Source organism: Aquimarina sp. ERC-38 (assembly GCF_026222555.1).
Lineage (GTDB): Bacteria > Bacteroidota > Bacteroidia > Flavobacteriales > Flavobacteriaceae > Aquimarina.
On the sequence record NZ_CP098511.1, the window covers coordinates 1,551,616 to 1,609,286 of the forward strand.

A 57,671-nucleotide genomic window follows, 5' to 3' on the forward strand; every position below is an offset into this window, starting at 1 on the left:
CCGATTTCTTGGGAATTCTTATATTGTAAAAAGTAGTATCATTAGTATTTTCATAAAAATCCTTAATAGCTCCCGGTAAAAGTTCCAGTTGATAACTGTTTTCTTCGATTCGATCAAAAGAAAAAGTTACTTCATTCTCCAGTTCGTCTAGTTTTGTTTTAAAATCAACATTGACTGAATCTTTATCTATTACTTTGATAAACTCGTCATTTACGGACGATAAAGGAATTTCGGCGGTTACTTTAAAACTTTTATCAAAAGGAAGCGTACCTTGGTTTACAGGTGTTAAATTAAGTGAATCTTTATATTGCTCCCTAAAAGGAGAGACTAAAGTATCTCTGTAGATACCATTTGTTATTTCAAATATTAATGAGTCTGTCTCAAAGTAAGGTTTGTAAAAATAATAAACAGAATCTTTCTCTTTATCCGGAATAATCCGGGATTGGAAATCCTCTGGTTTCTCAGAAAGCAATCGTATGTATAAGCTATCTCTTTTTCCTTCGTACGGAAAGATAAAAGAAGTACGAGAACGTTGTTTAGGCCTAAGGGGTCGATAGTCTAAAACTTCTTTAAATAAGGCTACTTCAAATACCTTAGCCGTGTCTTTTGGTAGCGAAATAATCTCACTATAGAATCCAATTTTATCTTGTTGTGGTTCGTAGGTGTAGTTGACGGATTTATCTTTTAAGATTACCAACTGATATTGCCCTTCTCTTAGGTTTTCCAAACTAAAATCAGTAATACTATCCAAAGTGCTGGTTATATACCTAGGGACTTCTTTATAAATTAAAGAATCTTTATAGTTCTCATCTACTTCATATAAGGCAATTGTTACGTAGGGTTCAATTTCTTTTTCCAAAGCATCAAAAATCCGTCCTTCAATTTTTAAAGAATCAAGTTCGTTTCCGGTAGAAAATACATACCGTAAAAATGGGTAAGGATTACTCTCATTATTATCCACCACACTCTGCCCGAAGTTAATACTATAGGTGGTGTTTTGTAATAAAGTGTCTAAAAATTCAATCTTAACATACTTACTTGCACCTCCTAGGGGAGAGATAGTTGGTTTAGGACTCATAGGGGGCGAAACAATGATTTGTTTTTGCGCATCTTTTAACTGTATGTATTCATCAAAATAAATCCGTACCTCATCTTCCTTAAAATTAGTAGAAAAGTTAGGGGGTACGGCCCTTACAAAAACAGGAGGAATGGTGTCTTTAAGCCCTCCGGTAATGGCACCTCGTTTTGCACAACTTATAAAGGCTCCGCTTATAAACAATAAAATAATAATGGTTGTTCTCAGATATAAAAATAACTTCCTTTTTTTCATATAGTCAGCGTGATGCTACAAATAAACAACTATTTATATTAACCTAAAAGCTTACTCCGTTAATGCCATAGCAGCAAGGCTAATTTTGATTCCGGGTACATCTTTAATGGTTTCAATACATGCTTCTAATGTAGCTCCGGTAGTAATAATATCATCTACAATTAAAACGTGTTTATTCTTTAATAAGGACGACTGATTGCTTTCAAATGTTTCATTAGTGTTGATCCAGCGATCTAATCTGTTGTTTTTGGACTGTTTTTTATTGTAGGATTTTTTTCTCAAAATAAAATCAAGGTATTCAGCCCTTAGATGACTGGCAATTTGCATACCGAACTTATGTACTTGATTGTAGCCTCTTTCTCTCAAACGTTTGGGGTGTAAGGGTACCGGAAGCACAATGTCAATGTTTTGATAATCAGCAGATTTTTTTAGTTCCTGTCCTAGCCAATTACCCAGGTATTCGCCTATGTTTTCCTGATTTCGATATTTTAAATTATGGAGTAAATTCTGTACTAAACCGTCTTTATAAAAGCGTAATAAGGCAGTAGCATTTTCAATATTAGCACGCCCGTAAAATACTTTTTTAATCTTTTCACCGTTTACCTTATGAAAATTACCGAGGGGTAGCTGATGCAAGCAAGAAGTGCAAAGTAATTTTTCATTTTTATGTAAAGGTCCTTCACAAGCTGAACAATAAATTGGAAAGAATAAATAGAATAGGTCTTTAACCATACTATAGGAATAAGCTATTATTAGTATATTTAACCGAAATAACCATCAAAAATTAAATAATTATTATGACAACGCAAAATAACAATCTGACACTAAAAATTTTAATTGGTGTCTTAGGTGCTCTTTTGTTAATCCTAGGGATTTTTACATATAAGTTTTATAATGAAGAAAAGCGGGAAAAAGCAATTCTTCAACAAGAGAAGGACCTTATTGAAAGTGAATTGGGTGAATTAATAACTAAATATGACAATGCGATTGCTCTAAATGAGGTGATGGATGATCATTTATTAAAAGAAAAAGAAAGAGTGGTTAGCCTTCTAGATAGTTTAAAAGACTTTGAAGCTAACGTGGCATTAATTGCAAAATACCGAAGAGAAGTTAGTAAGTTAAAGAGGGAAAGAGAGCGTTTGTTTAAACTGGCAGACAGTTTAACCACGGCAAATGAGCAATTAGAGACTGACTTGGATAGTACGTCTACAGCATTGACGCAACGTATTGTTTATTCGGATTCTTTACAAACTCAAAACGATAAGTTAGCTGAAATCGTAGAACGTGGCTCTGCCTTGACTGCGGCTAACATTACAGCAGAAGGTGTAAGAGTAAAGAGTAGTGGTAAAATTATACCTACCAGTCGTTCCAGCAAAGCAGATAAAGTACGAGTATGTTTTACCATAGCTCCTAACAAACTGACGGAGAAAGGAGATAAGGATTTATACGTTCAGGTTATCAACCCTACAAATAATCTAATTGGTGATAAAACCTCAGTAAATTTTGAAGATGCCATACTTACCTATAGCGGAAGCAACAGAGTGTTTTATGAAAATGATGCCTTAGATGTTTGTGTTCTTGTTGATGCACAGGCAGGTGAAATAATGAAAGGAAATTATGTAGTCAACTTATTTTCCGGGCCAAAAATGATATCTAACACGCAATTTGAATTGAAGTAAAAGAGTAAAAAGAATATTTTACCAATTAAAAAACCACTTTATCATTTGATAAGGTGGTTTTTTAATTTGGTTATCACTGGAAATAAAAATTTTTCAGCTAAATATTTATTTAAGTTTATTATAGACTTATTTTTGCGGCATGGCAAAACAAGAAGATATCTTTAAAAAAGTAATTTCCCATGCGAAGGAGTATGGATATATTTTTAGTTCCAGTGAAATTTATGATGGGTTAAGTGCCGTATACGATTATGGGCATAATGGTGTAGAGCTTAAGAAAAACCTTAGAGATTACTGGTGGCAGAGCATGGTACAAATGCACCAAAATATTGTCGGACTGGACGCTGCTATTTTAATGCATCCCACTACCTGGAAAGCTTCCGGTCATGTAGATGCTTTTAATGATCCGCTGATCGATAATAAAACTTCAAAAAAAAGGTATCGTGCAGATGTACTAATTGAAGATTATGCCGAAAAACTACAGCAAAAGGCAAATAAAGAGATAACTAAAGCTAAAAAACGTTTTGGAGATTCTTTTGATGAAGCACAATTTATAGCTACAAACCCCAGGGTAGTTAAATATCTGGAAGAAAAAAAGGCTATTTTAAAAAGGATGGGGCAATCCTTAGAAAAAGAAGACCTGGCAGATGTAAAGGCATTGATTGAGGAACTTGGGATTGCAGATCCTGAAACAGGCTCTAAAGAATGGACGGATGTGCGGCAGTTTAACCTGATGTTTGGCACTAAGTTAGGCGCTTCTGCAGAAAATGCTACAGATTTATATTTGCGTCCTGAAACTGCACAGGGAATTTTTGTTAACTTTTTAAATGTTCAGAAAACCGGTCGTATGAAAATTCCGTTTGGGATTGCACAAACCGGAAAAGCATTCCGTAATGAAATTGTTGCACGCCAGTTTATCTTTAGGATGCGAGAGTTTGAACAAATGGAAATGCAATACTTTGTCCAACCGGGAGAAGAAATGAAATGGTATGAGTATTGGAAACAAACCCGTCTTAACTGGCATTTATCCTTAGGTCTAGGTAAAGAAAACTACCGTTATCACGATCATGATAAATTAGCGCACTATGCAAATGCAGCGGCAGATATCGAATTTAATTTTCCTTTTGGTTTTAAAGAATTAGAAGGAATACACTCCAGAACGGATTTTGATTTAAAAGCACATGAAGAACACTCAGGTAAGAAACTGCAGTTTTTTGATCCTGAAAAAAAGGAGAATTATGTACCTTATGTTGTAGAAACTTCAGTAGGGCTGGATCGTTTGTTCCTGGCGGTATTTTCAAAATCCCTGATGGATGAACAATTGGAAGACGGATCTATCCGTACGGTTTTAAAATTACCGGCGGTAGTTGCCCCGGTAAAAGCAGCGATTCTTCCTCTAGTCAAAAAAGACGGGTTACCGGAGGTGGCCAATACCATTTTTGATGACTTAAAATGGGATTTTAATATCACTTATGATGAAAAAGATGCTATTGGCAGAAGGTATCGCAGACAGGATGCTAATGGGACTCCCCTTTGTTTTACTATTGATCATGATACCTTAACTGATAATCAGGTGACCGTTAGAGATCGGGATACGATGCAACAGGAACGAATACCTATTAATGAAATCAAACTAAAAGTACAGGAAAAGGTAGCTGTTAAACATTGGTTAAAAAGATAAGCGTTATTCTTAAAATATTGAGAGTTACATACTATTTTTTTAAATAATATGTTATAAAATCAAATATAATTTAAAGTATTCTAAAAACGGCTTATAAAATTCCGTGAATAATTGTATTTTAGTAAGCCTCTTTTACCAAAACTTTGAGTAAATGCTATCGAGAAAAATTTTACTTGTTGCTCTTTTAATATGCACGTTTGCCGGATTTTCTCAGGACAAGAAGCAGCGCCTGCCCAGTACTTTTACAGGCGTCTCAAAACCGATGAAACCGGTAAATGCTCTACGAAGTAAAAAAAACTTGATTCCAGCTTCTGAAAAACCTCAGGGAGGGGCACCTAGATTAAGGATTAAAAATAAAACCATACCTGGTAAAGGATTGCCGAAAGGTATGGATCCACTACTGTTAAAACAAAAAAGTTTTAAAGGAACTAAAGCACTTGCAGCTCCTATTCTTACTTTTGAAGCAGATGCAAGAGAGGCATCTCCATCAGACCCTACGGGTGCAGTAGGACCTAACCATTATGTAAGTGCAAGAAATTCGGCTTTCAGTATTCACGATAAGTCCGGCAATGTATTACAACAATCAATTTCGTTAGAAAATATTTTTGAAGGTGAAAACGATGGTGACCCAATTGTGTTCTACGATAATTTTGCAGACAGGTTTGTAATTACCCAGTTCTTTGGTGCTTTTTCGCAGGGCGCAGGACCTTTTGGGTTTTTAATTGCAGTATGTCAGGGGTCAAACCCGGTAACTGATGGTTGGTATACGTATCGGTATGAAGTGGATTCTTTTCCTGATTATCCTAAATTTTCAGTTTGGTCTGATGGTTATTATATTACCGCTAATAAGAATCAAAACAGTCCGTCAGTTAATGAAGTTGTATTTGTTCTGGAAAGAGATAAAATGTTAGTAGGCGAAGATACCGCTGGTATACAGGGATTTGCTTTACCCGGAGCCTTAACTAACGGATTTTACTCACCTTTAGCGTTTAATGCTATTGGCACCGTATTGCCCCCAAGAGGATTAGGTCATATTGTATATTATCAAGACGATTCGTGGGATGGGGTAAGTGAAGATAAGATAAAACTTTGGTCGTTAGGTGTGGATTGGGACACCCCTTCTAATTCTTTTATTGCAGAGGATCAGGAATTAAGTGTGAGCGGTGGAGATATTTCTGCTTTTGATGCTACTTTTAGTTCCGGAAGTACTCTCAATCTACCACAACCAGGAGGTGGTGGAGAAGATAAAGATGCGTTACAAGGTGCTATTATGCAGGTATTAAACTATAGAAGGTTCTGTGGTTACAACTCCGTAGTATTTAATTTTGCAGTAGATATAGACAATAGAGTTAACAGTTCAGGTAATGAACTGGATCATGTATCCGGAATACGTTGGTATGAGTTACGTCAAGATGGCGATAACGCCCCCTGGTACGTGAATCAAGAAGGGACATACGCTGCTCCGGGTGGAAAGAGTGCCTGGTGTGCGAGTATGGCCATGGATATTTACGGAAACATCGGGATGGGGTATTCTAGTGTGGGTACGGTTCAGGATGGTGCGGATAGAGATAGCTTTATTTCTCTTCATTATACCGGACGGTTAGTAGATGACCCTCCGGGAATGATGACCTTTGCTGAACAAACGATAAAGAATGGTACCGGAGTCAGTCAGGGAAAAGAGCGTTATGGTGATTATTCACATCTTACCGTAGATCCGATTGACCAAAACACTTTCTGGTTCATATCAGAATACCCGGAAGCAACCGGGACTAATATGAGAGATTACGTTGGGGTATTTAAAGTGGCTACGGCAATAGGTAATGATATAGGAGTTATTGCTATTGATGGTCCGGTAACCAGTACTTTTGAAAGTACTGAAAGTGTAAAGGTTCGAATTAAAAACTTCGGCGAAGTAGCCGCAAGTAATTTTCCGGTACAGTACAGTATCAATGGAGGTCCCGTAGTTACTGAAATTTTCAGCGGTACGATTTCTCCGGGAAACGAAGCAAATTTTACTTTTGCTAAACAAGAAGATTTTAGCGCAGAAAGGGAGTTTATGATTGAAGTGCAAACGGATTTGGCAAGTGATGCTACTCCAATTAATGATTGTACCAGTGCGGTTATCTTTAATTTACCAGCTGATGATGTAGGAGTTGCAGCGATAATCAATCCTAAAACCGGTACAGGACTAGCAATCGACGAACCGGTTATGGTTAATATTAAAAACTACGGGGGTAAAGCACAATCCGGTTTTGAAGTGTACTATGTAGTAGATAATGGTACTCGAATTACAGAACGATATAATGATGTTCTGGAAGGACAAAGCTCACAATTTTTTACGTTCAGTCAAACTTTTGATTTTTCGGATTTTAGAACTTATATAGTGGAGTCCGGAACTATACTGTCAAACGATCAGAATTTAAATAACGACCTGGTTATAGAAGAGGTACTTCATGAGCAATGTAATCCTACCTCTAATTGTTCGCAAAGTCAGGATGGAATTATTTCTTTTGAATTGTCTAATGTGGTAAATAGGGATATACCTTGTAATGACGGATATGAAAGGTTTCCTAACCTAATCATAGATATTGCAAAAACTGAAGAGTATGTGTTAACCATACAAACAGGTTTTGTATCAGAAGAATCTCAACGTTTTTCCATATGGATTGATTATGATGATAATACGGTTTATGAGGAAGATGAACTTGTCTTAAGTAATCAGGTAATCAAATCAAATTTTGAAGATCAAAAATATAAATTTGAAGTTAGTGCAGATGCCCCCGTAGGGCAACATCGTATGCGTATCAGAGGGGCTGATACTCAAAACTCCGGGGGAGTTACTAAGTTAAATGATCCTTGCGCTGAAATTACCTTTGGAACCACTCATGATTATTTTGTAAAAATTAGTGAACGGGTAGAAGACTCAGATATTGTAGTGGTAAGTGGAGATAATGATCAATTTACCTTTACTATGAGTGATTTTAATGCAGATGAAAGCCTTCCTATTAATATTTATGACTTGTCCGGTCAAATAATTCATTCTAATGTAATTACTAAAAATTCAGGTATTTTTGAATATGACCTGGATATGTCATATGTTCAATCTGCAATTTATTTTGTTCAGATTGGTAGTAATACTACCGGTAGAACAGCAAAATTTATTGTACCGTAATTTTTTATAATAATTTAGAAAAAGGCTCGTAATTGAACGGTACCGGTATGAATAGTACGTGAATTTTCACTATTACGACCCAGATATGATATATTTAAATCCAAATATTTGGTTAGTTTTTGTTGGATTAATAAAGACCAGGTAAAATTAACTCCGGGTTGCAGACCGTCCAGCAATTGATAACCTACCGGTGAAAAAGCATTACCTTCAAAGTTATTATCTATATAATTAAATTCTCCGGTTATTGAAGATTTTTGCTTCTTAGCAAAAGTGAATGAGGCTCCTAATGTTTGTTGTTTTAATTGTTCCTGTCCGTCCGTATTATCCTGATCATCTAGCTGATAAAATAAACTAAAACGATTCTGATCAGATAGGAGGTATGATATTTTGGGTGCTAGCACTATACCGGATAAAGTATAATTTCTATTGTCAAAATTTTCTGCTGCGCTTATGGTTTCAATTTGTTGAACCCTATTTTCCAGCACCCAAGACTCCTGGATTTTATGTTGAAATACGAGTTCGTGGCTTTTAGTACTATTCTCCTGGGAGCCGGTAATTAATTCGTTTTTATTTTCGGAAGCCAGATACGTATAATTCGTGGTAAAATGTTGTTTTCCACGGTTAAAGAAGAGTGTATTTCTAAAACTGGAGAGTAGGGATAACTCATCATCATTTGAAAATAGGTTGATTTTAAAGCTATTAGTGTTCCTTAAGTTTCTTCTGTCAATCAGATAGGTGGTTTGATTGTAAAAATGCGATAGAAACTTCCTGAATTTATTTTTACTACCGGACCAGGAAATAGGGGAGAGCGTTACAATCTGACTGAACTTATTTTGATTGGTTTTAATAAAAATCTGGTTGGGTAACAGTACACGTAAATAAGTTGCCTGATCGGTAAATTGCGCTATTTCAAATTCATTCAACTCCTGGAGATTATTATTGTTGTAATCAATCCAGGTAAAGGTTCCCTGGCCCGGTTCTACCTCTACATAGGTAAACTCTTGCTGGGGTAAAGTACCGCTACTGGTCTCAAACAGGGTATTCAGGTTGACTTTGTTTTGAAATAGCTGTTGGTTGTATAATACTCTTGAAGTAAGTGTTTTTTCATCTGACGTATTTTCATCTTTGCTGTTGAGTTCGCGGTAGTTGGCATACAGTGATAATTGCGTGTTTTTTGAAGCAATGGGCCTGGATTGCAGGTAATAGTTTGAAGAAGTATTCACCCTTTGCAAAGAATTATTTCGTAAACTGTCATTCACCCGATGTCTGTATCCTACTTTAGCATATACTTTTAAACTATCTCCGATACCCATAAAATATTCCTGAGATACAAATTTTTGTGAAAGTGGAGTAAAAATATCGGTTTGTTTTTCTATTTCCTGGTTGTCTTCGGCTGCTATTCGGGTACCTATCCATTTATTTTTAAAATTATAAGTAAGTCCGCTATACCATCTAAAAAAGGTAGAATTTAAAACGCTACTATTGCTATTAAGAACACTAGTGTTTAGTTCAAAAGTAAAATTCTTCCATTGTAAATCAGAAGTAACCAAATGTCGATTACCGCTGTAACTATCTTTAAAGTCCAGGTATTGAAATGCATATTGCGTAGCACCAATTTTCGGATGAAATAAGTTGAAGCCGGAAGTTATAAACTGCTGATCCCCTGTAGTAAGCTCGGGTAAGTTCCAATCCCGATTAAATTCAACGGCGTAGATACGTTCAATACTTTGAAACCGGTTATCTATGTAATCCAGGTTTGTATTAGTATCGAGTGTCCAGCTACTATCTTTTTGAATCAATCGGTGTTGTAGTTGTAATTTGCCTGCAAATCCATTGTTATCCCCGTCATCAGTATCCGAAAATAAGTTTCGGTCATTCCTGCTGCCGGCAGTTTCAAAGGCAATACTGGTGTTTTCTGTGGGTTGATAACTGCCTTTTACCACTGCGGTTTGTAAACGTTCGGGAGCGACCAAGCGCACCACCGGAGCATAAGATCCCTGAGGAACCCCGTTTATCGGTGACACATATCTATAAATCCTACGGATAGCGGTAAGATTTTCAAGGATATAATTCCCCTGATTTTCTCCTACCAGGGTAAAACGAACATTAAACAAATCTTCTTGTGGAGTTTCTGCAAATACAAAGATTTCGGTATTATCCCTAATTTCTTTCCGGTATAAAATTTTATTTTCACTAAACGTATCTGCAACGGATGAAGGAGCAATCATTTGAGACATATCATCTCCTGCTTCAGCCAGAATGCCAATCTGTTCATCCGATAGGTTTTGTTGTAAAGGCTGGTTCTTCGCATCATTTTCGGAATATACAAAAGCTTCCAGATTTAATTTTTCAGTGGTATGGCTTCCTCCGCCGTAAGCAATAATACGAGAATAGTTTCTATCAGTAGTTTGATATTCTATAGAGATTCGCATTTCGGAAGTTATAGGATATGTCGGGTTAAAGCGAACCTCTCCTGCGTTATAATCTATGATGTATTGTTTATTTTCTCCGCGTTCTAATAAAATTCCATTTACATATACGCGTTCACTACCGGAGACGATTAAAACGAAAAGTTCACCGTTGGGACCGGTTAATTTGTAAGGACCCTGATTGCCTTCCTGAGCAATAAACTGGCTACGGGTAAATACTCCGCGGACTAAGGCTCCAGCGGCAAAAACACCAGTTTTACTATTTTCATGATCAATGGTACCGGCAATAGAAACTCCCTGAACATTTTTTGTAAATCGGTTAAAATAACTATCCGAATTTTGAAGAATAACGTCACCTGCCCTTAGGTTCCACTTATCATTGAATATTTCAATAAAAACCTGATCGAATTCATCCAGGTTTTGAGAATACCCCCCCTGCTGTACCGGTACGTTAGCATCCTGTATAGAAGCGCGAATAGAGACATTTTCACTAATTTTACCGGTAATCTGAAGGTCTAATTCAGAATTTAAGACGGTATTCTGCCCATTGCCTACCGTAAGTCCCCTCGATAAACTCCCGGAAGTATTAAGCCCGTCAAATGGGGTGAAATTCTTGGATAAGGAAGGTTGTGAAAGTTGATAGCGTTGTTTTTTACCATTTTTACTATTTACGATAATTTTAGGATCTAGTAATTGGTATTTCTTAGTTAAAAAATCAGGATATCGCACATACTCGATAAGCAAACTATCTTCACTTTTTAACAAAGTATTGTCAGGGTATAATTGCGCTTCTTCAAAGTTTACCTGATACTCAGAAGCATCCACTTTATTCTTATTTATAGTACGTACGGTAAACCTAAAAGGGTTAATACTTACCGAATCAATAACTATGGTATCCTGTATTCGGACTTTTTTATGTTGTATAGTACCCGGCAGGCTCTGCGAAAATAGCAGGCTTGTATTGCAAACAAAAAGTATAAAAACATACTGCAATCGGTACATTGTTACAAAACTAGGACTTTTATTTTCTTTTTCTTTATAAATAAGCTTTTACCTTTTAGGTAAGGTCAGTCTTATATAACGTCATAAGCCCTTTAGAATTATATCTAATAAGAGTAATGACTATAATCTGATACGGACTTAATTAAAACGTGCTGTAGAGGATATTAATAATAGTTCTATATCTTAGCTTTTTAAAGATACTGAAATGAAAATTATTTCATACAATGTTAACGGGATTAGAGCAGCTTTACGTAAAGATTTCTTAACCTGGTTACGACAGGCGAATCCGGATATCCTTTGTTTACAAGAAATTAAAGCTACCCAGGATCAATTGGATCTTAGCCTTTTTAAAGAAGCAGGATATCCATATACTTACTGGTATAGTGCACAAAAAAAAGGATATAGCGGGGTAGCCATTTTATGTAAGGAAGAACCTAAAAATGTCGTTTATGGTACCGGAATCGAATATATGGATACTGAAGGCCGTAATATAAGGGTAGATTTTGAAGATATCTCTGTAATGAGCATGTACTTACCTAGTGGGACCAATATGGATCGATTGGATTTCAAACTTACTTACATGGCAGATTTTCAAGATTATATAGATAATTTAAAAAAAGAAATCCCAAACCTAATTGTTTGTGGGGATTATAATATTTGCCATGAAGCTATAGACATCCATGACCCGGTTCGCTTAAAAAATGTTTCTGGGTTTTTACCAGTAGAACGAGAATGGATTGGTAATTTTATTAATAGTGGATTTATCGATTCTTTTCGGCATTTTAGTCAGGAACCACATCAGTATTCATGGTGGAGTTACCGGGCTAACGCCCGAAATAATAATAAAGGTTGGCGGTTAGATTATGCTATGGTAGCTCATTCATTAGAAGACAGGTTGCAAAGAGCTTTGATCTTATCAGAAGCCAAGCATAGTGATCACTGCCCAATCCTGGTGGAATTAGAATAAAAAAAGATTGCTGTAAAACAACAATCTTTTAAATATAAATTAAAATAGTTTCTTTTAGTTAAAAAGACTATTTAAGATGTCTTCCACATCGCCGTCTTGATTTTCTCGTAGTTGATCTTTAACCTGTAATAGTTTAACCTGAAAACTTTCTAATACTCGCTTTGCATTCATTTTTTGAAGATGAATTTGCTTTCCTTCCGAAGTTAATAGGTAATACTGATAAAATTTAAGTTCTGCTGGCTTTGTCTTGTCCAGACGTTCTTCTAAGGAAACAGTACCTTTATCAGTGGCAATAGAGATAATGCTACTTTGTGCCGTAACCTTATCGGTCTCTCTGTTTAATTCTGTTGCTAAACCATAAATATCTTTATAGATTTCAGGTAGTTTTTTCCAGTCTTCTTGTGCCTGGATAGTAAATCCAAAACCAATCATGAATAGGAGTAGAAAAGTTTTTTTCATAATATTTGGGTGTTATCAGTTTAATTGTATCAAAACTACGTATTTGATTTCACGTATTCCTTAACGGAATAAAAATACATTTAGTATTATCCCATTTGAAAATTCAAAGTTCAAAATAATACTTTTTCTTATCATTTTCCAAAAAGTATGCCAAATAAAACGATTAGAATATCGACTAAAGAAAAGTTTTAACGATTAAAAAGCAGGTTTAAGACTTATTAATAAGAAATGTTAGTAAATAGTAAAGGAGTTTATAAATTTTAAAAAAGTATAAAGTGATCATAAGAATTGATAAAATCACTGAAATTAAAGTTGTTAGAAAATTGACTAAATTATCTAATTTTCTTTTTTGTAACGTTAAAGATAATTATGCTATTGAGATAGTTTTTCAGCTTCTTTTAATAAATGACTGTAAGAATTACGATTGATAACAACCTGTCCGTTTTCAATTTCAATAAGCGGGTTTTTATTTTCTAAAGCTTGCTTTATTATAGTATCTAAAAACTTGGTCCTGGCAGTAATCCGTGTGATAGCGATATTTTTATCTTCTTCTGATAAATTTTTATAGTATTTATTCAACATAAACTAAGCAATTAATTATTCAATAAAAATAATATATATTATTCATATTCTATATATAAAAGTAGATGTTTGTAAAAAAAAATAAGCTTCCTTAGTTTTAGGAAGCTTATAACTGTTTGGTTAATTAGTTTGTATTGTAAATATGATATATACGAGTTTGTGTACTATATAAAATTTTTACAAACAATTAATAATAATAACCGTTCCAAAAAGGGTTTATAAAACTAATCATTTGATAATGAGATAAATATATATTTTTAAATTTTTAAAAAGTATTATTATCTGTAGAAATATGATACATACTGTAGAAATTGAGCACTAATTAGTAAGCCTATAAAGTATAAAGTAAAATAACGGATTTCAATAATAATTTAAAATTGCTGTACCCTTTTATAAGACTACATTACTGTAAAAGACTTCATATAAAATCTGGCTTGGTAATAGTATATATATGTAACAATAGATATTTAGCACTAGGGGCTGTCCAAAATAATAGTTACTATTTATAATAAATATAGATATTAATTATTAAATTCTTTTATATGTGCTTTTGAAGTAATAATAATCCGGTATTTTTAACGTATTTTCTTATTAATCATTAAACTGTGCGTATAAAATTGTATACATATGTAAATCAATAATATTTATATGTTTTTGGTGAATAATCTGATATGTTAGAATGTACTTTTAGAATAGAGGTGTAAGCTTACAATTATGATAATGTTTACAGTTTAATTTATTCTAGTTTATAATTTAGCATTCTTTATTAGCTATATGAAATACACAGTTTTACCTGGAACTACAATTAAAGTAAGTAAGATATGTTTAGGTACCATGACCTGGGGTCGGCAAAACACGGAAGAAGATGGTCATGAGCAATTGAAATACGCATTCGACCAAGGTGTTAATTTTGTAGATACGGCAGAATTATATGCGGTACCTTCTACTAAGGAAACACAAGGTAAAACCGAAGAAATTATTGGTACCTGGTTTCAAAAGAATAAAAATAGGGATCAATGTGTGTTAGCTAGTAAAATTGCAGGCCCGGCAGAATTTACCAAGCATATCAGAACCGGGGGATATAAAAAAGAGGAATTATCAGATGCGATTGAAAAAAGCTTAAAAAGGTTGCAAACAGACTATATAGACCTTTATCAATTACATTGGCCGGAAAGGCAAACCAATTATTTCGGAAAAAAAGGGTATCAACACAATGAAAGCGAAGAGTGGAAAGATAATTTTAACCAAATTTTATTGGATCTACAGTCCTTTATAGACGATGGGAAAATACGCCATATCGGAGTTTCTAATGAATCTGCTTACGGACTGATGCGGTATGTAGAAGAATCTAGGAATGGAATGTCTAGAATAGTTTCTGTACAAAACCCTTACAGTTTATTAAACCGTAAGGATGAAATTGGTATAACTGAAGTGCTGCACCGAGAAAATGTAGGTTATTTAGCGTACTCTCCTTTAGGTTTTGGTATGCTCTCCGGAAAATATTTAGAAGGAACCCCTAAAGGTTCACGGTATGAGTTGTTTCCAAATTATAATCGGTATATGAATGAAAACAGTTTCAAGGCTACTCATAAATACCTGGAGATTGCCAAAGATGCCGGATTATCTTTAACAGATCTTTCTTTAGCCTTTGTAAATCAGCAAGCTTTTGTGACCAGCACTATTATCGGGGCAACTAAAATGGAACAGTTGACTGAAAATATTAATAGTATCAACGTTACCTTATCCGATGATACGCTAAAAGCTATTGACAAGGTTCATGAAAAAATTCCAAATCCTGCTCCTTAATAACTTACAGCAAACATCTGTTTGTCAACTAAATAGAAAAGCAACCACATCTTCTATTTTTGCTACTTTTTGAATTTTAATAATATAGTTTTCTTTACTTACTTTACTGTACTTAGAAATGAAAATAGTAGAAAAACCTAGTTTGTCAGATTCCTGGATACGCTGATCAATACGGGTCACTGGTCTTATTTCACCAGCCAACCCGACTTCGGCTGCAAAACAATAGTCTTTAGGAATAGGAATGTCTTCATTTGATGATAAAATAGCTGCTACTACAGCAAGGTCAATGGCGGTATCATCAATATGAATGCCTCCTGTAATATTTAGAAAAACATCTTTGGCCCCTAATCGAAAACCTGCCCTTTTTTCTAACACTGCCAGGATCATATTTAATCTTTTGACGTTATACCCGGTAGCACTTCGCTGTGGGGTGCCGTATACGGCGGTACTCACTAAAGCCTGTATTTCAATTAATAAGGGGCGGAGTCCTTCTAAAGTTGTTGCAATCGCAGTACCACTTAGTTCTTCTTCTTTTTTTGAAATTAAGATTTCGCTAGGATTGCTAACTTCCCTTAATCCGCTACCCAACATCTCGTAAATACCTAATTCTGCCGTTGATCCGAATCTGTTCTTATTTGCTCTTAAAATACGATAGACATGGTTACGGTCTCCTTCAAATTGTAAGACCGTATCTACCATATGTTCCAGAATTTTAGGACCGGCAATAGCACCGTCTTTTGTAATATGACCAATGAGTAACACCGGGATTGATGATTCCTTAGCAAATTTAATCAGCTCTGAGGTACATTCCCTAATCTGAGAAATGCTACCCGGGCTACTTTCTACATAATCGCTATGTAAAGTCTGAATTGAATCAATCACGACAATATCCGGATCTACCTTTTCAACCTGTTTAAAGATATTTTGTGTCTTAGTTTCCGTTAGGATAAAGCAGTTGTCTGTTTTACCGGTAATACGTTCGGCACGCATTTTAATTTGCTTCTGACTTTCTTCCCCGGATACGTATAATGTGCGATAGGGCAGGTTAAGACTAATTTGTAAGAGCAATGTACTTTTTCCAATGCCTGGCTCTCCACCTAACAATATTAACGATCCGGGTACAATACCTCCACCCAGCACATTATTCAGTTCCGTATCATAGGTTTTATAGCGAGCCTCTTTACTCGTATCGATCTCAGAAACCTTTAGCGGAAGAACTACTTTAGGTTGATGTTGTTTTGACCCGGTTTTCCAATCTTTTTGATCCGGTTTCTGAACGACCTCTTCTGCTATGGTATTCCATTCTTTACAAGCGGTGCACTGACCTTGCCATTTTGCATATTGTGCTCCGCAGTTTTGACAATAAAAAACGGTTTTTACTTTAGCCATATAATTAATGAAAGTTACTCTTTCTAATAAGGCTAATATCCAAAATCTTCTTTTATTTTATTGACTTTATCCAGCATATAATCTTTAGTCAGAAAAACAGCTTCGTCCAGAGAGAATCCGCTCTCGTATGCCTTAAGGGCCTTTCTGGGTTCACCTAATTGCTCGTAGCCAAAACCAAGAAAATAATAACCCAACATGCTTTGCGGATGTTCCTTGATAGCAAGCCTACCCAAAGGTTCCATATCCTCCCATAGTTCTTTTTTCTGGATTGCCGTAGCAATAGCCATAAAATCATTCATCCGTATTTGTCTTTTTACTCCATATAGTTCTTCGACCATATCGTATAAATCCGTAAGAAATTCATACGGTGAAGTTTCTAAGGGTAAAATCTCTTCCTGGTAGATTTTTTTGCTAATAGGACGGTATTTTGCAAAAATAAATTCAAAAGCCCTTGGAATTGCTCTTGCTACTAAGGTGTAATGTGAAGAACCTTCAAAATTATCAAACCCATAATTTAAAGTGGGATTTTCTATAGTTTGTAATTGTGTATCTAATTCTGTCAGTTGTTTATTAATAGCTCCGGTATCTTCTGTAGCTGTTGCCACATAGTACCAGATATCCTTATTAATACTGGTTAGCGCATTTGTAATACGTTCGTCCATGGTAGGTGCTAATTCAGGACTTAAATTAATATAGGCCTGAAAGATAGGGTCTTCTTTAAATAAAAAGTAGTTAATAAAATTACTGGTATAATCGTGTCCGATAATCATCCGCATTTGCGCTGTTCGATAAGAATCATTAATATAAGGCAGTAACTCCTGAGCTATAAATTCATAAAAATCAGCACCTTTACCTTCTGGTAAATAAGAAGCCTGATCGTACCTGCCATCTTCTTGTCGGGTTTTATTCTGTAAAACACCTACTACAATGGCCTCTGGCATATCTTCCCAATAAGAAAAATAATCCACATTACCAGCTACCGGTTCAAAAAGGTAATCTGCATCCAGCACTACAATAATCGGATACATTTTATCCTCGTTTTTTTCGTAGTTTCTAGGGAGTTGAATTTTTAGATCACGACTCTGGTCCATTTTTATAGACCTAAATGTTTCGTACTTTACTTGCGCCTGGGCAAAAGCAACAAAAGAAAGTACAAATACAAAAATATAATTTTTCATAAGTAGTAATATTTCAGTTAAATAGATAGCAATATATAAAATATTTTATTCGACTTTGTTTAAAATAGGCAGAAACAAGAAGGATAATGCACCTATTAATAAGGTTAGTGCCGTTTGTGCACTCCACAATATCCACCCGAAGGCCTTTCCGGCAGATTCTTCCACTCCATACAATAGTAATGCATATCCGATCGCCAAAGGATAAGCTCCGATGCCGCCATTAGTGGTGGAATAGGCCAGGGTGCCGGCTACAAAAGCTACCAGCATAGCACCTAGATGTAAATCTGCTGTAGCCGGAACCGTATAGCGAACTACATCAAACATAATGATATAGAGTGCCCAGATCAAAACACTGTAGGTGATAAACAGCACTTTTTTCTTCATTTTAAAAATACTTCGTATTCCTTCCAATAAGCCTTCGCCAAAAGAACGAATCTTCTGTACAAAAGTATTTGAAGAGTTTTTAAATACACGAAGCAGTAGGATTCCTATACCAATAATGGCTAGTAGAATAAATAAAGTTTGAACCGGACTGGTAAGGGTGTCACCCAAATATTCGTATAGTTTACCAGATTCTAATAATAAGGTGGAGATGACAACTACAATTAATAAAAGCAAATCCACTAAGCGTTCTGAAATAATGGTGCCAAAAGCCTTCTGAAACGGTATCTTCTCATAGGTGGTAGCGAGACCAGCCCGTAATACTTCTCCTGACCGTGGAATACCTAAATTAGAAAGATAACCTGCCATGATTGCCATAAAGCTGTTTGATAGTTTGATATTATAATCCAACGGATCTAATAAAAATTTCCAACGATAGGCACGTAATATATGTGATAATAAACCTAATAAAATGGATAGGATTACCCATATGGGATCTGCTTGAGAAATATAACGTAGGGTCGTCTGACGCTCTTCGGGTGTAGCCGAGTAGATAGAATACCAAATTAAAAAAACTCCCAACAAGATTGGGAGTATGATTTTAAGTGTCTTTTTAAAGTGCGGGTGCAAGCTTTTAATTTAGTAAATTATTTTCTTCATTCGGAAATAAAAGTGCCGGTCTGAATTTCTTTGCTTCTTCCAGTTCCATCATTGCATAGGTAATAAGAATAAGTACATCCCCTTTAGCTACTTTTCGGGCAGCTGCTCCGTTTAAAGTAATCTCTCCACTTTTTCTCGGTCCGGGTATTGCATAGGTTTCAAGGCGCTCACCATTGTTATTGTTTACAATTTGAACTTTTTCTCCTTCGATTATATTTGCCGCATCCATTAAATCTTCATCAATGGTAATACTACCAATATAATTAAGTTCAGCTCCGGTAACCTTTACCCGGTGAATTTTAGATTTAACTACATGTACATACATATCAACAAAGTTACAATATTTAATTAAGGGCCATATTATCAATAAGTCGAACTTCTCCGGCATAAGCGGCAATAAATGCCCTATACTTTTTATTTTCGGCTATATGAGATACAGGTTGCAAAGTTTCTGTGTCACATAGCTGAAAATACTCTAATGACAGATATTGATTTTTTTCAAATTGTTTTTGTACCCATTCTGATATTTCTAATGCACTTTTTATGCCAAATTTTGCTTTAACTTCTATGAGTACTTGATAGATAAAAGCTGCTTCTTTTTTTTGTACCGGGGTCAGCCTGCTGTTTCTCGAACTATATGCCAATCCGGAAGCCTCTCTGTAAATAGGGCAACCGATAATAGTAACCGAAAGATTTTTAAGTGCTACCAGCTTTTTGATAATAATCAGTTGTTGAAAGTCCTTTTCTCCGAAATAAGCCTTGTCCGGTAGTATTAATTTAAAAAAGAGTTGCAATACGGTAGCTACGCCCTCAAAATGTCCGGGACGGAAACGCCCTTCCATCTGCGTCGCCAGGTTACCAAAATCATATTTAAAAGAGGTTACCTTATCCTGATAAAGTTCTTTGCTATCCGGTGCAAATACTATAATGTCCTTATCTAATGTAGCTAATAATTCCATGTCAGTAGTCAATGTTCTAGGGTAGTTTTGTAAATCGTCCGGATTATTAAATTGAGTAGGATTTACAAAAATACTCACAATGGTGTAATCATTTTCGGCTAATGATTTTTTAATAAGACTAAGATGACCCACATGTAGAGCTCCCATAGTAGGTACAAAACCTATGGTTTTACCTTTTTCTTTGACATCTGCAACAACAACTTCTATCTCCTGTCTTTTCTGACATAAATTCATAAGAGAATTTTTAGCGGCGAGCAAAAATAAGATATTACTATGAGACTGCATAAATTTTCGTAATTTTGCAAAAATTTATTCTTAAGGGAAGAAAAAGTATTGATTTTATGAAAGATAAGAGGATATTGTATGTATCATCAGAAGTAATACCTTATTTACCGGAAACGGAAATTTCTTCAATGTCGTTTGAAGCGCCGCGTATGGTGAATAGTAAGGGAGGACAAATTCGGATATTTATGCCACGTTATGGTAATATTAATGAGCGAAGGCATCAATTACACGAAGTGATACGACTTTCCGGAATGAATTTGGTTATCAATGATCTGGATATGCCACTAATTATTAAAGTGGCATCTATCCCAAAGGAGCGAATGCAGGTATACTTTATTGATAACGAGGATTACTTTAAAAGAAAAGCTACACTTACGGACGAAGAAGGAAATTTATTTCCGGATAACGATGAAAGAGCTATATTTTTTGCAAAAGGGGTTATTGAAACCGTTAAAAAACTGAACTGGTCTCCGGATGTTATTCATGTACATGGATGGTTGGCAGGGTTATTGCCTCTATATCTACGAAACTATTATGCAAATGAACCATTATTTAATCATAGTAAAATTGTAACTTCTGTGTATAACACTGGATTTGAGGGTGCGTTGGACAACAAAATGATGGAAAAGGTAAAATTTGACGGAATTGAAGATGATTTAATCTCAAATTTAAAGGAGCCTACTTATAGCAATTTAATGAAAGTTGCTATCGACAATTCTGATGCAACTATTATTGCATCTCCTGAAATTCCTAAAGAATTAAGTAGTTACTTAAGTACGGTCTCACAACCCGTATTAGAGTATAAAGGAATGGACGAATTTGCCTCTGCATACGAAGCTTTCTACCAGACAGAAGTATTGGTTTAAATTAAAACAATAAATGAAGCATAACACAATAAGGGTTTTTATTGGAGTGGTAACGTTATTTTCGTTACTAATTATTTCCTGTGATGAAGATTTCAATTCGGTGGGGAGTGAAGTAATTAATGGTATTGGTTTTGAAAACAGGACATATATTAGTAAACCCCTTGCTTATACTATTGATGTAGGTGAAGTACAAACAAACGGGTTGCCTTATTATTCGTTAGGAACTTATAATGATCCTACCTATGGAGCATTGGAGTATGATTTTTTAGGACAGGTGGCGCTTCCTCTTTCTACAGATCCAAATTCTACACTACCCCTTACTTTTGACTTTGATAACGTTAAAACTTTTGATAGTGTAGTACTATACCTTCCTTATTTCAGTAGGGTTACTGAACCGGCAAATACTGCTGAAAATAGTCCGGCTGAATATGATTTGACTATAGGATACGGAGATAATACTGCTGTTTTTGGGTTAAACATTTATCGATCTAATTATTTCTTAAGTAATTTTGACCCGCAACAGAATGAGAATGGTCAGATAGGAGACAGACGTGCTTATTTTTCAAATGATCTAATAGAATTTGAAAGTAGTTTAAAGTTTGAACCCATTTCTACATTTGAAGTAATAGTAAATAGAGAAGATTCAACCAGACAGTTTAAAGAAAAAAATGACTTTTTAGTGTCTACAGAAGCAATTGCTAATTTATTGCCAGATGATAATGATGAGGACTTACTTCCAAGCCTCACCTTTTTAACCCCGGGTTTATATGTACATCTGGATACTTTAAAGTTTAATGAATTTTTTCTAAAAGAAGATGTTAATTTTCCAAGTCCTAATAACCGAAATAATTTTCTAAATTTCTTTAGAGGACTGTATGTAGATTTTGAAAAGAAAAGTGATAATAAAGATGTTCTTTTTGCAATTAATACTAGTAACGCGAGTCTTAACTTTTATTTTACGGAAGTATTTAAAAGAGAGTCTAAAGATTCGATAGGTGCTCCAAAAACAATATCATTACGTTTCAACGGTAATAATATAAATGGTATACAAGAAAAACCAAGCTTTACTATTCCTGATGCTAACGTGGTAGATGGAGATGCTAATTTATTTTTAAAGGGGGGCAAAGGTTCTTATGCAACAATTGAATTATTATCTGATAGGATTATTGTAGATGAAAATGAAAATGCAGTTTTGGATGAAAATGGAAATTTTCAAATTACCACTGAGAATCTAGCTAACTCCATTCCGGAAATAGAATTTTTACAAAGTCAAAATTGGATCATTAATGATGCTAAGTTACGCTTTTATGTAAATCAGGATGCTTTAAGAGGGCAGGATACATTACTAGAGCCAGAAAGGATTTTTATTTTTGATCTGGAAACAGGGGCTCGACTAACTGATTTCTGTAATGATATAGCCCTACAGTTTCCTAATGTCGAAAATCATCTACCACCTTTAGAAAGAGACAACAATGGTAATGGTGTCTTCTATGATGTTAATCTTACTAATTATTTAAATAACGTACTACTGGGGAATGAGAACCTAAGCACATTAGGTATTGCCGTTTCGCAAGATGTATCTAGAGAAAGTATTAATGATGTTGACCGTGGTATCGTATGTGGACCTTTAACTCCCCGAGAGGTTAAAAACAGTGAACGAATTATTACTGCTACTTCAGTAATCTCTCCGGAAGGAACTATTTTATACGGAAATACACAAGAAGTACCAGAAGATAAACGTTTAGAATTGATTATCTCTTATTCGCAGTCAATCAGGGAATAAAAAAACAACTACAAGCAACTAACTAAAATCAAGACATATGTGTGGAATCGTTGGATATATAGGACACCGAGATGCTTATCCTATTGTATTGAAGGGTTTAAAAAGATTAGAATATCGCGGATATGATTCCGCAGGAATCGCTTTATACGATGGAGAGAATATTAAACTTTCTAAAACAAAGGGGAAGGTTGCTGATCTTGAGAGTAAGTTAGAAAATGAAATTGATACAAAAGGTACAATAGGTATTGGGCATACACGTTGGGCAACTCATGGTGTGCCTAATAATGTAAATTCTCACCCGCATTATTCAAACTCCGGGAACCTGGTCATAATTCACAACGGAATTATAGAAAATTATGATTCCTTACGAAAAGAACTAACTAATCGGGGATATACTTTTACCTCAGAAACAGATACTGAAGTTTTAATTAACCTGATTGAAGATGTAAAAACCAATGAAAATGTTAAACTGGGGAAAGCAGTTCAAATAGCTTTAAATCAAACAATTGGAGCATATGCCATTGCCGTTTTTGATAAAAATAAGCCGGATGAAATTGTAGTGGCAAGATTAGGTAGTCCATTAGCTATTGGAGTAGGAGAAGATGAGTTTTTTATTGCCTCAGATGCTTCTCCTTTTATTGAATTCACTAATAATGCGATCTATTTAGAAGATGGAGAGATGGCAATTGTACGAAGAAAAAAAGGGGTGAAAATTCGTAAAATTCAAGATGATAGTTTAGTGCAACCTTATGTCCAGGAACTTCAGATAAATCTCGAACAGATTGAAAAAAGCGGGTATGACCACTTTATGCTTAAGGAGATTTATGAACAACCGGATGCTATCAGTGACACTTACCGGGGCCGTATGTTGTCTAAAGAAGGAATTATCCGTATGGCGGGTATTGATGATAACCTGGCTAAGTTTTTAAATGCTAAGCGTATTATTATTATTGCTTGTGGTACTTCCTGGCATGCGGGATTAGTAGCAGAATACATTTTTGAAGAATTAGTCCGTATTCCGGTTGAGGTAGAATACGCCTCCGAATTTAGGTATCGGAATCCGGTGATACACCAGGACGATGTGGTGATTGCTATTTCTCAAAGTGGAGAAACGGCAGATACCATGGCTGCTATTAAATTAGCTAAAAAGAGAGGGGCTTTTGTTTTTGGAGTATGCAATGTAGTAGGGTCATCCATCTCTCGTGAAACACATGCAGGTGCTTATACCCATGCCGGACCGGAGATCGGTGTAGCATCTACCAAAGCTTTTACTACTCAGATTACCATACTTTCATTGATAGCTCTAAAACTTGCAGAGCGTAAAGGAACCATTACCAATAGTGATTTCTATTTATATTTACAAGAACTAGAACTTATTCCTGAAAAAGTTGTTGAAGCCCTAGCTTCAAATGAACATATACAAAAGATTGCTTATACGTATAAAGATGCAAAAAACGCACTTTATTTAGGTAGAGGGTATAACTTTCCGGTAGCTCTGGAAGGTGCCTTAAAACTAAAAGAAATTTCATACATTCATGCCGAAGGTTATCCTGCTGCAGAAATGAAACATGGACCTATTGCCTTGATTGATGAACAAATGCCGGTAGTTGTTATTGCTACTAAAAAAGGGCATTATGAAAAGGTAGTAAGTAATATCCAGGAAATTAAATCCCGAAAAGGAAAAATAATAGGGATTGTAACTAAAGGAGATACTGCGGTTAGAGAATTAGCAGATCACGTTATTGAAATTCCGGAAACCTTGGAATTTCTAACTCCATTATTAACTACCATACCACTACAATTATTATCGTATCATATTGCAGTGATGTTAAATAAGAATGTCGATCAACCAAGAAACTTAGCGAAGTCTGTAACGGTAGAGTAATAAGTTTAGCTAGTACAAAATAATTTTAACAACCTTGAGAATTTCTTATCGTAAGCAAATTTTCAAGGTTTTATAATTTATAGGATTTCAATGGCTTTCTAAGCACTTTTAACTTTATTCACCATAGTTACAGACTTTATTTTTTGGTGTCATTTAATTTCATATAATATTGGACTTATACGTGAATACCATCCCAATAGTAATATGCAAAGCAGGTTCATAAAACCTTAGGTATAGTCTTATGTTATTCAGATTTAATTGCAGCGAATTTTTATAGCAATATCTCTACTATATTATGATAAAAGATTTGTGTTCAAAGGCGATTGTTAAAACTAATCTGATGTTCTTATATACGGGTTCATTATACCAATTTTACAAGCCAAATTGGTTGCGTTAAATTCATTTAATCCTAAAAAATATTGGAATAAGTCACTTACTAATAATACATTATTTGAAAATAACAGTGTTATTATTAATAATAACTACTCATCATAAATTATTCAAAACGTAGTATTAAGATAAAAATATCAATTGCTTATAAATTTTCTTAAAATTATCAATTAAGTGTAAAAATAAAGGTATTTATTTTTAATAATATAAACAATATGTTTTTCAACTTAAAATTTGGTATTTTAACGTTAAAATTATTGTTAATAATATTTTAATAATTAATTTTGCCTATCAATTTTAAGGTTAAAACGTATTAAATATACGGTATTTTTTAATTTTTTTAATTTTTTAAAATGAAAAACTTTATACCCCTTTTCTTTCTATTTTTAAGTTTAACAATCTCTGCTCAAATTACGTTTACTGGTCAGGTGATTGATGATCGCGGTATGCCCATTCCGTTAGCTAATATTTCACTTGAAAACGAGGATATAGGAACGGTTACTGATTTTGATGGTATGTTTACGCTTACTATTTATAAAGAGTTCCCTATTACTATCATCGCGAGTAGTGTAGGCTATGAATCCAATAAGACAACGATTACTGAAAATTCTAGCGATGTTCAAATTATCTTACGAGAAGGATCTGAACTCGACATAGTTGTAATATCAGCTTCCCGGTCTCCGGAACGTATTTTTGAGTCTCCGGTAAGTATTGAAGCATTTGGTGTACAGGATATAAATGCTACCACTTCATCCAATTTTTATACCGGTTTGGGAGAGATTAAAGGGGTAGATGTCAATAGAAACAGCTTAACTTTTAATTCTATTAACACCAGAGGTTTTGCTTCTTTTACTAACACCCGGTTTGTTCAGCTTATTGATGGAATGGACAACACTTCTCCTTCGCTAAATTTTGTTGTTGGAAATCTTATTGGAATTAATGAATTGGATGTAGAAAATATCGAATTACTTCCCGGTGCTTCTTCCGCTCTATACGGAGCAAATGCCTTTAACGGTATTTTGTTTATAAACAGTAAAAATCCATTTGATAACGAAGGGATTAGTACTTACGTTAAATCAGGGGCTACTACGCAGGAAGCAGCAGGAACTAATTTATTTTATGATGTTGGATTTCGGGCGGCAAAGGCATTTTCAGATAAGTTTGCCGTAAAGGTTAATTTTTCTTTATTGAACGGAACAGATTGGTTTGCTACGGATTTTTCGGATGAGCTTACTCCTCTAGGGCAGAGCGTTAGCAATCGTCTTACCAACCCCGCTTATGATGGACTCAATATCTATGGAGATGAAGTTGTACAAAACATTAGAACCGTTGGACAGAGTCTTTTAAATCTTGGTAAAATTACACAAGAGCAATTTGATTTGCTTCCTGTAAATCAATCCGTGAGTAGAACTGGTTATAAAGAAGAGTTTTTGACTGACTATAATGCACAAAGTTTAAAAGCTGACTTCGGACTTTACTATCGACCTGCTACAGATGACTTTGAAATTAGCTTTATTGGTAGATTAGGCCAGGGACAAACTATTTTTCAGGATACCAACCGATTTTCATTAAATGATTTTTTGTTACAACAATATAAGTTAGAAGTTAAGAATAAGAACTTTTTTGTAAGAGGATATATTACCGCAGAAAATGCAGGAGATACCTATGATATCCGTTTTGCAGGGATTAATGTAAACCGCGCCTGGAAGAGTGATCAGGAATGGTTCGGTCAATATGTGGGTGCTTTAGGGCAAACACTAGAATCAGGAGCTGACCTGGAGCGAGCTTTTACTTTAGCCAGAGGGATAGCAGATACAGGTAGATTTTTACCAGGTAGTGCTGAGTTCGAACAAGCCTTTGATCAAGTAATAGCTAGTCCAGATTTACTAAATGGTGCTCAATTGATATCAAAAACCCGGTTGTTTCATAGTGATGCTAATTATAATTTTAGCCATTTGACTTCTAACTTTGCAGATATCCAGGTAGGGGGTTCTTTCAGGCAATACACATTAGATTCCGACGGTAAAGTATTTACTGATATTAATGATCCTATTACGTATTCTGAATTCGGATTATATTCTCAAATTCAAAGAAAACTGATTGATGACCGTTTAAAACTAACCGGGTCGATCCGTTATGATAAATCAGAATTATTTGAAGGTAATTTTTCGCCTAGATTTTCGATTGGATATACGTTAGGTGAAAAAAGAAATAGAAATTTAAGATTTTCCGTACAAACCGGATTTAGAAATCCAACGACACAGGATTTGTATTTAGGTCTTAATACCGGTCAAGCCATTGTTTTAGGGTCTGCAGAAGATAACTTAGCTAGGGATTTAAGGAGTTTTACAGATAGAAACAATATGCCGGTTTCGATTGCTGGAACACAGGCTTATCAAAACTCTTTCCTAGCTTCTTCCGTATTAGAATTTGCAGCGAGTGGAGGAGATGCTAACTTTTTGACAGTTGCAAACCCAGAGATTGTAAAACCTGAAAAAGTAACTTCTTTTGAGTTAGGGTACAGGGCTAAATTTGGTTCGGTTATCTTGGATTTGAGTGGTTATTATAATGAATACCAGGATTTTATTTCTACTGAGAATGTAATTGTTCCTTTTGCCGGAGATAATACGAACTTTAGTTTAGAACCGGTAGATTCTAGTGCTCCAGCTTACGATCCTGCAAATCCTGCCACTATTGGTGGCTTAAATGCAGATACGCAACAGATTTTAGGATCACTTGCCACTGGTGATTTCCAGGTGTATCAAGCCATTACGAACTCTGAAGTTGATATTAATTCTTACGGAGTTGTTTTTGGTTTAACTACAAAAATATTTGGTAATTACGATCTGGGAGGTAGTTATACTTATGCCGAACAAGATTTTGACAAAACTAAAGAACCGGATTTTGAAACCGGTTTTAATACACCTCAACATAAAATTAAAGCTTCCTTTGGTAATCAGAATTTATTTGAGAATTTTGGATTCAATACCAATGTTTTATGGAGTGATGAGTTTCTATGGGAATCTTCTTTTGCAGATGGAATTGTACCTTCATATGTGATTTTTGATGCGCAGGTGAATTACAGGATTCCAAGTCTCAAATCTACTATTAAGTTAGGGGGAACGAATATAGGTGGTAGCGAGTATGCAATTGCGCCAGGCACAGGTCTTATCGGCTCACAGTATTATCTGGGAGTAACCTTTAATAATTTTTAAAGTAGCCTTTAATATCTCTAACTAAAATACATTTTATGAACCTAGGGTAATATTTTTATCATATCATCATATATAAGCTTATCTAATTTTTTTGGGTAAGCTTTTTTTTTATTTTTGGCGAAATTTCATTTGTAAACCACTACTTTCTTTCAATAAAATAGAAAAGATTATTACTACAGATGTTCAATTATTGACCAAAAACAAGTTACAAACTCAAACCACATCCACTTATGAATAGGGCACTACTTTTATCGTTGTTTTTTATCAGTTTTATCTGTCGATCGCAAACAACAGTTTACGGAATTGTAATTGATGAATATGATATACCAATCCCATTAACTAATATTTCTATAGAAGGGGGAAATGTAGGAACCGTTACTGACTTTGACGGGATGTTTACCTTAACTGTAGATAAGGAATTACCATTTTCAATTACAGCTAGTAGTATTGGTTATGAATCCCAAACTATTGAAATAACTTCTGTAACTGATTTTGTAACTATAAAATTATCAGAAGGTACGGAATTAGATATAGTAGTGGTATCCGCTTCCAGGGCACCAGAACGTATATTTGAATCACCGGTGAGCGTGGAGTATTTTGGGGCCAGGGATATAAAAAAGAATACTTCTTTAGATTTTTATTCTGGATTAGAATCTTTAAAAGGTGTTGATGTAAATACGGGGAGTCTACTTTTTAATTCTGTTAATACCAGGGGATACGGATCCTTTTCTAATCCCAGGTTTGTTCAGCTTATTGACGGAGCTGATAATAGTTTACCTGCTTTAGGTTATGCCGTCGGTAATTTAGTAGGGATATCTGACCTGGATGTTAGTAATGTAGAATTATTACCCGGAGCATCCTCAGCCTTGTATGGTGCAAATGCATTCAACGGTATTTTATTTATTAACAGTAAGAATCCTTTTGAAAATCAGGGTATCAGTGCTTATGTTAAAGGTGGGGCAACTTCTCAAGAGGCTGCGGGAACTAATTTATTTTACGACTTTGGCATAAGAGCGGCAAAAGCCTTTTCTAATAAGTTTGCTGCTAAAGTTAATATGTCTTTTTTTAAAGGAACTGATTGGTGGGCAACTAATTTTGATAATATTAATAATCCCGGATTAAACAGTGAAGAAGACCCTAATTATGATGGTTTTAATATTTACGGTGATGAAATTGAGCGAAATATGACTGCAGTAGGGAGTGTTCTACTAGCACGTCAAGTTATTACTCCTGAGCAGTTCGCTTTATTACCAGAAGGACAGGATGTTAGTAGAACTGGCTACGCTGAACAGGATCTGGTCGACTATGATACGGAAAGTTTTAAATTTAGTGGGTCTCTTCACTATCGGCCGTTTGCTGACGATTTTGAGATTATATTCAATAGTAGATTAGGAAGGGGAAATAGTATTATTCAAAATACCAATCGATTCTCTGCGCCTAACTTCTTCCTACAGCAACATCGTCTTGAAATTAAAAATAACAACTTTTTCGTAAGAGGATATATTAATTCTCAGAATGCTGGCGATTTATATGATACCCGTATAGCGGCTATCAATATAAATCAAGGAAGAAAGACAGATAATGAATGGTTTGGAGAGTACGTAACGACGTATGCTAATGCAAGATCTGCCGGACTTCCTAATAATGAGGCTCATTCTCGAGCACGTGCTATTGCAGACGCTAACCGGTTAATACCAGGTACCGCTGAATTCCAGGAAGCCCTTGATAATGTTACGAGCGATACTGATTTTACAACCGGATCGAAATTTAAAGATGAGTCCAATTATAGTCATGTTGATGTGAACTATAACTTTAGCCATTTAACGGGAGATATTGCGGATATTCAAATCGGAGGTTCTTTACGTACGTACAATTTAAAATCATTTGGTTCTGTATTTACGGATGCTAATAACGATATTAATTACTCAGAATATGGTACTTATTTACAAATTCAAAAAGAAGCTTTTGATGATCGTTTAAAATTTACAGGTTCGATAAGATATGATAAGTCAGAATTATTTGACGGCAATTTTTCGCCGAGATTATCTGTTGTTTATACTTTAGGAGAAAACAAAAACCATAATATACGTGCATCTCTACAATCAGGATTTAGAAATCCAACGGCTCAAAATGTGTATATGGGTCTAGATGTAGCACGAGCAATTACCGTAGGAACGGCAAAAGATAATCCTGAGAGAGATATTAGAACTTACAGTTATATTGATAGAGCTACCAATATGCCTACAAGTGTGACCTTATCTGGTCAAGATGTATTAGATAATTCATATTCCTTGACTTCTGTTAGTTCTTTTGCAGAAAGTAACGATATTACGAATCTGGAAAAATCGAATGTTAAAGATGTACGACCAGAAGAGGTTACTGCTTATGAAATAGGATATCGAGGTAAATATGGTAATTCGGTTACTTTTTCTTTGGCTGCTTATTATAATAGCTATGAAAATTTTATTAACTCTACAAACGTAATTACCCCCTTTTATGGTACGGTTGCAGATGGAAATCAGACATTGAATGATCCGAATGCTTTATTAGCATTATCAGCCTTACAAAATGGTGATTTTCAGGTTTATAATTTTGCTACTAACACGGAACAAGAAGTAAGATCTTATGGAGTCACTACAGGTATAAATGCAAGAATCTTCAATAATTATGATTTTGGGATTAATTATGCCTATGCAAAAGAAGATATTGACGGTCTGGACGCCGGAAGTTTTAATACTGAATTCAATTCTCCCGAACATAGGGTAAAAGCAACTTTTGGAAATACGAATATTATACAAAATTTAGGATTTAATACTAGTATAAAATGGAATAGTGAGTTTTTATATAACGATGCTTTTGGGTCTATTGATGTTCCATCTTTTACTATTATAGATGCCCAAGTTAACTATACAATCCCATTTTTAAAATCTACTTTAAAAGTAGGAGGCACAAATTTAACCGGAAAAGAATATTTTGACGGGATTGCTACCGGGTTTATAGGATCTTTGTATTATATAGGACTCACCATAAACAATCTATAAAATACGTTCTCATTCTGGTAATATATTTTTAGAATAGGATAGTATGCTTTTGGTTTACTATCCTATTTTGTTTATAAAGAAACGAAGTACATTTTTAATTTACCTTTACCTTTTACTTCAATTTTACCACGATATTCAAATTGAAGATCCGGCTCGTCTTTTAAATGTTGATAAATACTTTCACTCACATTTACCTTACCTACCGCTCCGTTACTTTCCATCCGACTAGCAATATTTACGGTATCTCCCCATACATCGTACTGAAATTTTTTAACTCCTACAATTCCAGCTACAATAGGACCAGCATGAATACCTAGTCTCATCTCAAAAGCAGGAAGCCCATTTTTTTTGTTTTCTTTAATACGGTTAATAATGAAAGTTTGCATTTCTAATGCAGCAAAAATAGTATTTTTCATGGCATCCGGACCAGGCTGCGGTAGTCCTCCCGCTGCCATATAAGCATCACCGATAGTTTTTATTTTCTCAATATGATATCTTTCTATAATTAGATCAAAAGCTTTAAAACAGGTATTAATTTCGGCAACTAATTCCTGTGGTTTTAAGATTGAGGCGGTTTTAGTAAATGATTTAAAATCTGTAAAAAGAACAGTAGTCTGTTCAAAGTCCTGAGCCTTTACGAATCCTTTCTGCTTTAATTCCTGTGCAATATCGTGTGGTAAAATATTAAGTAATAAGCTTTCTGAACGGTCTTTCTCTATTTGTAATACCGCTTTGGATTTTTTAATAAAACGCAGTCTGCTATAAATCACCCCACTCAATAGCAGTACTATAAAAGCAATGGTAATTAAAATATATTGTTGTTTTTCTTTCTTTACAATTGCTTTTTGATGCTTTTGCTTTAATTCGTTCCTTCTGTTAATATTTACAATACTATCTAACAGCATTTGTTTTTCAAATTCCATTTGTAATGCCTTATTAGCTGTCTTTTTAAGATGTAAACTATCCTTAAATAAGATGGATTTCTCATGGTAGAAAAGGGCTTTATCTTTATAATTTAGAGTTTTATATATTTTATATAAACAATCACAAGCATCTCTCTTTAAGTCCAATTCCTGAAGTTCTGTAGCAATTTGTAATCCCGCCTGGCAATATTTTCCCCCTTCTTTTATTTCCCCCTTCTTTCTTAAAATATTACCTATTGCAACTGATGATAACCCTTGAAAATGAGGGTTTTTATTTTCAACCGAATGTTGATATACTTTTTGGTATAGATTTACTGCATTTTCCCATAGTTCCTGAGATCCATACCAATCCGCATAGTTATACCAAATTTCTATTTTGGTTTGAAGATCATTTACTAACGTAGCATATTGAAGACCTTGTTTAAAATATTCTTCCGCAAGTTGGTAATCCTTATGAGTACGATAAATTTCCCCTATGGCGTTTGCTATAAGAGCTTGCTGTTTAAAGTCTTCAATGGTATTGTATAAATTAGCAGCTTTCTGAAAATACTTCATTGCATTTTCAGTATCTCCTATCTTTAGATAAATACCTCCTATATTCTGAACAATAGATCCTTGTAGTTTTGGTTGAGATAAGGAGTTTAAAATTTGCAATGATTGTTTGTAATGCTCTAAGGACTTTAAATAATTTCCTAAATGATAATGAATAGCTCCCTGATTATTTAAAGCGGAAGAAATGCCTTTATAATCTGATATCTTATGATGTTGTTGTTTACTTTTTTCAAAAAATATTAAAGATTTGTGGTAATTCCCTTGGTAGTAGTTAACCGCTCCTAATTTACTATAGCAAATACCTGTATTCTTAGAATCACCTAATTCGATATACAGTTCAAGACTTTTATTCAAATAGTAAAAGGCAGTTTCATATTTCAAATTCTGCATTGCTTCAATACCACAAATTTGTAACTGTTGGGCTTTTTCTTCCTTTTTGAGAAAACTGTTTTCTGATAAAAAAGTTTCTAGAGCTTCATTGTCAAAAATACTATTGCAATTTACTGTTGCAAATGGTATTGTACTTATAAATAAAAAAAGCATCCAAAAAACCGGATACTTTTTATAAAGATAACTTGTTATGTTATGATCTGTCTTCAATACATGCTTAAGTTTAACTAGAATGGGGTTGTTCACTCATTATACGATCATTCCATTTAGAGTAGGTAAAAGTCCTGTAATTACCGGTTCCACTCCACCTCCTCCAGCAATAATTTCCAACTGCGCTTCATCTAACTCAATATCCTCAAAATCCGGTTGTGGGGGGAGGATTAAATAAATCGTGTTTGTATCTGTTTGGTCAATTACTACCAGCATTTTACCAACCGGAACATTAATTTTTTCACCGGTTAGTTTCTCAATTTCCGGTATAGGATTAGCGATTAGGTTTTCTTTAAATGATGGATTTGTCCAAGCCTCCCTTAAAGTGGCTTCCAGTACTTTTTGTGCTTTAGAATATTTCATGGTACACATTTATGATTAGTATCTGGTAAAAATAAGAAGACTCGTATTGACAAAACTGACAGAATTACTGAGAAAGCTACCTTTCTTCTCTCACTAGTTGTAAATTGCACTTTTGTAAAAACAATTGAATTGGCCTGAATTCAGGGTTGTGCTTTTGTGATGCTTCAAATAATTTTTTAGCTAAACTAAATTGTCCTTTCTGAAAAGCTTGTAAACCTGATTTAAAATTATCAAGAAAATTTTGATCTTTTTTATATAAAGGGTTCGTATTAGCTTTAAATACCGTATATATTTTTAAAGGATGTTGTTTACCCTTTACTGCAATTGTATCAATTTCTAAACAATGAAAATGATGTTTGACTTCCTGGTAGGTACTTTCACAAATCAATAGGGGTAATTCGTATTCTTTGGTAGCACTTTCTAAGCGAGCCGCCAGGTTGACCGGATCACCAATTACTGTATATTCAAAGCGTTTTTCGGACCCTATATTTCCTGAAACTACCTTCCCTGTACTAATTCCAATTCCTATATTTAAAACGGGTAAGTCCGGATTCTCATGATTCACTTTTTCCAGTGTATTTATCATATCTAAAGCACAATGAATAGAGTTAATGGCGTCATTTTCTATAGCATATGGAACACCAAATACGGACATTACAGCATCTCCTATAAACTTATCAAGCATTCCTTTATTTCTATAAATGGAACTTACCATTGCTTCAAAATATTTATTGAGCAACTTTACAATCTGAATAGCTCCGAATTTTTCAGTTAAACTGGTAAAATTGCGTATATCTGAGAAAAGAATACTGCATTTTGAATAATTTCCCTTCAATAAAGAAAGATTTTCCTTATTCATCACTTCATCAACTATATGCTTGGGGATGTACCTGCTTAGATTAGATTCTATCCTTTTTTCTTTAGAAATATCATTAAAAACATGGATGACTCCTATAATTTCCCCTTTGGTGTCTACCATAGGTAAAACACTTATATTTAGTGTTAAAGTTTTACGATTACCTATATTAACCTTAATTTCATTCTTATAGACTTTTTTCCCGGTTTGTAAAGTTTCCTTTCCATAACTCATTAACTCTTTGAAGGGGGAAATGAGATTATCAACAGTTTTATTAATAACATTAGTAGTATTATAAGTTAAAAAAATACTTGTAAAAACATGGTTTACAGTTCGAACCCTATTCAATTTATCTACCGTAACAATACCGTAATCTAAATTTTGAATTAACATGTTTAGATAGTTTTTCATACTATGTGCCTGGTCAAATAGTTCGGCGTTTTGTATGGCTATTCGAATTTGACTGGCAAATCCGTTTAAAATGTGTAGGTCATCTTTACTAAAAACACCCTCCTTCTTATTGATGGCTTGTACTACGCCAAGGATTTGTTGGTATTTATCAAAAACTGGTACGGATATAATAGATGTAGTGCGATACCCTGTTTGTTTATCTATAGAGGGATCAAAATCCGAATGATGGTAGGGATCATTAATAATACAAGGTTTTCCAGTTGCAGCAACCTTTGCTACAATTCCCTTTCGGGTTCGAACCACTTCATTATCTAAACCTTTGGCAAACAGTGTCCATAATTCATTAGTTTCCTTATCCAATAGAAAAAAAGAACTTCGATCCGCCCCGGTAATTTCTGCTGCCTTATTTATAATTAGTGGAATCAATGCGTTTAATTCTAACTCGGACGAAATAGAAGTAAAAACTTCTAGTAACTTTGAAAAATTATATTGAACTTTTTCACTGGCCACGTACAAATCATTTCCTTTAATAATAAGCGCTATTGCAGTTGCAAAACTCTCTAGGATACGTTGATCTTTAATAGTAAAATTTCCTTGTATTTTATTTAAGCATTGTAAGGCGCCAATTAGTTGATTTTTATCATTATAAACAGGTAGACAAAGGGTCGAACAAGTTGTGTATCCTGATCTTTGATCAAAAGAATCTTCGAAATTTGGGTTCGCATAAACATTATTTTCTATAATAGGAAGCCCGGTACTAAACATTTTTCCAACGATTCCCATACCAATCGGAACTGAAAGTATTCGGTTTTCGAACCCTTGAGCAACAATACTTTCTAATACTTTGTTTTCAGAATTAAAAAGATAGAAAGTACTTCGGTCTACTTGAATAGCATCAGAAATCTGCTCAAGCATTCTATTGATTTCCTTTATTATACTTTCTTTATAATTCTTCATCTTCTTTCCTTCTTATTTTTATTTTGGGACTAGAGAAATATGATTTTCTGTTTTCTATTTACTTAACAAAAGCTGTTATGTTAATCAAGTAAAGACATACTTATTTTATGTTATTCCCAACCCCTCTCATAGGGAAGGAATAGTATAATTTAAAAACCAACGTTCTATTTATGCTTCTGTCACATTAGTTTCTCTATTATATTTTTCTATTAAGGCAAGAACCCCGATATCTGAACTTAAGGTTAATAAATCCGTTTCACAAATACATTTTAACCTCTTAATTTGTTCTGATATATTGTCAATTTTCCCAATTTTTTTATCAAAAACTTCCAAGTTTCCGGCTGTTTTTTTTAGTATTATTTGCACGATTTTAAAAGTGGCATTATCTTCATCATCCATGTAGTTTTCAAACCTACCACCTTCCCGATACACCGGATAATTTTCCAACCCCATGAATTTTAAAAACCATGTGGCATTAAAATTCTTTAGTACTCCGGTAATACCAGCATAGTCAGCAATTAACTCATCATGTAGATTTTTAGCTATATGATTATAGTTTACAACCGTAAATTGATGAGCGCACTCATGGTAAAGTCTTATTTTTAAGGAGCTATCCAACCATTCCTGTTCGGATAGCTCCATATCTTCGGAAGGAACATTGCTATAGGGTTTTTTACTTAAAACGATAAGTTGATCCTGATATAATTCTTTTTGCGGAATAATGGTATTTTTAAACGCTGTTGACCAATCCAACGCATTATTTTTTGTTAGAAATTCATGTTTAAGTTGATGGATACGATCCCAATTATTTAATCCTTTAATGAATACAGCACCCATAGAATCGGGTAGGGCTACCGGTTCGTTTTTATGAGCCAAAGCCCGAACCACTTGTTTAAAATCCTCTGTATTCGGAACAATAAGTACTGGGACTTTACCGGCTACTCCATTATGAATTTCCAATCGGATATGTTCCGGTTCCTGTAATACCAGTCCCGAAGCTTCCGGAAATACAGTGGTAGATTTTCCTGCCAGGGTTGCTTTTCGATAGTTTTCAGTTTTACTAATACCTGATGCTACCGGAAACTGAAAAGAAATCAGGTATTTCTGTAAGGTGGAAAATACACCATTTACTTTAGATTCCTCTACATAAGATTCCCAGGTACTTATACTACTGAAATTGGCATGCAAATACTCTGGAGTTTGGGACGGGACTTGAACCCGTACGGATTTATTTTTCAATTCTTTTTCCGCAGATACTCCGGCATATACTGATTGCGAAATAAATTGATTTTTACAATATGCTAAAATTTTCGAGATGCTTTCTTCCGGAGTGCCAAGTTGTTTTAGATATTCTATTTTTTCGGACTTACTTAGCATATCATACCATTTGACGTTTAGCAAGGGTAGTAAATACTCCGTCCATTTCTAATAATTCATTATAAGTACCCGACTCCACGATCATTCCTTTATCTAACACAAAGATTCTATCGGCATTTACTACCGTACTTAAACGATGTGCAATTACAATACGGGTGGCTTGTAATTTATCCAGACTTTCAGAAACAATATTTTGAGTTCTATTATCCAGGGCACTGGTGGCTTCGTCCATAAATAATAACCTGGGTTTATGAGCTATTGCCCGGGCGATCATTAAACGTTGGCGTTGCCCTCCTGAGAACGTACCCGCTCCTTCACTGATAACCGTATGCATTTCCATAGGCATTTGTTTAATATCTTCTTCCATTCCTGCCATCCGTGCTGCTTCCCAGGCATCTTCAAGGGTGAGTTCTGAGTTTCCAACAATATTTTTATAGATACTACCTGACATTAGCGCTCCGTTTTGTAATACCACCCCAATTTGTCTACGTACCAGGTCTTTATTCATCTTTTCAAACGCATGCCCGTCGTAGTATACTGCTCCGGTTTCTGGTTCTTCAAAACCTAATAACAACCGCATGATCGTAGATTTACCGGATCCTGACGTTCCTACAAAGGCTACCATTTCTCCAGGTTGAATACGAAAAGAAACATCTTTTAATACTAAAGGTTGTTCTTCATGATATCTAAAGGAAACCGAATTAATTTCAATTTCACCAGCTAGTTCACCCGGATCCAAACTTCCTACGGATGATTCCGGTATTTCTTCCAGAATAGGTTGTACCCGTTCGTATAAGGTAATTACATTTAAGGATGAAATTAACGCCATGCTCATCTTTAAACAATCTCCCAGAAATTGGTTAAAAGCACTGATAAAGGCCATAAAGGCTCCTACGGTAATGACAGCAGCACCGGGGCTCGCTGTTTTTATTGTATAAAACAGAAAAGAGAAAAAGAAAATATTGGTAAAGAGTGGATAAGAACTATTAAAAATTTCCACATGATTTTGATAACTTCCTGAAGAAAAACCAAGTTGTTTTAGTCTTGCAAAACGTTCTGCCCACAGTGAAAAAATCCGTTTTTCACCCCCGGTAATCCGGATTTTTGTAATTCCGGATAAAAATTCAAATAAAAATCCTTGTAACTCACCTTGAGATTCAGAAATATCCCGGTCATATTTTAATTTTAAATATCCAATGGTACTGATAAAGGCCACAGCTAACACCGCCAATCCTACCCCAATCCAAGCAAGACTGGACTGATAATAAAATAGTAAAATTAGATTTACAAAAGAGAAAGCACCACTTAATACTGCGGTCATCACGGTATTAGATAAAATTTGGCGTATGGCATTAATACTCAACGCCCGATTAGTTAAGTCTCCTGCGGTATATTTTTTGTAAAATGATACGGGTAACCTTAGCAAATGGTCAATTACCCCTGCCTGTAAATTAATACTGGACTTGGTTTCTACCCTTAGTTGAAGTACGCCTTGTATCAATTGTAGTCCGGCAGTTACCAGTCCGATTACCATCATAATAATAAATACTTCCATCAACAAAGAGCGATCGGCAGTAGGAATTACATCATCAAAAAGTACTCCCGATAAGATGGGAACGAGTAAACCAATCACACTTCCGGCAAAAGCAGCTATTAATAAAAATTTTGAATCTCTTTTAATACCCTGGATCGCAAAATGATAAAGTTTTTTAACTGAAGTTATAGTTTCTGAAAACCCGTAAAAGAACATATAACTGATTGGATCTAAAGTAGCGGCAACTTCTTGTGTAACGGGAGTTTCTTTACCTGTCTCCGGATTTTTAAGTATATAATGGGTAGCATCCTTTTGTAATAAGGCAACTGGTTCTTTCGTTTCTTTTAAAAAAGCTAATAGATGACCGTTTTCCTCCTTCCACCAAATACCCCGTAGAATTATTTTTCGGGTTCTAACCTTGGAAGCCTGAGCTAAGGCAAATAACTGATTGGTAGTATTGCTTTCTTTTTGTGTTTCGTTTTTAGGATACTCAAAGTTAAACCCAGCCTGATCTCCTATATATTGACAAGCAGTATGTAATTTATTTTGAAGTGTACTAGAACTATGAGTCGTATTTAAAGCTTTGTTTTTTACTTTCTTATTCACAATATCCCCTAGTTTCCCCAGAGAATTATTTAATTTTTCTTTTTCTGATTGTATTTTGTTCAGGATTTTAGTTTCCTGTCCTTTTATTTGTGCAGCTATTCTATGTTGCAATTTTTTAAATAGGTGTTCCTGTACCTGGTTAAGGGAAAGCATAAATAGGATTTCATCTTTTAGTACTTCCCTGGTAGTAAATATTTTCAGGTTGGTTTCTTTCTCAAGTGCAGTTACGTATAAGGAAGCGGTTACCGGAATGGTGTTTTTAAAAGGAAGTTTAAGAGGTTGATCCGTTGTATCTCCATATGCAGCGATACTTCCTTTTTCCACCCGGCACCAGGCTACTCCTTTATGCGGGTAAGCAATTTCATTTTTAGTAAGTTGTATGTCTTTTAGTTTATCTAAAGCAGTAAAAACTCGTGGAGCATGGATATCCTGCACAGCATGGGTTGTTTTGATCAACCATTTTTCTATATGAAATTGTAAAAAAGTATGGTCAACTTGTAATAACCTGTTTTTATTAATCGCAATAACCCGTGCTTCTGTACTTACGGCAATTAAACGAATATCAGTTTCCGGTTCACCAGTAAGTAAACTGAAAATAAGTTCTCCTTTTTGAGCTGTATATAAAAAGTTTAGGTTACTTTTATAAGAACCCTCTTTATCTAAAGCTACCCAAAAGATATCAACGCTACCGGAAGTCACCATCCAAAACCGGTCCTGATCCTTTAAAATCAGGTTTTTGTTAATCCCTATATGTATTTTTTCGTTTTCAAACATTGTTTTATGTTTTTTGTGCTATCCTAATCTCATCTTAAATCCATGTCTTCTTGTTTCTCGTCGGAAACAAGAAAGGAAGGACTTTCTTTTATATTTCTATCCCTATTCATCCCATCCCCGGCCTTTCCCTAGGGGAAGGGAGCTCAGAGGTCCTTCCTTTAAGGAAGGATTTAGCATAGGATCATTTTGCATCTATTAATTTTGTATACACTCCATTATTTTTTATAAGTTCTTCGTGGGTTCCTCTTTCTACTATTTTTCCATATTCCATTACGATGATTTCATCGCAGTCCATAATGGTACTGAGGCGGTGTGCTACGATCAAGCAAGTACAACCTCTACGTTTAATATTGTCCATCACTACTTTTTCAGATTTCGGGTCAAGCGCACTGGTTGCTTCATCTAAAACTAGAACCGAAGGATTTAGTGCCAAGGCTCTGGCAATTTCCAAACGTTGACGTTGCCCACCGCTAAAGTTGGTTCCCCTTTCTAATACTTCTGCATCATAGGCATTAACCCGAGCCGAGATCGTATCGTGAATGGCGGCATCCCTTGCTGACTGTATCATATCGGTTTCGGGTAGGTTTTCATCCCAAAACGAAATATTTTCCTGGATGGAACCTTTAAACATTAATACTTCTTGATCAATTACCGCTAAGGACTCGGTCATTACGTGTCGCGGAATCTCCGAGCGATCCTGTCCATCAAATAATAGTTGTCCTCCCCAAGGCTTGTAAAGGCCACTTACCAATTTGGCTACCGTGGATTTTCCACTTCCTGAGCCTCCTACTAAGGCAATCCGGCTACCGGGGGTTAGTTTTAGGTTAAAGTTATCAATCAAAGCGGGCATGGTCGTATTGTACCCAAATGAAATATCTTTTAATTCAACATATCCGATTAATTTTTGAGTGGGTACCGCCTTATTAACATTTACTTCATTTGAAGTTTGAGCATTTTCTTCTTCCTTTATAAATTCTTCTTCTTTTTCATAATTCAATACATCATCGATCCGGTTCATGTCCCCTTCAGTTTCCTGTAACAAACTTCCGGTAGTAACCAGTTGATTGACCGGACGCATAAAATTATTCATCAGATATAAAAAGGCGACTAACATCCCTAAAGTCATTTGTCCATCCATTACCCTTAAAGCACCTAGTCCCATTATCGTTGTAGTGGTTAAGGACATCAATAGCGGCGGAATCACATTTAAACGTGCGGTAAGCCAACCTAAATTTTGTTGTGCATTCATTACTTTGGCCAAATATCCTGACCAGGTGGTAAAAAAATCACTTTCTCTTCCGGAAGCTTTTAAAGTTTCAATCATACTAATTCCGGAAGTGGTAGTCCCTAATAATTTTCCGTTTTCGTTAGTAAGATTTCGATTGCCATCTTTTCGTGCACGAGAGACATAACGTAATGCCAGAATGTTTAAGGTAGCCATACAGACTCCAATGACGGTTAACAATACATCATAGGATAGCATCAAAATGGCATAAAATACGACTACAATTACGTTTAATACCGCATTTGCCAAATCTCCGCTTAGTAAACGGGCTACTTTGTCATTTAGAGAGACTCGGCTTCCAATTTCGCCACTGTACCGTTGCGTAAAAAAGGAAATGGGTAAGTGAAATACATGCCATAAGAATTTACTGGAAGTGGTAAGTGCTAATTTGGTTTCTAACCGAAGTAAATAATACTGTTGCAAATACACTAACCCGGAGTTAACTAATAATACAATCCCCATAATTAGTAGCAAAGGCATGACAAATCCGGAAATACCGTTAATCAAGTATTTATCAATAAACACTTTGGTGAACGAAGGAATTACCAGTCCGGGAATTACTAAAAATAAACTTGCCAAGATAATATAGGTAACACTCATCTCCGAACCTGAAATACGAGAAAGTAAAGAAGATCGGAGGCTCTTTTTTTCATCAGCTTTTTCAAATACTTCATTAGGTTCAAAAGTCATGACTACCCCGGTAAATGCATCGTCAAATTCTTCGTGGGTGACCTGGTACCTTCCCTGGGCGGGATCGTTTAAACACACTTTATTCTTGGTAAATCCTTCCAGGACTAAAAAGTGATTAAAATTCCAAAAAATAATGGCGGGTGCCTTTACTTTTTTTAGCTTTTCGATAGACTTAGCAAAACCCTTAGCTTCTAATCCGAATTGCCTTGCTGCTTTTAAGATATTAGTTGCTTTTAACCCATCCCGAGATACCCCGCAAGCTATTCTTAATTTTTCGAGGGGTACAAAACGTCCGTGGTACCCTAAAATAATACTTAATGCCGCCGCCCCGCATTCTACAGCTTCCATCTGCAAAACCGTAGGCGTTTTTATCGGACGGGGTAGTTTTTCGGTCTTTGTATTTTTTTGTTTTATGTTAAACATGATGCGGTTTTTTAGTTGAATAGTCATTAGGCACTAGGCAAAAGTGTTGTTTGGGTTATTTAGTTATTATGTTATTAAGTTGTTTTTGAATTCATAATTCTACATTTATAACTAGTCTATGGTGGACTAGCCATTAGCCACTAGGCAAAAGTGTTGTTTGGGTTATTTAGTTACTATGTTATTAAGTTGTTTTTAATTCATAATTCTGCACTTATAACTAGTTTGTGGTGGACTGGCTAAAAGCCACTAGGTAAAAGTGTTGTTTGGGTTACTTTGTTGTTTTTAAACTCTAAATTTTACATTCATAATTAACGAACTTGTTTCCACTATAAAATCTAACATCTATTAGTGAGCAAAGCGAACGGTCTAACATCTAGCAGCGCAGTGGTCTCACCCTAATATAAATCAAAGAACTTTTTTAATGCGGGGACTACGATGGCGGCCGGGGGTTCGGTTTTTACGGTTATTTTACCTAAGCAACTGGTTCCTTCGTTAATTACTAGATCCGGACCCTGGGCAGAAGTCCATTTGAATCCGCTAAAGGAAGTAGTGTCCTTCTCAAATTCGACAAATACTTCAAATGGCGCTCCCATAGCCAACAACCCCTGTACCAATTGATCATTTTTTACGGAGGTCATCATTCCCTTTTGGGTAATTGGAAAATCCGAAACGTAGGTAACTTTTCCTTTCATAAACCCGTGTTCCTGGGGTTGTACGGTCGAAGGAACTACCAGGGCTTCCATTCCAACTTTAATCTTTTTCCCATCCTGTGAAGGGATGTAAAGTACGCCTCTTAGTTTGTCATTATTTGACTTTACAAAGTTTTTCAATTTGCACAATGGCGAACCTTGCCCTACCATAATTCCGGCATCAGTTAATAATTCGACAACCTGCCCGTTGTAAGGACTTTTAATTTCTGTTTGAATTGTATAACGTTCATTCAATTGTTCTAATTTACGTTCGGCTTCAGCAATGCGTTGTTTTTGATTAGTAATACGTTGTTCAAGGTCAAAACCTAAATTTAATTGTTGACTGGATGCCTGAACCCGTTGTGCTTTTAACGATTCAATGCTATTTTTTGCATTCTCAATTTGTTGTTTGGTATTGACAACCTGTGATCGGGTTAATAGTCCTTGTTTCAGTAAATCATTTTCGGTTTTTAACTGATTTTTTAAGAAAGACAAGTTTTTACGTTGTGTTTCTATTTGTAGGTCAATACTGGAACGTTGTTGTTTAATCAATTCCCCCTGAATACGAGAATCTTGATTTCCATAAGACAATAATTGTTCTAACTCATATTTGCGCTCGGTGATGGCAACTTGTGCTTCTTCGATCTGTTGTTGCAATTCCGGTTGTTCAATGATGGCAACGACATCTCCTTCCTTAATTTCGTCTCCTATACTTACTTTTAAGTTTATTAACTGGCCCTGGGATGTAGAAACAATTTCGTGTATTTCTCCACCTAATAAAACACCCGTTACATTTAATTTGGTTTTTACCCGGCCTATAAATGACCAACTGATTCCGGTAGCAAGGATCAATAAAATGGTTACCAGAGAAATCCAGGCTTTGGTTCCCGTAATTTTAATGAGTTGGTCGAGTTTCTCCGGAGTGGAGAGTTTTTCTAATGCTGCTTTTCTAAAAAATCCTGCTGCCATAATGTTATTTTTTACGAGTTATGTTTTTGGAACAGTGTAATACTGTTGTTTTGAAATAATTGGAGTATTAACGGAATCAGTAAATGCTACTAAGGTTCCGGTTTCATACCTAAGGTTAGCAATGGCTACGGCAAATTGTAGCTGTGCCTGTTGGTATTCCAGTTGGGCAAAAGTGAGCCGTTCCTGAAATAGGATTAAATTTAGGAGGGTGGTTAATCCGTTTTTAAATTTAATCTGTTCGTTTGTAAATACTTCCTGTGAATAGGTAAGAGTTTCTTTAGCTTTCTTTAAGATAGAAGCGGAATTCTCTACGTTAGTCACAGCAATATTCACATTTAAACTAATATTTCGCTCCAGGTTATCGGTAGCAATTTCCTGGTTATCTAAAGCTGTTTTCTGCTGAAGGTAAGTACCTCTGGCGGTTTGATTTAGAATAGGAAGTGAAAGGTTTAACCGAACCCCTACGGTATAATTACTACCATCTTTATTCGTAATCGCTGAAAATGCCCGATCGATTCCATTGCCAAAATTTGTACCTCCGTATGAAACAAAACCGGTAAGGTTTAGTTCCGGATTGCGATTGTTTGCGGCTAAGCGTACTTGTTTCATCAAAGCTTCTTTTTCTTTTTGAAAAGCTTGTAAATCATTACGGTTGATAAGTGCCTGTTCTAGTAATTTATCTTTTAGTAAAGCACCGTCTACTCCTGATGTGCTAATTTCCGGGAAGGTATTTAAAGGAATACTTAAGGCTTCACTTTCGGTTTCATTGAGTCCTACGGCTCGTCCCAGGTTAATTTTAGAATTTTGAAAGTTTTGAAACGCAGTATTCGTTAAACGTTGTTGATTAGCAAGGTCGGCTTGAATTTGTACCAGGTCTCCGGCTGGTTTTTTATCTGCTTTAACTAATTCTTTAGTAATCCGAAGTACGTTAGCCACCCGATCTTCATTCTCTTTATAAATTAACCAGTTTTGAAAGGCTGCGGTGTATTGCCAGTAGGCTACGGCAATTTGCAGTAATTGAAAGGCACTCTCATTTTGATAATTATTTTGTACGCTTTCCGAACGAAGGATAGCCGCTTTTTCCAGTGCCGTAGCTACTTTAATCCCACTTCCTCGTAATAAAGGCTGAGTAAGCGCTAAGGTAGAAGAGAAAGTATGGTTGGATAAGAAGGGTCGTACGTTTTGATTGAACTGGTTTAAAGGAAAATTATTAGCTACATCGGCATAATCTACGTTTAAGGTAGAAAAAAGTCCGTTTCTGAATGTTTTTTGTAAACCTAATGTAAAATCAATGGTTTCAGTTTCAATTAGGTTATTATCTATTAGTTCATTTCTTGGATCCTGGTCAAATAGGTTAGACCGGTTATCCTGATACGAAATGCCTGAAAGAAAAACCGGGTTAAAAACACCTTGTTGAATTTGAATACCTCCTTCGGCACTTAGTATTTGATTTTTGTTTTGAAGGAGGATTGGATTGATGCCTAAAGCTTTGTTCGAAAGTTCTACCAGGTCACAGGGAATCTCATTTTGTGCTACGAGAGTTTGTAGGCTTGTAATTAGTAGACTAATTAGGGTTACTAAATAAAGAAAATTTTGTTTTTTACAATGCTTTTTAACTAAAGTCAAACCTGAGTATATCAAAGGATTTAACTCATTCATTAGAACCTGTCCTGAGTTTACTGAAGGGCTTGACTCTTCGACTAAGCTCAGAGTACATGTAGAGTTCTTAAAAGAGTTGATATTATATGTGTTTTGATGGCGGTACATGCTGTTACTTTAGATTTCGGAGAATTTATGTAGGATTTGGCTAAACCTGGCTCCGGCTTGAGAGATGCCTTCCATCACATTAGTATCAATCCGGTCTTCTTCTTCGGGAGATCCGAAACCTAACTGACTGGTAGTTTTTCGTAACCGGTCAGATAAAAATAAAGCTAAAGAATAGTAAAAGTTGGCCTTAAAAGTCGGATCTTTTTCCAGGCGTTCGGTTACTAGTTTTTTTGAAATACTATAAATTTCACAATCTTCAGAAGCAATTACATTAACAGCAGGAGGACGGGCTTCTAAAAAGGACATTTCACCTACAATTTCACCCGGACCGATGGTAGCAATGACTTTATCCTGATCCCGGATGGTTAATTCACCGGAAAGGATGATATACAAATCTTCAGGAGCTTCGCCTTTATGAATTAAAAAATCTTGTTCGGAAATTTGAAGTTTTTGTCCGTTTCGGATCATCCATTCGATATCCAAGTCGGTCAGATGCCCTAATAAAAAAAGAACCTTTTTCATATGTTTGTAATTATTATTTCTCAATAGTCATATAGAACCTTTAGTAACTAAATAATTGTAGGTGACGTAAAATGAATTATCTAATTAAGTGGTTTCATATACATTGGAATTAGAAACTGCTATTGTTTGTGATAGTGCTAAAGTAGAGCACTAAGGAACTATAAAACTGACATAGTTACGGAGAGAACTGCCGGGTTCCCCCGGAGGGGGAGGTTATCTGTTATTGAGTTATCAAGTTGACTAGCCACTAGCCACTAGCCAGAAGCTAGAAGTGGGAAGTACTGAGTTACTTGTAATTGGGTTATTAAGTTGTTTCTGTAGTTTAAGCCACTAGCCACTGGGCAAAAGCTAAAAGCTTTTTTAGATTTTTGTTACTTGTTATTAAGCTATTTGCTCTAAGAATGGTTGTATCGTTACTAAGAGAACAGTTGAAGTTGCCAGCTTTTTTGAAAAGTAGGTAAACTAAGGTCGATTTTCTGAATTAGCAATAACCAATTATTGCAACTGCTTTGTGTTGATTTGCTAAGTTTTGGAGTTCTTTTTGAGCTACCTTGACCTTTATGTTTTAATTTCTTAAAATATAGAAATTAATTCTGAGATTGTTAGATTTGATCATAGTTTAAACGATTTTTAGATAGCGAGACCCCAAAGGTTTTTAAAACCTTTGGGGTCTTTCCGGTTACATAATTTTACTTTTGTTTTTATTTGAAATTAAATTGTCCTATCCCTAACTCCGCCTTGACCGGATGAGCAAGCTCTTGTAAGTAGTTGAAGGTAATAGAAGGAGGGAGCTAATTAAGCCATTATTTTTATTTGCAAGAAGTGCTTTAGTCGTGGCATCTTTTTGTTGGGCAGCATCCCCTCCTGCATCTTCTTCGAAGGGGATGATAATTCTAGTTGCAATTACCTCCTAATTGTCAAAAGTTCTTTTGGGGTGGTTTTGTATTGTTGGTTAAAAATTTTAGAGAAATAATGAGTGTCTGAAAAGCCCACGGCATATGCAATTTCCGAAAGGGTATCGTACGTATAATTATCTAATAATTCTTTGGCTTTATGTAATTTTAAAATACGGATATATTTATTTGGGGTTAGGTGTAAGAGATGTTTGATTTTACGGTGTAACTGACGTTCGCTGATAGCGAGTTGATAAGAAATCTCCGTTAAGTTTAATTGGTTGCTATTACTTTTTTGAAACACCTCTTGTTCAAACTGGTACAACCATTGCCGATCCGATTTGGAGATACGATTCGTATCCAGGTGGTTTCTACAGAGAAGTTGTACATGCTCATTGTTTTCGTAGATTTTGAAAAGAATGGGGGTAGTGGTATCTGAAATCCGTATTGCTTTGGATTCGATGTTGGTAAGTACCTTTTCAATTAGGATTTTAATCTCTTTGCTATTAGAAAAAATAATTTCTGCGGATTGTCGCCTATGGATTTCTGTTGTTGAAAGGGAACTAGTCTCAGAACTAGCTTCCATAATGGATTGTAACGGGAGTTGAATACTTCCCAGGATTTGTTGTAATACATCCGGGGCATTCCAGTCAATTTTTAGTTTTTCTAAGGTGTTTGTGCTTGGTGTGTTCATAGTATGCTGTTCGTTTTTTCCTATTCCCCGACCCATGCCTTCCTCTTATACCTCATCGGAGGCTGGAAGGAAAGGGGGGTGAATAAATCTGATTGATGAATGATTAAAATGCTGATTTGGCATTTATGTTGATTTCCTGTTCCCTTGTAATTTCTACTTTCCTAGGATGTCGTTATTTCGACAAGGTAAGAAGCAGAGTAAATAGGTTTTATTTTGTGTTTGCATCCCCCCGAACAGCAAAGCCCGGAAGAATGCTACACAAAAAACTCAACCTCTAATTTGTCCTATCCCCCGGCCCCTTTCCGGAAGTAAGGGGAGTAAATTTTCGTACCTTGTTGGAAGCAAGAGGCCGGGGGAAGATTGTTAATATGCTGATTAGGCATTTTGTTGTTTTTTGATTGTTGTTGATTAGACAATTTGATGAATGACCTCATTTTTAATTTATACTATTAATCTGCCCTAATTGAATGAGTAGATGAATGCCTTCTATAAAATATTATAATAACAAAGAATCCAGGCAACCGTTACAAAGTTGGGATAGATAGCTTATACAATTATAAATACATTCTGATAAAAAATAAAGCATGTGTTTTTGTTTGTAAGTGTTGTTAGTGATCTGTGACAAATATGTAATAGAAACTAGGGTTTTGCAACCAAAGCTTGTCCGGATTCGTGAATTTGGACACCCGAATTCGCGAATTTGGACTACAACTTTTATGTTTAATTATATTGATAATTAGCGATTTATATAAGTAAACTAAGTTGGTAACCCTACTTACAGCTATTTGCAGTAAAAAATTAATCAAAAACCTTTTTATTGGACTAAAATTTATTTTACGGCCACTGCTTTTTGTAAATTTTGTACAAGTATTTAAATAAAGCATACTATTTTTTTTAAGTGTTATTAAAAAGCGAGTTCTCTATATAAACTAGATCTATTTTAGGTATCTGTTAAAACTAACTGGAACTTAGAGAATTCTACGCCTGTATGTTGCGGTTTTACAGTATAATGTTTTAATTTGCAACCACGTAAATACTTTCCCCAATCAATTATGATTATTTACGGATAATTGATAGTTTAAACTATTTGCCATAAGTGTTATTAAAGAACTATACATGCCGTTACTATTTTTAAAATTTGAATTTGTTTACAATTTGCTTCTGGACAAATATTGGTTGGAAATTGGGGGTTTGCAAGGGGTAGTAATGATGATTCTGGAATTTCGATAAAGTAATTCGAGAATTGTCTTATTAATATATGAAATTTAAATATTTGATTTTTAATAAGTTAATAAGGGTTTTTTTAATTGAAGTCGCTGTCAGCTATTTTGTAATTTTTTTCTTGTCATGTGAACAAGTAATTGGTCAGAATACTAAAATTCCAACTACTATACCTGACACATTAAAAAATTTAACCGATGAAGAACTATTACATCGAAATGAAAATTATTATTCAGATACAATATTATCAATTATTTACTTAAGGAGCTATTTGAAGAGAGCGATAGAGTCGTTTGATTCTATAAAAGTTGCAAGAGCTTATTTTAGACTAAATTTTTATGAAAATGATGATAAAATCAAATTATCCTATATTGATAGTTCTATATCTATTAGCAAAGATTTAAAGAATAAAGAGTATCCTCTATTAGCATATTCTAGCAAAGCTGGATTTTATTTTAATCGCTGGGATTATGAAAAAGCTTTGAAATATTATTTAATTACTTTAAAATATTCTAAAAAATACAAAGCAGATAATTTTACATTCCTTACTAAGTATAATATTGCCCTTATTAAAAGTAGAATAGGTAAACCTTTAGAAGCTTTAAATACATTTAAAGAATCTTTAAAATTTGAACATAAAAAAGGAATAAAGGATACTTTAGATTATATTTCTATACTTAGAGATATTTCTGAAATTTATCTAAATTTATCAAAACTTGATTCTGCAAATAGATATATTAGAAATGCTAAAAATTTATTAGTGTTAAAGAAAAATTCGACTTTTTACGCTAGAATACAATTATTAGAAGCAATAAGTTTATACTATTCAAGAGAATACGACAAATCCATAAATTTAATTAATGAAATTTTAGAGCGTATATCTTTATATGAAGATAAAACCGATTTGGTTAAAGCTTATACCTATTTAGGTAATAATAGTAATAAAATAGCTGATGAAAAAACAGCTTTTAAAAACTATGTTAAGGTTGACTCAATATTTATGACTTCAGGTGTAGCGATTCCCGAAATGAGAGATAGTTATATTTATCTTATAAATCATTACAAATCAAATAGAAATTTAGATAAACAGCTTGAAAAAGTAGAGAAATTATTACTTTTTGATAGTATAATAGCTAATAGAAAACTCAAAATTTCAAATCAATTATATGAAGATTTTGACACCCCTCAGTTTTTAGAGCAAAAAAATCGAATCATTGATAAAATAGAAAGAAGAAATTTTTTCTATAAAATAATCTTACCATTTCTTATTATAATATTATTAATATTATATTATTTATTTTATTCTAATTTTAGAAAGAAAAAGATTTATTATCAAAGATTTACCGAGCTTCTTAAAGAAAAAAATAAAGAAAATGCTAACCCTGCTTTAAAAATCAAAGAAAAAATAGATAGTAAACTTCATATTAGTCCAAAAAAGGTTAGAGAGATTTCCGAAAAACTAAAATGCTTTGAAGAAAATAAGCAGTACCTAAAAAGCAATATTACTACAAATTCATTAGCAAAGGATTTTAAAACAAATACTAAATATCTATCTAAAATTATTTTGCGGGAATATGATAAAAAATTTGTGGATTATATTAATGATTTAAGAGTTGATTATGCTGTAGAGAAGCTTAAAACAAATAAACTTTTCAATAATTATTCAATAAAATCAATCGCCAATGATGTTGGATTTAACAGTGCTGAATCATTTTCAAAAGCATTCTATAAAAGAAATAAAATTTATCCATCTTATTTTATAAAACAAAATAAAAAGATACTGAATATTGATTAAAATGTAACACGTAATTCTGGAATTTCGACTTTAAAGTCACTGAAAATAATAGTAATACTTAAAATATGAACTAAATTTGCGAATATTAATATTAAATCAAAACTTCATAACATGAAAAACAAAAGCAAATTACAAATAAGGAAAATTACAGTTACTAAATTAAACGCAAAGGAAAAAAGTTTTATTAACGGAGGTGATGAAGGTGAAAGAAGTAATAATATATTTTGCCAGACTGAAGGCAATTTAAGAAACTTAGAATAAATTTTAAGAATTTTTAGATGTTAAAAATTGTACTGTCTTTTTTCGTTATAATTTTATTAGGTTGTCAAAAAAGTATGAATATTAATAAACCGCCATCATTTAAAGGGGAAACGAAAAGATATACCTATTTTGGGACGACTTATCAGGATTCTTTTAGTAATATGGAAGATTTAAAAGATTCTACGATAACTAATTGGTTTCATAGTCAAAATGTATACGCAAACAATATTCTAAACAAAATTTCGAACAAAGAAAAGTTGTATAAAACTTTGCAACAATATGACCAAACCGATGGTTATGCTTTAAAAAATAGAGTAATTTCCGAAAAAGGACAGTATTTTTTTCTTAAGGAATTTAAGGAGGATAATAGGCAAGAGCTGTTTTATAGACCTCTTATTAAAGATACTATAGCTATTAAATTGTTTGAACCTAGTAAGATTGATAGTTTTAAAGAGTTTACCATCACTAAGATTAAACCAAGCTGGGATGGAGAACTTTTAGCATTAGGATTATCTCAACCAGGAGAAGAAATAGCAATGATAATTTTTATAGAAGTTAGTTCAAAAAAGGTGTTGCCGTATAAAATTACAAACACAGACGTGAATTTAGGATCAGGTATTAACTGGCTACCAGATAATTCAGGAATTACGTATTTATACCTTCCAATCACAGACATTCAGAATGAACAATTTTATTTAAACACGGAAACTGTATTGTATCAACTAGGAGAGAATCCTAATCATAGGAATGTTATTTTCTCAAAAAAGAAAAACCCTGAATTGAACATCATGCCGGAAGACTTTCCTTTAGTTTCTGTACACGCTACTAATTCTGACTATATTTTTGGTAGTATTTCGGGTGTAAATAGTTATAAAGACACTTATATGACTACTATTTCTGATCTTAAAGCGGGCCGTTATAAGTGGAAAAAGATTTTTTCCCATGATGATAAAATAGATCAATTTTATGTGTATGGTAAAGACTCCATAGTGTATTCCACTGCAAAAAATGCATCCAAATTTAAAATTTGTAAATCATCTTTGAATTCAGTTGATGCGACCCAGAATGATTGTATTATTGATGAAAATCCCAATGAAGTATTGATAGATTTTGCATTACAGGACACTACCATACTTATCTCTACTATTAAAAATGGGATAGAATCTTATGTATATAGTAAAAGTATGAAAGATCAAAGCCCTAAAGTTAACATGGATTTACCGGTCAAAGCAGGTTCATGTTATATTTATAATAAAAATAACGAGATTTATATTTCTTTAAATTCCTGGACACTACCAAGGCAACTTTATCAATACGATATACTAAAAAAAGAATTCGATTATATTGATATTCCACAAATACCTTTTCCGGATGCGTTTAAACATATCTCAGTGGAGGAAATAGAGGTTCCATCTCATGATGGTACTATGGTACCTCTTACTATTCTATCAAAAAAGGATAAAAAGAGGGATGGAAAAAATAGTACGTTAGTCCTCGCTTATGGTTCTTATGGGACATCTTTACGACCTGTCTATCAACCAGCTTTTCTAACCTGGGTTCTGGAAGGTGGAATTTTTGCAATTGCCCACGTAAGAGGTGGTGGAGAAAAAGGGGAAGATTGGCATAAAGCGGGCTTTAAAAATACCAAGCCTAATACTTGGAAAGACGCAAATGCTGCAACGGAATATCTTATTACTAACAAATATACCTCTAAGGACAAAACTGCTTTATTGGCTACCAGTGCGGGGGGTATCATGCTGGCTAGGGCGATAACAGAGCGACCTGATTTATACAGGGTAGCTTTAGGAATAGTACCTTCTATTAACCTTACCCGATCGGAGTTTCAAGTAAATGGGAAGAATAATATTAAAGAGTTTGGTACGGTCAAGGATTCAGTTGAATTTAAGGCGTTGTACGAAATGGATGGTTTTCATCATTTAAAAGAGGATGAAGAATATCCGGCAGTATTTTTTACCGCTGGTTATAAAGATCAACGAGTGGTAGTTTGGGATCCAGCTAAATTTATGGCAAAATTGCAATTTTATGATAATAACTATCAAGAGCGACCTAAAATATTTAAAGTAGATTTTGAAAGCGGGCACGGTGTTAATAACTCCAATACAACGTTTTATAAAAGTGTAGCAGAGATGTATGCTTTTGCATTTTGGCAAACTGGACATCCAGATTATGAGTTAGGTACTTCTGACTAAATTATAGAAAATTAATACGTTTGAGTTTATCTACATATACCTTAAGCTCTTTAAGTACTTTAAAAAACATAAAGTCGGGTAATTTAAGTTTAAAAGCAATGAATACTATTAATAAAGCTTATTTAACACTAATAATTTTTGGTTTATTTATTTTGAGTAACGTTCATAGTCAAAACAAACATTCGAATACTTTACATAAAGATTGTAATATACCTTGGTATTTTAAAGATTTTAAAAATGATTCGATAGTAGGGATAAGTTGGCAAAAACTAATTAGTGAAAAAAGTGTACTAGAAAAAATTGATACCATAATTGTTGCGGTCATAGATACAAAATTTGATATTTTTCACCAGGATATTAAAAATCAGGTTTGGACAAACAAAAAAGAGACTAAGGGAAATCATACTGATGATGATGGAAATGGATATGTTGATGATATTAATGGCTGGAACTTTTTAGGAGGTAAATTATCTAATAAACATATATCTGATTCTAATTTTGAATCCGTACGAATTCTAAGAAAATACAATGATTTTTTTAATAAAAAATATGCGGATACGATATCTGTTTCAGAGCGTTGGAAATATGAGCAATTTAAATTAGCTACAAATCAGAGAGCACAAGAAATAGCTAATTTGAAGGAGGATTTAGAATATGGTAATGTTTTAAACGATCGTTACTGGATAGCTAAAGATACAGTAGCGAAAATTTTTGGAAATTCCTCATATACTTTGAAAGAGCTAGATAGTTTATATCAAAAAACAGAAAAAGAAAATGATTCCGTACTAAAACCCTTAGTTTATTTTATGCGGGATTTTGTAAAATATGATCTTAATGAACAATGGATATTAGAACAAAAATCGTTACCTCTCCAGCTTGAAAAAACTTCTTATAGTCAGGAGTATGACGAAAGATACTTAATAGGAGATACTTTAAATGAATTAGGTTTTAAGGACTATGGTAATCATGAGGTGTATAACGATAGTATTACATTCCAACATGCAATCTCAATTGCAGGAATAATTGCAGGTCAATTGAATTGTAAAGAAGAGATTTCTGGTTTTTCTGAAAAATTTAAATTAATGCCTATTGTAGTTGCTCCAACTAACGGTGACGAACATGATAAAGATATTGCTTTAGGAATTAGATATGCTGTAGATAATGGAGCAAAAGTAATTAATATGAGTTTTGGAAAACCTCTTTCTTTATATAAAACTTGGGTTGATGATGCTCTTAAGTACGCTGAAGAAAAGGACGTTTTAATTATCGCATCTTCTGGGAATGAGGGAAAAAAAATAGGTGATAATTTCGAACATTATCCTGATGACCATAACAACTCTTCTGAACATGAAATTGTGTCAAATTTTGTAAAAGTGGGTTCGACTTCAAAAAAAATAAACAATAAGCTACTTTCAAGTTTTAGTAATTATAGTAAAAAACATGTGGATCTTTTTGCTACGGGTAGTGATATTGCATTATTAGCACATCAGAATTCTTACAAGAGAAGTAGTGGTACTTCCTTCTCTACCGCAATAGTATCAGGGGTTGCTGCAGTAATAAGATCTATATATCCTAATTTAACCGCATCTCAAGTAAAAAAAGTATTTTAATGCAATCAGTAACCAAATATGATGTAGAAGTGGAAATTGAAGAAGAAGGTGTAGAGAAAAATGTTCCTTTTACAGAATTATCTAAATCCGGGGGGATTGTTAATGCTTATAATGCTTTAATACTAGCGGATAAAATAGCAAATAAAAAGTTATAGTATCGCCCAAATAAAAAAGTTTTTTCTGTAAAACCAGCCAAAAACTTCATAAATAATTCGAAATATTTGTAACAAAATTGAACCATTTTACGACTAATAGTAAATTCCTAAATCATAATTTAGATCGTATGCTTTATCACATAAAATTCTTATTATACCTAATAGTCATATTTACTACAAAAAGTTATTCTCAAAAAATAAAATTTATTGAACGAGAATGGACAATGTTTGAACAAAAACTAAAATTAGAGTCTGATCAGACCGTAGACTTTAAATTGATAGCGAACATAAAAACCAAGGGCTTACAAGATAATAGCGCTGCTTTTATTTGGACAACTATCAAGAATAAAAAAGGAGAGGAAGAAGGAAAGTATAAGCAAGTTATGGATTCTTTAACTAAAAGTGATACCTGGTCTACCTATGTGCTGGAAGGGTCATTTGATCAGAAAGCCGAAGAATTACAATTTGGCGGATATGTTTTAGGAAATGGAGATTTTTATTTTGACGATTTTAAGTTAATATTTAGAGAAGCAAATAGTAAGGACTATAACGAAGTATCTGTTTCAAATCATTCTTTTCAAAAACCAGTTGTCAATGACAGTATCCCTGAATGGTCGCAATTCGGATGGAAAAATGATAGCGTTCTCAAAGTGAAAGGCTTTAGTTTTCATACACCTACTTCAGAAAATTCGAAAAAATCGTTCTTGCATATAAAGGGTCGTGGAGTAGAAAAAAGAAAATCAGGACAAATTAAAGCTAAGGAAGGATTCTCGCCACAAATAGGCGTGTTAATTGCCATGTTAAATAATTTAAGTAACCGGGTAGAACGTGTAGTAAAAGACTTGGACCTTAGAGAAACGGATCATTTACACGATGAAAAAGCTAATCGAATAGGTGCGTTAATTATGCACCTGGCCGCAGCAGAAAAAATTTATCAAAATATGACTTTTGAAAATAGAAGGTTTACAAAAGATGAAGAAATTTGGCAAATTGCTTTGGAACTTGATGAAAAGGCAAGGCACGAGTTTCAAGGAAAGCCCATAAAATATTACTTAGATATTTATAAAGAGACGCGAGAAAAAACTATAGAAGAATTAAAAAAGAGAGACGATACATGGCTAGAAGCTTCCTGGCCTGGTTCAACCATGAATAACCATTTTGCTTGGTTTCATGTAATGGAGCATCAATCTAGTCATTTAGGTCAAATATTATTTTTAAAAAAGCGAATTCCGGAAGAAAAAGTTCCTGAACCTAAACTTGAAGAAGAGATAGATTAGATTTATTCTTCCCAGCGGATAAAGCTATTATTCTATATTGACCAAAATAAATAATATACCTCCTGTTTTTTATGATCACTCGAATTTTATTTTCTCTTTTCTTTTTTAGTTGTTTAATTGTAATTAGCCAAAAACAATCTTATATCGATCAGGATGACTATTTAAAATATGAAAACAAACAAGAGGAGCAAATCCTTCAATGGTTAGAGTTACAAAAAGAAAAATCAAAAACTTATTTAAGTGCTATCAATCAACGTGATACATTAATCCGGAAATTATATAATTTCTCTAATAAATTAGGAGGGAAGGCTTCTTACCTTCGAAATGATGCAAGAAACAACTATTATTTTGTAAAGAATGATACTCTCTTTCAACTAAAATCCGGTAGCCGCAAAGAAATATTTACAATTAATTCGTATAATAACCTACAGGACAAAAATTATATTATAAGTTATTTAAAGCCTTCTTATTCTGGTAATACTGTTTTAGTATGTCTATCTTTAAAAGGAAGTGAAACTTCAAAAGTAATCCTTATAAATACCGAAGATAAAACCATTTCTGAAACTAATATCAACTCTGCTGAACCAGCTTTGGGAGGATTGTTTTGGGCACCTGATGATTCCGGCTTTTTTTATACTTCTACAGATTTATCTCTAGTTGGCACTAAGCTAAATAATACCAATACTACGAATCGATTTTATCATATTAAAAATCGGAAAGACTTCGAATTCTTTTCCCGGTTCAATAAGCAAGGTATAGCAATTAAACCTGAAGAATTTCCGATTGTATATATCAATTACCCTTCCGATCAATTTTTAGTTGCAACTATATATGATACCTCACCGGGTTTTATAAGTTACTCCACTCCTGTAAGTGCTTTGAGCCAACCTATAGATAGCATCGTATGGAAACCATTATTTACCAGGGAAGAAAAAGTAAAGGAATATTATCAAATAAATGATAGTATTATTTATTTGACCTCTAAAAATGCGCCAAATTTTAAAATTTGTCAAACTAGTATTACTCAGCCTGATTTTAAGAACCCAAGTTATGTTGTAAAGGAGACAAGCGACGAAATTATTAGAGGTTTTACAATTACTAGTAAAGGAATTTTTTATGCC

Annotated in this window: 37 protein-coding genes (2 of these 37 only partly in view); 17 read left to right on the forward strand and 20 right to left on the reverse strand. The window is 34.3% G+C overall.

Translation table 11 applies throughout. The features are described 5' to 3' along the window. Together NBT05_RS06655 and NBT05_RS06660 are read right to left on the reverse strand one after the other, a co-directional pair. Window positions 1–1,330, reverse strand: partial view of an Ig-like domain-containing protein gene (locus NBT05_RS06655; protein ID WP_265772712.1) — the 5' portion only. Its footprint begins 299 nt before the window's first position; the window shows 1,330 of its 1,629 coding nt (coding positions 1–1,330); the start codon lies at window positions 1,328–1,330; its stop codon lies off the left edge, out of view. A gap of 51 nt (window positions 1,331–1,381) precedes the next feature. Next, window positions 1,382–2,062: a ComF family protein gene (locus tag NBT05_RS06660; RefSeq protein ID WP_265772713.1), complete on the reverse strand. Its 681-nt coding sequence runs from the start codon at window positions 2,060–2,062 to the stop codon at window positions 1,382–1,384. Between the two features lie 65 nt (window positions 2,063–2,127). On the opposite strand from NBT05_RS06660, the gene NBT05_RS06665 reads away from it, so the two are divergent. The 3 genes from NBT05_RS06665 (at window position 2,128) to NBT05_RS06675 (ending at window position 7,859) form a co-directional block, all read left to right on the forward strand. Then, on the forward strand, window positions 2,128–3,009 hold the full coding sequence (locus tag NBT05_RS06665; protein ID WP_265772714.1) for a hypothetical protein: 882 nt from the start codon (window positions 2,128–2,130) through the stop codon (window positions 3,007–3,009). Between the two features lie 139 nt (window positions 3,010–3,148). Beyond that, complete coding sequence (locus tag NBT05_RS06670) at window positions 3,149–4,687, forward strand: glycine--tRNA ligase (RefSeq protein ID WP_265772715.1); 1,539 nt, start codon at window positions 3,149–3,151, stop codon at window positions 4,685–4,687. A 151-nt stretch (window positions 4,688–4,838) separates the two neighbouring features. Then, window positions 4,839–7,859 carry a GEVED domain-containing protein gene (locus NBT05_RS06675; RefSeq protein ID WP_265772716.1) on the forward strand — a complete coding sequence of 1,007 codons (3,021 nt, stop codon included), beginning with the start codon at window positions 4,839–4,841 and terminating at the stop codon, window positions 7,857–7,859. Between the two features lie 14 nt (window positions 7,860–7,873). On the opposite strand, the gene NBT05_RS06680 is transcribed toward NBT05_RS06675, so the two are convergent. Continuing rightward, a complete protein-coding gene (locus NBT05_RS06680; protein ID WP_265772717.1) occupies window positions 7,874–11,290 on the reverse strand; it encodes a hypothetical protein in 3,417 nt (1,138 codons plus the stop codon). 205 nt (window positions 11,291–11,495) lie between these two features. Here NBT05_RS06680 and NBT05_RS06685 point away from each other — a divergent pair, with 205 nt between their 5' ends. Further along, the gene (locus tag NBT05_RS06685; protein ID WP_265772718.1) at window positions 11,496–12,257 is read left to right on the forward strand and encodes an exodeoxyribonuclease III; all 762 of its coding nucleotides are present in this window, start codon (window positions 11,496–11,498) and stop codon (window positions 12,255–12,257) included. A gap of 54 nt (window positions 12,258–12,311) precedes the next feature. Here the strand turns inward: NBT05_RS06685 and NBT05_RS06690 are convergent, their stop codons facing one another. Then, on the reverse strand, window positions 12,312–12,716 hold the full coding sequence (locus NBT05_RS06690) for a hypothetical protein (RefSeq protein WP_265772719.1): 405 nt from the start codon (window positions 12,714–12,716) through the stop codon (window positions 12,312–12,314). 372 nt (window positions 12,717–13,088) lie between these two features. Next, a complete protein-coding gene (locus NBT05_RS06695; protein WP_265772720.1) occupies window positions 13,089–13,298 on the reverse strand; it encodes a hypothetical protein in 210 nt (69 codons plus the stop codon). Between the two features lie 774 nt (window positions 13,299–14,072). Here NBT05_RS06695 and NBT05_RS06700 point away from each other — a divergent pair. Then, on the forward strand, window positions 14,073–15,104 hold the full coding sequence (locus NBT05_RS06700; protein ID WP_265772721.1) for an aldo/keto reductase: 1,032 nt from the start codon (window positions 14,073–14,075) through the stop codon (window positions 15,102–15,104). Between the two features lie 24 nt (window positions 15,105–15,128). Here NBT05_RS06700 and radA read toward each other — a convergent pair whose 3' ends face one another. The 5 genes from radA to panC are packed head-to-tail and all read right to left on the reverse strand — an operon-like array spanning window position 15,129 to window position 19,905. Then, window positions 15,129–16,493, reverse strand: coding sequence for a DNA repair protein RadA (radA, locus tag NBT05_RS06705; RefSeq protein WP_265772722.1), 1,365 nt, complete (start codon window positions 16,491–16,493; stop codon window positions 15,129–15,131). Window positions 16,494–16,525: 32 nt separating this feature from the next. Then, complete coding sequence (locus NBT05_RS06710; protein ID WP_265772723.1) at window positions 16,526–17,671, reverse strand: alpha/beta hydrolase; 1,146 nt, start codon at window positions 17,669–17,671, stop codon at window positions 16,526–16,528. Between the two features lie 45 nt (window positions 17,672–17,716). Further along, entirely contained in the window at window positions 17,717–18,637 is a 921-nt protein-coding gene (locus tag NBT05_RS06715; RefSeq protein WP_265772724.1) for a lysylphosphatidylglycerol synthase transmembrane domain-containing protein, read from the reverse strand. A 49-nt stretch (window positions 18,638–18,686) separates the two neighbouring features. Then, window positions 18,687–19,037, reverse strand: coding sequence for an aspartate 1-decarboxylase (panD, locus tag NBT05_RS06720; RefSeq protein WP_265772725.1), 351 nt, complete (start codon window positions 19,035–19,037; stop codon window positions 18,687–18,689). 19 nt (window positions 19,038–19,056) lie between these two features. Further along, window positions 19,057–19,905, reverse strand: coding sequence for a pantoate--beta-alanine ligase (gene panC / locus NBT05_RS06725; protein WP_265772726.1), 849 nt, complete (start codon window positions 19,903–19,905; stop codon window positions 19,057–19,059). A 107-nt stretch (window positions 19,906–20,012) separates the two neighbouring features. On the opposite strand from panC, the gene NBT05_RS06730 reads away from it, so the two are divergent. The 5 genes from NBT05_RS06730 (at window position 20,013) to NBT05_RS06750 (ending at window position 31,136) form a co-directional block, all read left to right on the forward strand. Next, window positions 20,013–20,822 carry a glycogen/starch synthase gene (locus NBT05_RS06730; protein ID WP_265772727.1) on the forward strand — a complete coding sequence of 270 codons (810 nt, stop codon included), beginning with the start codon at window positions 20,013–20,015 and terminating at the stop codon, window positions 20,820–20,822. Between the two features lie 13 nt (window positions 20,823–20,835). Next, window positions 20,836–22,605, forward strand: coding sequence for a DUF4270 family protein (locus NBT05_RS06735; protein ID WP_265772728.1), 1,770 nt, complete (start codon window positions 20,836–20,838; stop codon window positions 22,603–22,605). 37 nt (window positions 22,606–22,642) lie between these two features. Beyond that, window positions 22,643–24,490 (forward strand): glutamine--fructose-6-phosphate transaminase (isomerizing), encoded by a 1,848-nt coding sequence (gene glmS / locus NBT05_RS06740; RefSeq protein WP_265772729.1) that lies wholly within the window; start codon window positions 22,643–22,645, stop codon window positions 24,488–24,490. A 743-nt stretch (window positions 24,491–25,233) separates the two neighbouring features. Next, entirely contained in the window at window positions 25,234–28,095 is a 2,862-nt protein-coding gene (locus NBT05_RS06745) for a TonB-dependent receptor (protein WP_265772730.1), read from the forward strand. Window positions 28,096–28,325: 230 nt separating this feature from the next. Further along, entirely contained in the window at window positions 28,326–31,136 is a 2,811-nt protein-coding gene (locus NBT05_RS06750; protein ID WP_265772731.1) for a TonB-dependent receptor, read from the forward strand. Between the two features lie 71 nt (window positions 31,137–31,207). Here the strand turns inward: NBT05_RS06750 and NBT05_RS06755 are convergent, their stop codons facing one another. The 10 genes from NBT05_RS06755 to NBT05_RS06800 form a co-directional block, all read right to left on the reverse strand. Beyond that, on the reverse strand, window positions 31,208–33,211 hold the full coding sequence (locus NBT05_RS06755; protein ID WP_265772732.1) for an adenylate/guanylate cyclase domain-containing protein: 2,004 nt from the start codon (window positions 33,209–33,211) through the stop codon (window positions 31,208–31,210). A 39-nt stretch (window positions 33,212–33,250) separates the two neighbouring features. Next, window positions 33,251–33,574 (reverse strand): hypothetical protein, encoded by a 324-nt coding sequence (locus NBT05_RS06760; protein WP_265772733.1) that lies wholly within the window; start codon window positions 33,572–33,574, stop codon window positions 33,251–33,253. A 76-nt stretch (window positions 33,575–33,650) separates the two neighbouring features. After that, window positions 33,651–35,798: an adenylate/guanylate cyclase domain-containing protein gene (locus NBT05_RS06765; RefSeq protein ID WP_265772734.1), complete on the reverse strand. Its 2,148-nt coding sequence runs from the start codon at window positions 35,796–35,798 to the stop codon at window positions 33,651–33,653. A 168-nt stretch (window positions 35,799–35,966) separates the two neighbouring features. Then, window positions 35,967–37,175, reverse strand: a complete 1,209-nt coding sequence (locus tag NBT05_RS06770) for a DUF7005 family protein (RefSeq protein WP_265772735.1) — start codon at window positions 37,173–37,175, stop codon at window positions 35,967–35,969. Between the two features lies 1 nt (window position 37,176). Next, the gene (locus NBT05_RS06775) at window positions 37,177–40,089 is read right to left on the reverse strand and encodes an NHLP bacteriocin export ABC transporter permease/ATPase subunit (RefSeq protein ID WP_265772736.1); all 2,913 of its coding nucleotides are present in this window, start codon (window positions 40,087–40,089) and stop codon (window positions 37,177–37,179) included. A 181-nt stretch (window positions 40,090–40,270) separates the two neighbouring features. Then, window positions 40,271–42,487 (reverse strand): NHLP family bacteriocin export ABC transporter peptidase/permease/ATPase subunit, encoded by a 2,217-nt coding sequence (locus NBT05_RS06780; protein ID WP_265772737.1) that lies wholly within the window; start codon window positions 42,485–42,487, stop codon window positions 40,271–40,273. A gap of 395 nt (window positions 42,488–42,882) precedes the next feature. Next, window positions 42,883–44,145 carry an NHLP bacteriocin system secretion protein gene (locus NBT05_RS06785; protein WP_265772738.1) on the reverse strand — a complete coding sequence of 421 codons (1,263 nt, stop codon included), beginning with the start codon at window positions 44,143–44,145 and terminating at the stop codon, window positions 42,883–42,885. Window positions 44,146–44,163: 18 nt separating this feature from the next. Further along, window positions 44,164–45,804, reverse strand: a complete 1,641-nt coding sequence (locus tag NBT05_RS06790; RefSeq protein WP_265772739.1) for a TolC family protein — start codon at window positions 45,802–45,804, stop codon at window positions 44,164–44,166. 117 nt (window positions 45,805–45,921) lie between these two features. After that, window positions 45,922–46,434, reverse strand: a complete 513-nt coding sequence (locus NBT05_RS06795) for a cyclic nucleotide-binding domain-containing protein (protein ID WP_265772740.1) — start codon at window positions 46,432–46,434, stop codon at window positions 45,922–45,924. A gap of 903 nt (window positions 46,435–47,337) precedes the next feature. Continuing rightward, a complete protein-coding gene (locus tag NBT05_RS06800; protein ID WP_265772741.1) occupies window positions 47,338–48,021 on the reverse strand; it encodes a helix-turn-helix transcriptional regulator in 684 nt (227 codons plus the stop codon). Window positions 48,022–49,279: 1,258 nt separating this feature from the next. Between NBT05_RS06800 and NBT05_RS06805 the strand changes: the two genes are divergently transcribed. From NBT05_RS06805 to NBT05_RS06835, 7 genes are all read left to right on the forward strand, one after another. Continuing rightward, window positions 49,280–51,037, forward strand: coding sequence for an AraC family transcriptional regulator (locus tag NBT05_RS06805; protein ID WP_265772742.1), 1,758 nt, complete (start codon window positions 49,280–49,282; stop codon window positions 51,035–51,037). Window positions 51,038–51,148: 111 nt separating this feature from the next. Then, window positions 51,149–51,298, forward strand: a complete 150-nt coding sequence (locus tag NBT05_RS06810) for a class I lanthipeptide (protein ID WP_265772743.1) — start codon at window positions 51,149–51,151, stop codon at window positions 51,296–51,298. A 74-nt stretch (window positions 51,299–51,372) separates the two neighbouring features. After that, window positions 51,373–53,508, forward strand: coding sequence for a prolyl oligopeptidase family serine peptidase (locus NBT05_RS06815; RefSeq protein WP_265772744.1), 2,136 nt, complete (start codon window positions 51,373–51,375; stop codon window positions 53,506–53,508). A 98-nt stretch (window positions 53,509–53,606) separates the two neighbouring features. Next, window positions 53,607–55,118, forward strand: coding sequence for a S8 family serine peptidase (locus NBT05_RS06820; RefSeq protein WP_265772745.1), 1,512 nt, complete (start codon window positions 53,607–53,609; stop codon window positions 55,116–55,118). Then, window positions 55,118–55,273, forward strand: a complete 156-nt coding sequence (locus NBT05_RS06825) for a hypothetical protein (RefSeq protein ID WP_265772746.1) — start codon at window positions 55,118–55,120, stop codon at window positions 55,271–55,273. The genes NBT05_RS06820 and NBT05_RS06825 overlap by 1 nt, the downstream gene beginning before the upstream one ends. A 224-nt stretch (window positions 55,274–55,497) precedes the next feature. Then, on the forward strand, window positions 55,498–56,550 hold the full coding sequence (locus NBT05_RS06830) for a DinB family protein (RefSeq protein WP_265772747.1): 1,053 nt from the start codon (window positions 55,498–55,500) through the stop codon (window positions 56,548–56,550). 71 nt (window positions 56,551–56,621) lie between these two features. Beyond that, on the forward strand, window positions 56,622–57,671 hold the 5' end (the start) of the coding sequence (locus NBT05_RS06835) for a prolyl oligopeptidase family serine peptidase (protein ID WP_265772748.1). Its footprint extends 1,080 nt past the window's final position; 1,050 of the gene's 2,130 nt are visible here — the first part of the coding sequence; it begins with the start codon at window positions 56,622–56,624; the stop codon falls past the right edge of the window.

Coding starts and splice junctions, on each gene's coding strand:
- NBT05_RS06750 (WP_265772731.1), top strand. CDS start 28,326: ATGAATAGGGCACTACTTTTATCGTTGTTTTTTATCAGTTTTATCTGT.
- glmS (WP_265772729.1), top strand. CDS start 22,643: ATGTGTGGAATCGTTGGATATATAGGACACCGAGATGCTTATCCTATT.
- NBT05_RS06680 (WP_265772717.1), bottom strand. CDS start 11,290: ATGTACCGATTGCAGTATGTTTTTATACTTTTTGTTTGCAATACAAGC.
- NBT05_RS06670 (WP_265772715.1), top strand. CDS start 3,149: ATGGCAAAACAAGAAGATATCTTTAAAAAAGTAATTTCCCATGCGAAG.
- NBT05_RS06780 (WP_265772737.1), bottom strand. CDS start 42,487: ATGTTTAACATAAAACAAAAAAATACAAAGACCGAAAAACTACCCCGT.
- NBT05_RS06675 (WP_265772716.1), top strand. CDS start 4,839: ATGCTATCGAGAAAAATTTTACTTGTTGCTCTTTTAATATGCACGTTT.
- NBT05_RS06800 (WP_265772741.1), bottom strand. CDS start 48,021: ATGAACACACCAAGCACAAACACCTTAGAAAAACTAAAAATTGACTGG.
- NBT05_RS06770 (WP_265772735.1), bottom strand. CDS start 37,175: ATGCTAAGTAAGTCCGAAAAAATAGAATATCTAAAACAACTTGGCACT.
- NBT05_RS06765 (WP_265772734.1), bottom strand. CDS start 35,798: ATGAAGAATTATAAAGAAAGTATAATAAAGGAAATCAATAGAATGCTT.
- NBT05_RS06710 (WP_265772723.1), bottom strand. CDS start 17,671: ATGAAAAATTATATTTTTGTATTTGTACTTTCTTTTGTTGCTTTTGCC.
- NBT05_RS06775 (WP_265772736.1), bottom strand. CDS start 40,089: ATGTTTGAAAACGAAAAAATACATATAGGGATTAACAAAAACCTGATT.
- NBT05_RS06745 (WP_265772730.1), top strand. CDS start 25,234: ATGAAAAACTTTATACCCCTTTTCTTTCTATTTTTAAGTTTAACAATC.
- NBT05_RS06685 (WP_265772718.1), top strand. CDS start 11,496: ATGAAAATTATTTCATACAATGTTAACGGGATTAGAGCAGCTTTACGT.
- NBT05_RS06660 (WP_265772713.1), bottom strand. CDS start 2,062: ATGGTTAAAGACCTATTCTATTTATTCTTTCCAATTTATTGTTCAGCT.
- NBT05_RS06795 (WP_265772740.1), bottom strand. CDS start 46,434: ATGAAAAAGGTTCTTTTTTTATTAGGGCATCTGACCGACTTGGATATC.
- panC (WP_265772726.1), bottom strand. CDS start 19,905: ATGAATTTATGTCAGAAAAGACAGGAGATAGAAGTTGTTGTTGCAGAT.
- NBT05_RS06785 (WP_265772738.1), bottom strand. CDS start 44,145: ATGGCAGCAGGATTTTTTAGAAAAGCAGCATTAGAAAAACTCTCCACT.
- NBT05_RS06735 (WP_265772728.1), top strand. CDS start 20,836: ATGAAGCATAACACAATAAGGGTTTTTATTGGAGTGGTAACGTTATTT.
- NBT05_RS06790 (WP_265772739.1), bottom strand. CDS start 45,804: ATGAATGAGTTAAATCCTTTGATATACTCAGGTTTGACTTTAGTTAAA.
- NBT05_RS06830 (WP_265772747.1), top strand. CDS start 55,498: ATGTTTGAACAAAAACTAAAATTAGAGTCTGATCAGACCGTAGACTTT.
- NBT05_RS06825 (WP_265772746.1), top strand. CDS start 55,118: ATGCAATCAGTAACCAAATATGATGTAGAAGTGGAAATTGAAGAAGAA.
- NBT05_RS06695 (WP_265772720.1), bottom strand. CDS start 13,298: ATGTTGAATAAATACTATAAAAATTTATCAGAAGAAGATAAAAATATC.
- NBT05_RS06690 (WP_265772719.1), bottom strand. CDS start 12,716: ATGAAAAAAACTTTTCTACTCCTATTCATGATTGGTTTTGGATTTACT.
- NBT05_RS06665 (WP_265772714.1), top strand. CDS start 2,128: ATGACAACGCAAAATAACAATCTGACACTAAAAATTTTAATTGGTGTC.
- radA (WP_265772722.1), bottom strand. CDS start 16,493: ATGGCTAAAGTAAAAACCGTTTTTTATTGTCAAAACTGCGGAGCACAA.
- panD (WP_265772725.1), bottom strand. CDS start 19,037: ATGTATGTACATGTAGTTAAATCTAAAATTCACCGGGTAAAGGTTACC.
- NBT05_RS06810 (WP_265772743.1), top strand. CDS start 51,149: ATGAAAAACAAAAGCAAATTACAAATAAGGAAAATTACAGTTACTAAA.
- NBT05_RS06700 (WP_265772721.1), top strand. CDS start 14,073: ATGAAATACACAGTTTTACCTGGAACTACAATTAAAGTAAGTAAGATA.
- NBT05_RS06820 (WP_265772745.1), top strand. CDS start 53,607: ATGAATACTATTAATAAAGCTTATTTAACACTAATAATTTTTGGTTTA.
- NBT05_RS06805 (WP_265772742.1), top strand. CDS start 49,280: ATGAAATTTAAATATTTGATTTTTAATAAGTTAATAAGGGTTTTTTTA.
- NBT05_RS06760 (WP_265772733.1), bottom strand. CDS start 33,574: ATGAAATATTCTAAAGCACAAAAAGTACTGGAAGCCACTTTAAGGGAG.
- NBT05_RS06815 (WP_265772744.1), top strand. CDS start 51,373: ATGAATATTAATAAACCGCCATCATTTAAAGGGGAAACGAAAAGATAT.
- NBT05_RS06730 (WP_265772727.1), top strand. CDS start 20,013: ATGAAAGATAAGAGGATATTGTATGTATCATCAGAAGTAATACCTTAT.